Source organism: Thioalkalivibrio sp. ARh3, from assembly GCF_000377265.1.
Taxonomy (GTDB): Bacteria; Pseudomonadota; Gammaproteobacteria; order Ectothiorhodospirales; family Ectothiorhodospiraceae; genus Thioalkalivibrio; species Thioalkalivibrio thiocyanoxidans.
In genome coordinates, this window is sequence record NZ_KB897947.1 from 941859 (window position 1) to 998398 (window position 56540).

A 56540-nucleotide genomic window follows, 5' to 3' on the forward strand; every position below is an offset into this window, starting at 1 on the left:
CGCCGTCGCGCACCAGTTCAAGAGTCCGCGGCCAGTCGACCAGGCGGAACTCCACCGGGCGGTCGAGTTCCTCTGCGAGTTCCTGCCAGAGGTCGACCAGCAAACCCCGCGGCTCGCCGCCGTTGCCGGCGAAGGCGAAGGGGGGCCAGGCATGGTCCTGGGATACGATCAGGGGTTCCGATGGTTCATCGGCCTGAAGGCTGGCGCTGCAAAGGAGCAGGAGGCCCGCGGCCAGCACGCCGGCCGGCCATGCCGCGAGCCACTCGCAGAACCACTTCAGGGGCCGGAGGGAGCCAGTATCGAGGCGGGCTTGGGTCACATCGTGGCCGGGCTGGGGCGATGCGCTATCCTGACACAGCGCTTCCCCGTTGCCGACCCCTGCCGCGATCAGCGAGTCCCAAGATGCCGGCTGGCCTTCGCAAGCAGCTCCGCCGCCAGTTCGGGGTCGTTGCGCAGACGGCGTCCCCAGTCCGGGAAGACGTTCTGTTCCTCGCGGCTTTCGTGCTTGGCGAGGGCCCCGGAGATCAGGGCGAAGAACGGGGCCACCATCCAGGCTTCCTCGACGCCTTCCTGGAACTCGTGTTCCAGCAGCGCGGTTTGTTCCAGGATCTCGTCATGCTCGCGCAGCATGACCGTGACCGGGTCCTGGCCGCCGGCCCCGCGTGCAGCCGCCAGGGTCGGGACGATCAGTTCGTTCTCCACATGAACGTGCCGGCGCAGGCCTTCCACATAGGCCTGGAAGTCGGGTGCCGCACCTTCGAGATCGCCGGCATTGACCTTGTGCAGGGCGCTGGCGAACAGCCGGTCGATGCGCAGGTGGTCGCGCTGCAGCAGATCGACAAGGTCCACGGGCGCGACGTCCTCGCGCCGCTGGACGCGCAGCTTCCACAGGGGCGGGCCGTTCTCCTGCACCTGCCAGTGGATGGCGTGGCGCAGTTGCAGGCTGACCGCATCCATCAGCAATTGCGGCTCCTGATCCAGCCAGACGTCGAAGACCTGGCCCGGCTGCAACTCGCGGAGGGTGTAGTAGGCGCGCGTGTGGGCGTGGTCGCCCAGTCCCCGCAGGTCCAGCAGGAAGTCACTCATCGGCTTGTTCCGCATACGCATCCGGGATACCCCGACGGCGCGCCATGGAGCGGCCCAACCGGGTACGTTCCTCGGGGCTGAGCAGGTGATCGGCCAGGGGCAGCACCGCGTTGTCCTCCAGTTCGAGGTGCGCCCGGTAGAGCCGGACCCATTCTTCCGCGCCCTGCAGCAGGTCCGCGCGCCCGGCCGCGATGTCCTGGAGGGACGGTTCCAGGGTGTGCCAGGCGGCCTCAAGGCGGGGGTGCTCGGCACTCAGGCGATCTACCCATTCACCCAGCTGCGGGTGGGCCCCGGGATCGTCGCGGTAGGCATGCAGGATCGGGAACAGGTCTTCGTCTTCATCGGCATGGTGTTGCGGGGCGGCTTGCTCGAAATAGGCCAGCACCCGCCGCGCCGCGGACTGGGCCTCGGCGTCGGCCCCGTGCTGCTCAATATGCGCCGGCAGCCGTTCCAGCGTGTCGAGGCAGTTCGTGATTCGCCGATGACACGCCCGCAGGAAGTCGATCGGGCGGTGGAAGCCGGGGGCGGGTTCGTGAAGCTGCAGTTTCATCAATAGGCTCGGATGACAGGCGATCGGCGTGTGTTCGGATCATGGACGGCGCTACTGTCTCTGAAGGCGCCCGGCTCCGTGTTGATCTCGATCAATGCATTTACAATACATATTAGATTAGTCTAGCGTCGCTGCAGAACAAACAAAAAAGGGAGCGAACGCGATATGCATCCACGCAACCGGATGTTCATCCTGGCCGCGCTGATCTATGCGCTGCTGGGCGGGCTGCTCGGCATCGTCTGGCTGGCCCACCCGGGGCTGGTGCCCGGCAATGTGCCGCGCATGCACGGCCACCTGATGCTGCTGGGCTTTGTGACCATGATGATCTACGGCGTGGGTCTGCATGTGCTGCCGCGTTTCTCCGGCCGCTCGTTGTTCTCGGAACGGCTCGGGCATGTGCAGTTCGTGCTGGCGAATCTTGGCCTCTGGGTGATGATCGCTGGGTGGTTGATCGTCCATAACCCGACGGTTGCGATCGGCGGGGCGATGGCCTGGGGGGCGATGATCCTGTTTGCGCTGAATATCGCACTCACCGTGCGCCACTACGGTCCGAAGGGGGCGTGATGAGCCATACCGAATACAACGGCTGCGAATTGCCGGACGACCTGTTCTACGATCTCGACTATGTCTGGGTCCGTCCGGAGGACGACGGTACCTTTACGCTTGGCATCACCGATCCCGCCCAGACGATGGCGGGGCGTGTGCAGTACTTCCGCTTTCGCAAGCCGGGTTCGCACCGGGCCGCGGGCAAGCCGGTCGCGCGGCTGGAGTCCGGCAAGTGGGCGGGGGGCATCCCCACACCCTTCGACGGCACCATCGAGCGCATCAACCCGGCCGTGGAGGCCGACCCGGGGCTGGTGAATGTCGCCCCCTATACCGATGCCTGGGTGGTGGCGATGCGCCCGGACGACCCGCAAAAGGCGCTGGAGCGTCTGCATACAGGGCCCGAAGCCGTCGACGGGCTCAAGCAGTGGATCGACCGCTACGACATCCACTGCATGCGCTGCGCGGATTGAGGAGACGGGCTCATGAAGGTGGAACTGCTGGTGTCCGAATGGTGTGCCTCCTGCCACGATGCCGAGCGCATCTGGCGCGAGGTGGCCCAGAAGAAGCAGATCGATTTTGCGGTGGTCGACATGGGGCAGCCGGAGGGGCGTCAACTGGCGACCCGGTTGCGCATACGTTCCATCCCGGCCGTGGTCGTGGACGGCGAACTCAAGCACATCGGGCTGCTGGACCGCACGGCCGCGACCGCGCTGGTCGCCGAGGCGCCGGAGCGCACGCAGAAGGCCGCGCGTCATGTCGGGCTGGGGCTTTCGGCCTCCAGCCGCGCCTCGGTACTGGGCGCGATGATCTGGCTGCTGGTCGCGGGTGCCGCCTTGCCGCTGGGCGGCTTCTTTCTGGATGGGGCCGCGCGTCCCGCCGCATTGCACGGCTTTACCCTCGGGTTCCTGCTGCTGCTGATCATGGGGCTGGGCGAGCACATGCTGCCGCGCTTTACTGGGCACCCGATTGCGGGTGGCTGGCTGTGGGCCTGGACACCGCAGGTGCTCGTGCATGTCGCGGTGCTGGGCATGGGCCTCGGCTGGTTGCTGAGCGTGCCGATGCTGACCGCAGTCGGTGCGGTGGCCGCATTTGTCGGGCTTGCGCTGTTTACGCTGCGCATCGCGCCGCTCCTGCTGCGCGCGTCCGTGTGAGAGTGCCCAGCGCCTGTCGAGACGGTAGACTGTTGCGTATGTGCAGACAGCGGAGTCGCCGACAGTGAGCCTGTTCGAGAAGCGCATCGCGGAGCTGGAAGAAGAACTGCCGCATCTGGAGCCGGCGGACCTGGTCGACTGGCGCCAGGCGGGGCGCTCGTTCCTGCTGGTGGATGTTCGCCAGCCGGAGGAAGCGGCCGAAGGCAGCATCGACGGCGCGGTGAATATCCCGCGGCCCAAGCTGGAGGCCAGTATAGAGGCCCATTTGAAGGATCCGGAGCAGCCTGTCGTCGTGTACTGCGGGTACCGTGGCCGGTCCCAGCTGGTGGCGGACAGTCTGCGCGCGATGGGAATGGATGCCCGTGTCCTGCGTGGTGGCTACTCGGCGTGGCGCGACACGCAGACTTGATCGCAGAAATGCCAGTCGCGGCTGATATGGCTTTTTGGCCGGGGCTTGGCTACTCTCGGGTCTGATTCGCCGATTTGGGATTTGTCCCCGTTTTATTCAGCGCGCCTCCCGTGGGGGCGCGTTCTGCTTTATTGGAGTGTGTAAAGGTGAGTAATCCGAAGATCGTCGTCTCCAACACGGACATGGAGCGCCTGGACAAGCTGCTGGAATCGCTGCCGGACGACAGCTTTCCCGGCAAGGCCGACCTGGAGGCCGAGCTGGATCGTGCGGATGTCGTCGATTCACACGAGATCCCGGGGTCGGTGGTCACGATGAATTCCAGGGTCCGTTTCCGGGTGATCGAGTCCGGCGAGGAGTTCTCGCTGACGCTGGTCTACCCGCGCGACGTGGACGAGAGCGGTGGCACGCTGTCGATTCTGGCGCCGGTGGGCAGTGCGCTGCTGGGGCTGTCCGAGGGGGACGAGATCGAATGGCCGCGCCCGGGTGGCGGGAAGATGCATGTGCGCATTGAGGCCGTCGAGTACCAGCCGGAGCGCGCCGGCGAGTATCACCGCTAGCAAACTCGGTTGCGCCAGGCGTGACCGATCAGCACTGTTCCCAGGGCAGCCCGTGGTAGCGCCAGCCGCCGCGGGTGGAACGCTGGTGGTGTTCGTCCAGCGGCCCCTCGAAGCCTTCCTCCACTGAATAGACATTCTCGATACCGGCATCGACCAGGGCCTGGCCGGCGGACAGCGTGCGCTTGCCGCTGCGGCAGATCAGGTAGAGCGCGGGGGCATCCTCGCTGTGGTCCTCGGCCCCGCCCAGCAGCAGTTTGCGTACCTGGGGCACGAAGTGGGGGTTCACGGTCCAGTCGGGCTCGTCGATCCACGGGATATGGATGGCGCCCTGCGGGTGCCCGACGAACAGGAATTCCATAGTGGAGCGGATGTCGATCAGCAGGTCGCGCGGGCGCTGCTGAAGCCGCCGATGCGCCTCCTGCGGGCTGATCCGGTGCACGCCGGGGGCGGGGACCGTTTTCTGGTTGGCGAGTGGGTCTTCCATTAAGGCTCCGGGCGTGGGCCGTCGGCCGTCCCTGGCCGTGCGCCACTTACATCGCGAAGTCGAGTCGTTCCTGAACCGAGTCTAGCGCGGCCTGGGCGCATTCTTCATCCAGGTCGCCACCAGGGGCTCCAGACACGCCCACCGCGCCGATCATGCTGCCGGCGACCTCGATCGGCAGCCCGCCCTCCAGCATGATGATGCCGTCGACGTGGTTCATCTCCATGCGGATTTCCTCGCGGTTCGCCCGGAAGCTGCCGGAGCTGGTGCCGGACATGACCGTAGCGCGCGCCTTGTCGCCGGCGATCTGGATGGTCTGCACGGCGGCCAGATTGTCGCGCAGCACGGCGCGGTCGTTGCCGGCACGGTCGACGACCACGGCGCTGGTCTGGTGCCCCTTCTCGCGGCAGGCCAGCACCGCGGCCTCGGCGATGTCGTTGGCCAGCTCCATGCTCATCATGCGCTGGTTGAACACGTCGGCCTGGGCCACGCTGGCCAGTCCCAGGCAGGCCGCGGCGGCGGTACCGGCAGCCAGTCGCTTGATCGAACGCGTCATATCCATCTCCTGTCCTTTGTTATGGGTTCTGCGACCCCGATCATGGCAGAAACATCGTGGTCTTGCCGCTCGGGCGGGGCGGCAACAGGCGACAGCACCGCGCGGCATGGATACACTATCGCGCATGTCGGGAAACAGCTTTGGGCGACTGTTCGTCGTCAGTACCTTTGGTGAGAGTCACGGGCCGGCCCTGGGCGCGGTGGTGGACGGCTGTCCGCCCGGTCTGGAGCTTTGCGAGGCGGATCTGCAGTTCGACCTCGATCGCCGCCGGCCGGGACAGTCGCGCCACACCACCCAGCGCCGCGAGCCGGACCAGGTACGCATCCTGTCCGGGGTGTTCGAGGGCCGCACGACCGGCACCCCGATCGGCCTGCTGATCGAGAACGTCGATCAGCGCTCCAAGGACTACAGCGAGATCATGGATCGCTTCCGTCCGGGGCATGCGGACTATACCTATCACCGCAAATACGGCTCGCGCGATTACCGCGGCGGCGGGCGCAGCTCCGCGCGCGAGACCGCGCTGCGCGTCGCGGCGGGTGGCATCGCCCGGCGCTACCTGCAGCAGCGCTACGGGATCGAGATCCGTGGCTGGCTGTCACAGCTGGGCCCGATCGAGCTGGAGGCGAAGCAGCCGGAGATCGTCAACGACAACCCGTTCTTCTGCCCCGACCCGGACAAGGTCGCGGAGCTGGAGGAATACATGGATGCCCTGCGCAAGTCCGGCGATTCGATCGGCGCGCGGGTGACTGTCGAGGCTGTCGGTGTGCCGGCGGGCTGGGGCGAGCCGGTGTTCGACCGCCTGGACGCGGAGCTGGCGCATGCGCTGATGAGCATCAACGCGGTCAAGGGCGTAGAGATCGGGGCCGGCTTCGAGTCGGTGACCCAGCGGGGTACCGAGCACCGCGACGAGATTACCCCCGAGGGTTTCCTGTCGAACCACGCCGGCGGCGTGCTGGGCGGTATCAGCACCGGCCAGGCCGTGCGCGCGAGCATCGCGCTCAAGCCGACCTCCAGCATCCGCCTGCCCGGGCGCAGCATCAACACCGCCGGGGAGCCGGTGGAGGTGGTCACCAAGGGCCGCCATGACCCCTGCGTGGGGATCCGCGCGACCCCGATCGCGGAGGCGATGATGGCGCTGGTACTGATGGACCATGCTCTGCGCCATCGCGGACAAAACGCCGACGTCGGCGACACCGGCCTGCCGGAACTGCGCGACCTCCCGCACGACTGATATGGGCACGCTCCGTCGTGTCGGCCGTGCCGGAGGTCCGTTCCGGTGATTCCCAGCGCGCGCCTTTCCACGGTCTACTTTTTCTATTTCGCGAGCCTCGGTGCGTTCATGCCGTTCTGGGGCCCGTATCTGTCCGAGGCCGGCTTTAGCGGATCGCAGATCGGCGAGCTGATGGCGATCGTGCTCGCCACCAAGATCATTGCACCCAACGTCTGGGGCTGGCTCGCGGATCGCGCCGGCGCGCACATGCCGATCACCCGCTGGGGGGCGTTTGGCGGTGTGGTCGCCTTTGCCGGGGTACTGCTGTACACCGGCTACTGGTGGCTGGCGGTGGTGATGGCCGCGTTCAGCTTCTTCTGGAATGCGATCCTCCCGCAGTTCGAGGCGACCACCATGCGTACGCTGGGTCGCGATGCCCATCGCTACGCGCTGGTCCGGCTGTGGGGCTCCGTCGGGTTCATTGTCGCGGTCGCGCTTCTGGGCTGGGCGTTCGACCATATCGACATCGCCTGGCTGCCCTGGATCGTGCTCGGCATCTTCGCGGCTCTCTGGCTGGCGACGCTCTGGGTGCGCGAGCCGGTGCGTGACATGGAGCAGGACAACAACGTCCCGGCGCTGGTCGCGGTACTCAAGCGGCCGGAGGTGATCGCGCTGTTTCTGGCCTGCTTTTTCATGCAGGCGAGCCACGGTCCCTATTACGCGTTCTTTACGCTGTATCTGGAGGAGGCCGGGTTCTCGCGGGCGGTGGCCGGGCAGTTGTGGGCGCTCGGAGTGGCGGCGGAGGTGGTCCTGTTCCTGCTGCTGCCGAAGCTGATCCTGCGCTTCGGGGCGTGGTTCCTGGTATCGGTGGCACTGGTGCTGACCACCCTGCGCTGGGGGCTTCTGGCCGCCATCCCCGATTCCCTGCCCATGCTTTTGTTCATCCAGGCCCTGCACGCGGCCAGCTATGGCGTCTATCACGCCGCCGCCATCTCGCTGATTCATTATTTCTTTCCCGGCCGCCTCCAGGGGCGCGGACAGGCCCTGTACTCCTCGCTGAGCTTCGGGCTCGGGGGCGCTGCCGGAAGCCTGGTCGCGGGGTATCTGTGGGACGGCATCAGCCCGGCCTCGGTCTACGTGTTCGCGGCATTTCTGGCGGCTGCCGGCGTGCTGGCGTCGGTATACGGGGAATGGCGGCACAAGACGCCGGTCCGCACGCTTTAGGCCGCTCCTCCGGGCTGTCAGGCACGCCCGTTGTCGGTGTCGAGCCGGCGTTGCACGCGGTTCATCAGCTGGCCGGAGACGCGTTCGACCAGCGAATGCGCGGCACGCCGCACCGCAGCCTCGAGCAGCGGGCTGCCCAGGCGGTATTGCAGCTCGAACTCCACCTGCGTGTGGCCGGGTTCGCCCGGGCTCAGCCGGTAGCTGCCCCGATTCTGGATGCCGCGGATCGAGCGCCAGGCGAAGTACTCGGGGCGCGCGGCCTCGCAGACCTCGACATCGAAATGCAGCTTCATGCCGGCCGCGCGAATCGTCCAGCGGTAGCGGTCGTCCCCCAGCGGCTCGATATGCTCCACGTTGTCGCAAAGATCGACAAAGTTGGGCACGTGGCTCAGCAGGTCGAAGACCTGCTCCGGCTCCGCGCGAAGGGAGGTGTTATGAGTAAGCTGACGCATTGTCGAGACGCCGGGAAGGTTGAGCGGCACTTGCTGTTGAGAGGCTCGCGCAGGCCGGGGGTTCCATGCAACCGGACCCGTGCCGGGCTACGATGACGTATCAGCCCCGACCGGTTATTGCGATGTCCGCCCAGCCCGCCTCCGAGCCCGAGTTTCTCCAGCGCTTCCAGGCGGGGAGCACGGGCATGCTGTACTGGTCCGATCTGGACGCGCTGTGGGCGCGCCTGCGCGAACGGGCGGATGAGCACTGGTATGTCTATGCCGTGGGTGATGTGGTGCCCCAGGCGCCGGTCTCGGCGGAGGACTTCCGGCGCTTCCTGGAGGAGGTCGATCGCCTGCTGCGGCAGGATCACGACGAGGATTACTGCGGCATCGTCTATGTCGACGACCGCGAGGCCCCGAGTTTCGTGAAGATCTTCGATCCCAACAACCTGGGGTCCAGCTGCGGGTCCTCCGGGCTGCGGGTATTGCCTGGCTGGGTACTCTCGCAGGTGCCACCGGTGGATTTGGAGGCCGCGATGCCGCCGACCGGCAGTCGCCGGCGCTGGTGGCAGCGTCTGTTCGGCGGGGCACGATGAACACACCCGACACACAGGGAAGATGGGTTGATGGCTGATTCCTGGTGGCAGCGCCTGTGCGGGCAGTCGCGCGTGCTGGTCGCGCTGGGCGTGCTGGTGCTGGTGATCCTCTGGATTGCCTCCGGGATGCTCGGCCGGGAAGTGGACGATGCCCCGCCTGCCGTGGATCGACAACCGCTGGCGGTGGCGGTAACCGAACTGGAGGCAGAGCCGGTAGAGCGCCTGCTGGTCCTGCAGGGCCGGGTGGAGCCGGATCTGCGCGTGATGGTGCGCGCCGAGACCGCCGGCCAGGTGGCCGAGTGGGAGGTGGCCCGCGGGGCGCGCGTCGCCGCCGATGAGCCCCTGGCGCGGCTGCGCATGGACGACCGCGAGGCACGCCGGCGCCAGGCGATCGCGCGGCTGCGCGGGGCCGAGAGCGAATACGAGGCCGCCCAGAGGCTGCACGATCAGGGCCATGTATCGCGCACCCAGCTGGAGGCCCGCGAGGCCGAGCGCGAGGCCGCCCGGGCGGAGCTGGAGGCGATCGAGCTGGATATCCGCAACACGCGCATCGTCGCGCCGGTGGCCGGGGTGGTGAATCAGCGCCTGGCGGAGCGGGGCGACTTCGTGGCACGTGGCGACCCGGTGGCGGAGATCGTGGACAACGACCCGCTGCTGGCGGTGGTGCATGTGCCGCAGCACCAGATCGGGCGCGTGGAGCCGGGCCAGGCGGCGCGCATCCGCTTTCTGGACGGGCGCCGCGCCGAGGGCGAGGTCCGGTTCGTCTCGCGGGTGGCCGAGGTCGGCACGCAGACCTTCCGCGTGGAGGTCGAGGTCCCGAATGCCGACGAGGCGCTGCCCTCCGGGATCAGCGCCGGGGTCGAGATCCCGACCGAGACGGTCGCGGCGCACAAGCTCTCGCCGGCCTGGATGGGACTGGACGACAACGGCCGGGTCGGGGTGAAGACGGTGGATGACGAGGACCGGGTGGTCTTCCATGCGGTCGAGGTGATCCGCGCCGCCACCGACGGGGTCTGGGTCACCGGGTTGCCGGAGCGCGCGCAGGTGATCACCATCGGCCACGGCTTCGTGACCCCGGGCGAGACGGTGCGACCGCGTCCCGGAGGGGAGCCGCCAGACGCCGAGGCGGGCGTGCCCCAACCGGTGGGCGGGGCGCTGCCGTGAAGGCCCTGATCGCCTGGGCGGTAGAACACGCCCGGACGGTGCTGCTGTTCCTGCTGCTGATCCTGGTGCTGGGTGCGACCGCCTACCAGGTGGTGCCCAAGGAGGCGGCCCCCGAGATCGACATCCCCATTTTCTTTGTGTCCGTGCCCTATCCCGGGGTCAGTCCGGAGGATGCCGAGCGCCTGATGCTGCGCCCGCTGGAGCGCGAGCTGCAGACCCTCCCCGGGGTGGACGAGATGCAGTCCTGGGCGGGCGAGGGCTTCGCCCTGGTGCGGCTGGACTTCGAGCCCGGCTGGGACAATCGCCGGGCCCTGTCGGACCTGCGCGAGGAGGTCGACCAGGTCCGCCCCGAACTGCCCGCCGGGGCGGACGAGCCCAGCGTCTCCGAAGTCGACCTGTCCATGTTCCCGGTGCTCACGCTGAATCTGTCCGGTCCGCTGGACGAGCGCACGCTGGTGCGCCTGGCGCGGGACCTGCGCGACCGCGTGGAGGCGATTCCGGGGGTGCTGGAGGCGGATGTCGGTGGAGACCGCGAGGAACAGATGGAGGTCCTGGTCGATCCGCTGGTGCTGGAGACCTTTGAGCTGTCATTCGACGAACTGACCCGCGCGATCGAGCGCAACAACCGCCTGATCGCGGCCGGGGCGCTGGATACCGGGGCCGGGCGCATTCCTCTGCGGGTGCCGGGTACCATCGACGACGTCGACGATGTGCTGGATACCGCCATCCGGGTCGAGGGCGACGCGGTGGTGCGGGTGCGCGATGTCGCCGAGGTCCGCCAGAGCTATCTGGACCCGGAAGGATTCACCCGCATCGACGGCCAGCCCTCGGTGTCGCTGGAGATCCGCAAGGCCTCGGAGGCCAACATCCTGGAGGTGGTGGCCGCCGCGCGCGCGACCATCGAGGCGGCGCGGGCCGACTGGCCGGAGACGGTCGAGGTGACCTACCTGCAGGACATGGCGCGCGATGTCGACGACCTGCTGGGCGATCTCGAGAACAACGTGATCACGGCGGTGCTGATCGTCGCCCTGGTGATCCTGGCGATGATGGGGGCGCGCGCGGCCCTGCTGGTGGGGCTGGCCATACCCGGGGCCTTCCTCGGCGGCATTCTGGCGATCTATCTGATGGGGTTCACCCTCAATGTGGTGGTGCTGTTCGCGCTGATCCTGGTGGTTGGCATGCTGGTGGATGGTGCGGTGGTGGTCGTGGAACTGGCCGACCGCTATGTGGCCGAGGGCATGCCGCGGCGGGAGGCCTTCCGTGCCGCGGCCCAGCGCATGTCCTGGCCGATCACCACCGCGATCGGGACCACGCTTGCGGTGTTCGCGCCGATGCTGCTGTGGCCCGGCATGGTGGGCGAGTTCATCGTCTATCTGCCGGCCACGGTGATCGTGACCCTGATCGCCTCGCTGGCGATGGCGCTGGTGTTCATCCCGGCGCTGGGCGCAGTGATCGGCCAGAGCCGTCCGATCAACCCGGCCCAGACCCGCTACGTACGCGCGGCCGAGGAGGGCCGCTATGACGAACTGCAGGGCCTGACCCGTGCCTACATCCGCCTGCTGCAGCCGCTGGTGCGCCATCCCGGCTGGACGCTCGCGGGCACGCTGGCGCTGGTCGCTGCCGCATATGCGCTGTATGCCCAGCAGGGGCGCGGGGTGGAGTTCTTCCCGCAGGTGGAACCGGACTTCGTGCAGGTGCAGGTGCAGGCGCGCGGCGACCTGTCGGTGTGGGAGGCGGACGCCCTGGTGCGGCAGGTGGAGGACCGCCTGCAGGGAGTGCCCCAGATTCATCATGTCTATGCGCGGACTATCGGTACCCAGCTCGGGCGGCTTCAGGGCGACTACCCGGAGGATGTCATCGGGCTGATCCAGCTGGAACTGATCTCCTGGCGGGATCGCCCGCCGGCGGCATCGATTATCGAGGAACTGCGCGAGCGCACCGCCGACTTGCCCGGGATCCGCCTGCAGTTTCGCGCCCAGGAACGCGGCCCGCGCGAGGGGCGGCCGATCGTGGTCGAGGCCTCGAGTCGCGATGCCGACCGCATCGCGCCGGTGATTCGCGAGATCCGCAGCGCGATGGACGATCTGGGTGGCTTCGAGGACGTGACCGACGACCTGCCACTGCCCGGGATCGAGCTGGAGGTCCGCTTCGACCGCGAGCAGGCGGCGCGCTTCGGCGTGGATGTTCCGCTGCTGGGCGAGGGCGTCCAGCTCCTGACCCGCGGCATCCAGCTTGGCAGCTACCGCCCGGACTACAGTGACGAGGAGGTCGACATCCGCCTGCGCCTGCCGGCGGATCAGCGCCACTTGCAGCAACTGGCCACCCTGAACCTGCCGGGCGCGACCGGACTCGTCCCCCTGGCGCACTTCGCCGAGCTGGTGCCGGTGCCGGCCACCGGGCTGATCAAGCGGCGCGACGGCGACCGCGCCTACACCCTGGAGGCGGATGCCGCCAGTGGCTACCTGGTGGACGAGCGCCAGCGGGCCCTCGAGGCGCGCATCGCCGAAATGGAGCTGGACCCGGAGGTGCAGCTGCGGTTTCGCGGCCAGGCCGAGGAGCAGGCCGAGGCGGCGCGCTTCCTGCTCGCGGCCTTCGCGCTGTCGCTGTTCCTGATGCTCGCGATGATGGTCACCCAGTTCAACCGCTTCTCGCAGGCGCTGCTGGTGATGTCGGCGATCGTGTTCTCCACCGCCGGGGTGCTGCTGGCCCTGCTGCTGCGCGGCGAGCCGTTCGGGATCGTGATGAGCGGGATCGGGGTGCTGGCGCTGGCCGGGATCGTGGTGAACAACAACATCGTGTTGATCGACACCTACAACGAACAGCGTCGACGCGGCCTGGATGCGCTGGAGGCGGCCCTGCGGGCCGCCGCCCAGCGCATGCGGCCGGTGCTGCTGACCGCGATCACCACGATCCTCGGCCTGATGCCCATGGTGCTGGCCTGGACCGTCGACTTTGCCGGAAGGGACTTCTACGTCGGGGCGCCGGTGACCGGTTTCTGGGTGCAGCTCGCGACCGCGATCGCCGGGGGGCTGTTCGTCGCCACGCCGCTGACCCTGTTGTTCACGCCCGCGATGCTGGTGCTGCTGGATCGGCTGGGGCTGGACCGACGGCCCACGCCGGAGCCGCAGCGCGCCTGAGTCAGCGCCCGGCGAGCTGGCGCAGGCACTCCATGTAGGCGTTCTGGTCCGGCGCCGCGTTGTTGCGCTGCGCCTCCCACAGGGCCTGCCCCAGGCACTCCATCATCCGGTGCTCGGCGTCCATCACCCCGAAGCGGGCGCACAGGCCCTGGTGCAGGGCGCGGATGCCCTCGGGGCGGTCGGTGCGGGCCTGGTCACGCAGGCTCAGGTGCATCGCCATGTGCAGGAACGGATTGGAGGTGCCCAGCTCCGGCGGGAATTCGCCGGTCAGCGCGGTCTCGCGGTCCTTGAGATAGTCGTGGTACTCGGGGTGTTCCGAGATCACGTCCACCAGCTGCTGTTCCAGGTCGGTCAACGTTTCGCCGGCCTGCGCCTTCTGCCAGGCGTCGACGAACTGGGTGCGGATCTGGTCTCGGTTGCCGTACATGCTGTGTCCTCGGGGTGGCGTCGCGGGGTTCAGGCGGCGGCCGGGGGTGGAGTCTTGGCCCTGTATTCGCACAGGTCCTCGATCGGGCAGCGCCAGCACTCGGGCTTGCGCGCCTTGCAGACATAACGCCCGTGCAGGATCAGCCAGTGATGGGCGTCCTGCAAATAGGGCTTCGGGGTCAGCCGCATCAGCCGCTTCTCGACCTCCAGCACGTTCTTGCCGGGGGCCAGTCCGGTGCGGTTGGCGACTCGGAAGATGTGGGTGTCCACCGCGATGGTGGGTACGCCGAAGGCGGTGTTCAGGATTACGTTGGCGGTCTTGCGCCCCACACCCGGCAGGGCCTCGAGCGACTTGCGGTCGCGCGGGACCTCGCCGCCGTGCTGCTCGACCAGGATGCGACAGGTCTTGAGGATGTTCTCGGCCTTGGCGTTGTACAGCCCGATGGTCTTGATGTGTTCCTTCAGCCCGTCCAGCCCCAGATCGAGGATGGCCTCGGGGGTGTTGGCGACGGCGTAGAGGCGGCGCGTGGCCTTGTTCACGCCGACATCCGTGGCCTGGGCCGACAGGATAACCGCGATCAGCAGCTCGAACGGGGTGTTGTACTCGAGCTCGGTGGTCGGCTCGGGATTTGCCGCCTTCAGGCGTTCGAAGATGGCTTCACGCTTGGCCGCGTTCATGTGGCGGTATCTCCCGGGGCCGCAACGCAAACCGGCCCCGCAGGGCGGGGCCGGATGCTGCCGCAAGGTTGCCGGTCAGACGTGGCGGAAAAGACCGACGTCCGGGGCCGCTTCGCGCGGGTTGGACTCGGCTTCCTTCTCCAGATCCTTGATCAGCTTGGCGTGCTTCTCTTCCAGATCATGCATCGCCTTTTCGTCCATCTTCGGGAAGATGACATCGCGGATGAACGAGCCCAGCTCGTCCAGGCAGCTCGGCCAGTACTTGTCGTTCAGGTGGAACGCGTGATGGGCATGGGTGCCCATCGGGTAGCTGTCGAACTTGGTGATCATGGTGTAGGAGAGGTCGGCGTCCTTCTCGACGAAGTCCTTGGCCCAGTCGTACCACCACTTGTAGTACTTCTCCTGCAGGTCGTCGTTGAATCCGTGTTTCTCGAAAAAGGCGGCGATGTTGCCGCGCGGGGCGAGGCCGTAGCGCGTGCCGCGCTTGCCAGCAAACGGGAAATGTCCAGCCATGCCTGTCTCCTGAGACGTTGGGATTGCCGGGGCCGGGCCCCGGTAAAAGGAATTTGTGGCGCCGGAAGTTTACTCGCTGGCGAGCGAGAATCAAGAAACAGGTGCCTCGGCGGTCTCCGCGCGCCCGAAGCGCCCCTCGTACAGACGCAGCAGGGCGGGGATCACGAACAGCACCAGCAGGGTGGCGAAGGCCAGCCCGAACACGATCGAGATTGCCATCGGGATCAGGAACTGCGCCTGTACCGAGCGCTCGAACAGCAGCGGCGTGAGGCCGGCGATCGTGGTGACGGAGGTCAGGATCACCGCGCGCAGGCGCTGGCAGGCGGCCTCCACGATCGCCTCGCGCAGGGCGAGTCCGGTCTCGCGCAGCCCCTGGTAGAAGCTCACCAGGATGATCGAGTTGTTGACCACGATCCCGGTCAGCCCGAACAGGCCGAACAGCGAAAGGATGGTGAGCTCCACGCCCATCACCCAGTGCCCGAACAGCGCACCGAGAATCCCGAAGGGAATGATCGCCATGACGATCAGCGGCCAGCCCCAGGAGCCGAACACCCAGGCGAGCACGATGTACATCAGCCCCAGCGCCAGCACGAGGCCCATCTGCATGTCGGCGAACGTCTCTTCCTGGTCCGCCGCACGCCCTTCGAAGGAATATTCGATGCCGTGTCGGTCCGACAGCTCGTCCAGTGGTCCGTCCTCGAGTGCCGCCCGGATGCGCGCGGCGTTGTTCACCGCTCGGTCCACCTCGGTCGATACCTGGATGGCCAGCCGCGTGTCGGCATGGCGCAGGGTCTCGAACCCCTGGCGCGAACGGAGATCCACCACGTCGTCCAGTGGCACGAAGGCCCCGTCCGGCAGGCGCAGGTTCAGCCGCTCCAGACTCTCCGTCCGGTGGCGCTCGCTGTCCGGGAGGCGCACGCGGACCTCGACCTCCTCCAGTCCGTCCTGATAGAGCTGGGCGAGGTATCCATCAAAGGCGTTGCGTAACTGCCCGCCGACCGATTCGGTACTCAGCCCGACCGCGCGACCCTCGGGTTTCACCTGGAACACGAACTGCTCGCGACCGAACGGGGTGTCGTCGCTGGTGGCGAAGGTCCCGGGGAAGTCGTCCAGCATGTCGGCCAGTTCCAGCGCGGCCTCTTTCAGTACATGCGGGTCGTCACCGGTCAGGCGGATATCGAGATCCCGCCCCGGCGGCCCGGTCTGGCGTTCATCGATGGAGAAGTTCTCGATGCCCGGGGCCTGGCGGATGCGGTCATCCCATTCACGGATGAACTCGCGGTTGCGCACGGTTCGTTCTTCCGGCGAGACCAGCTCCACCTGGATGTTGCCGAACTGTTCCCCCTTGGGTGCGTTGCCATCGCCGGGGTCGATCCCCTGGCCGAGGCGGGTCACGGAGGTGCGTACCAGATTGCCGCCCAGCGCCTCCTCCGTCTCCTCGAGGGCGCGTTCGGCGTGGATCAGGAACGACTCGACGCGCTCGGGCGGCGTGCCGGCGACGAAGTTCACCCCTGCGTTGACGATGGTGCCCTCGGGCGAGGGGAAGAAGGTGAAGCCGATGCGGCCGCTGGCGGCCAGCCCAATGGCGAGAATCAGCGCGCCCACGGCCAGCGCCAGGGTGACGCCCGCGTGATCCACCGAGCGCGTGACCGCGCGCCGGAACGGGCCGTTGCGCAGGCGTTCGAAGCCGGCGTCGAAGCGCGCCCGCAGACTGCCCTGTGGCGGTTCCTCGAGCCGGTGCATCACCCCCTTCAGATGGGCCGGCAGGATCAGGAAGGCGATCAGCAGGGTAGCCACGATCACGCAGATCACCACCAGCGGGATATCGAACAGGATATTGCCGATCATCCCGCCAATCAGCATCAGTGGCATGAAGGCGGCGACCGTGGTCAGCGAGGCGGCGATCACCGGTCCGAGCATGCGCCGCGCGCCGTCGCGTGCGGCCCTCCCTGCGTCCAGCCCGCGCTGGTGCAGGCTGTAGGCGTGTTCGGAGACCACGATCGCGTTGTCGACAATGATCCCCAGCGACATGATGAAGCCGAACAGCGAGATCATGTTGATCGAGCCACCCACGACCCACAGCACGACAAAGGCGGCGGTAAATGCGATCGGGATGCCCAGTGCCACACGCAGTGCGACATGCCGGTTGAGGAACAGGAACAGGATGCCCAGCACCAGCATCAGGCCGCCGAGGCCGTTCTTGAGCAGCATATTGATGCGCTCGGCCAGGAGCTCCCAGAAGGCATCCATCACCTGGACATCCACACCCGGTGGCAGGGTGGGCCTGGTCGCCTCCAGCCAGTCCTCGAGGACGCGCGCGGCCTCCAGCGAGTCCCCTGTCTCCGAACGCATGAGCTGCATCTCGATGGCGGGTTTGCCGTTGGCGCGACTGCGTACCTCGCCATCGCGCGGGCGCAGTTCGATGTCGGCGATATCGCCCAGCCTGATTCGCCCCAGATCGGTGTCGCCGCGCAGGATCAGCCGCTCGAAGCCGACGACATCGCGGGCCTGCTCCAGGCTGCGAATCTGGCGGGCGGTATCGTCGCGCCCGACCGAGCCGGCGGGGAAGTCCTGCGCCATTTCGCGGATCTGGGTGCCGATCTCCTCCAGGGTCATGTCCAGGCGATAGAGATCCCGCGACGGCACCTGGATGGCCATCTCGTCCTCGGTCAGCCCGGTGAACTCGATCTGGGCGATGCCGGCATCCAGCAGCTCCCGCTCGAACTGCCGCGCCAGCCGGCGCAGCTGCTGCGGGTCTTCCGGGCCGGTAATCAGCAGCCGGGCCACGGGCTCGTAGCGGATGATTCGCTTGACCACCGGGGTTTCGGCGTCCTCCGGCAGATTGCGCTGCTGGTCGACGCGGTCATTGACCTGCTCGGCGGCCCGCGTCATGTCCGTGCCCGCCTCGAACTCGAGGGTCACCACGCCGACCCCCAGCGCGGAGGTCGAGGTCATGTTGCGCAGGCCGTCGATGGTGCGCAGGTCCTGTTCCAGGGGATCGATGATCGCCTGTTCCACGTCCTCGGCGCTGGCCCCGCTCCAGACCACTTCCACGGTCATGAAGTCCAGCTCGAAGTTCGGGAAGAACTGGGTGTTCAGCTTGGTCAGCGCGAATGCCCCGGCCAGCAGCATCAGCGCGATCAGCAGATTCGCGGCCAGGCGGTGTTCCAGGAAGATCTGGATCGGGCCGCGCGGTGGCTGGCCGTTGTCGCGCGTCCCCCCGCCGGGCATCGGGCGTCCGTCCGGGCCGTCGCCGGCGCGCTGGCCGGGATCGGCATCAGCCATCGTTCGGGTCCTGATCCGCGTTGGTGTCGAAAGCGCGCGGGATCGCGGCATCGCGATCCGGGCGTTCGCCGGGCTCCTCGACCTCGACCTTCAGCCCGTCCACGGCATTGGGCAGGCGGGTGGCGACCAGGATGTCGCCCGTCTGCAGGTCCGGGTGACGGATCAGGGCACGGGCGTCCCCGGCATCGGTCATGAATTCGCCGAGGCGCTCGACCCGCAGCGACTGCATGCGGCCGTCCACGACGCGGAAGACCTGATCCCGGCCATAGAGGGCCTCGTAGGGTACGGCCAGGCTGTCGGGCTCGGCCGGCAGGCGCAGGGTTAGTTCAACAAAGCGATTGAGATTCAACGCAGAATGGCCCTCGCGGACCTCGAAGATGCCGCGCGTACCGGCTTCGCCCGCACGCGTCTCGCCCTCCAGGCGTGTCAGTTCGGTACGCACCGTGCGTCCACCCACCTGCGCATGAGCGGTCAGAGCTTCGCCTGCGTCCAGCAGCTCCTCGATGCGCGGGAGGATGTAATCGGGGATGCTGGCGCGAATCTCCAGGTCATCGAGTGCGAACAGGCGTACTAACGGGTCTCCAGCGCGGGCGCGCTCGCCAGACGCCACCTCGACCTCGACCACGCGGGCATCGAAGGGCGCGGCGATCGTGGTGCGCTCGAGATCGATGCGCGCCTGATCCTCGGCCGCCCGCGCGCGCTCCAGCCGGGCTTCCGCCTGGGCCTTGCGCATCGGGGCATCGACGATTGCTTGCTCGCGGTTGTCCACGGTCAGGCTGGCCTGTTCCAGGGCCTCCCGGGCCGTGTCCACGTCGGTTTCGGAGCCGAGGTCACGTTCGCGCAGGTTCTGGGCGCGGCGCAGGCCGCGTTCGGCGATTTCCAGGAGTTCGCGCTCACGCACCAGGGCTTCGCGATCGAAACGGGCCCGAATCTCTTCGCTCTCTTTTGCGCCTTCCAGTTCGCGGCGTTCGGCCGTGCGCTGGGCCAGCAGCAGTTCCGCCTCGCGCGGGTCGATGCGCACCAGGGTTTCGCCCGCCTCCATGCGGGCCCCGATGCGGGCCGGGACGGCCTCGATCTCGCCCTCGACGGCCGCGCGCAGGGTGGCCGTCTGGGCCGATGCGCTGCGCCCGTTCAGCAGGATGCCAGGGTGGTGCTCGCCCAGTTCGGCCACCAGTCCCTGCACGGGCCAGGTGCGCTCGGTGGCCTCGGGCGCAGGCGCCTCGGGACCGGTCGCACGCAGTACAAGAAAGCCCACGATCGCGGCGGCGAGGATCAGAAGGGGGGGCAGGGCACGTCGGAGAAGGCGCGGCATTATGTTCTCGGTCGGATGGGGCAGGGCCGGTCGCTCGATTGGAGCCCGTAAGGGCCAGAGGGTTCCTTCCCGGCGCGACATTCTAGGGAGACGCGGATCGAATCGCACGCGTCGCGTTCCCCTAGGTTAGGATGCGTCACAGCGAACCGTGGAGAAACTGATGATCAAACTCGCCGTATTACGATCTCTTGCGGCCGCCGCCCTGGTCCTGAGCCTGGGCGCGGGCACCGCGGGTACCGCGGTGGCCGGGGAGGCCCCGGAGGTGTGCGAATGCCTGGAAGGGCTGGAGATGGAAGGCACGCCTTGGGTGCGCCTGGTACCCGGGGATACCACCGCCGGCTATCTGGAGCTGCGCAATACCGGCGAGTCCGATCGCCGTATCGTGGCCGCCGAGTCGCCAATCGCGAAGACCACCGAATTGCACGAGCACACCCATGAAGATGGCGTGATGCGCATGCGCGAGGTCGATCACCTGGACCTGCCCGCGGGCGAGACCCTGGTGCTGGAGCCGGGTGGCCTGCATCTGATGTTCATCGGCCTGCACGAGCCGCTGACGGCCGGTGACTGGGTCGCCGTGCGGGTGACCTTCGAGGACGGCGAGACCATGGATCTGCACATGCAGGTGCGCCGCGGCGAGGCCGAGGAGGGTGCCGGGCACGACCACATGGAGCGCGATGACGCGAGCCACGGGCACGGCGGTCACGGGCACTGACGTGCCCGCCCGAACGGCGCGGGATCAGTTCTCCGGCCGGTTCGGGATCTCGATCGTCGCCTTGGCGCGCAGGTCCTCCAGCTTTTCCTGGATGGCGCGGCTTTCCAGGATCTCGATGATCTCGGCGCGCACCTCGTCCAGCGGCGGGACTTCCACCTCGCGGGTGTCGTCCAGACGGATCAGGTGCCAGCCAAACTGTGACTGCACGGGCGCGTCGGTGGTCTCGCCGGGTTCCAGGGCCTCGGTGGCAGCGGCGAATTCCGGCACCATGCCATCGGGCGTGAACCATCCCAGGTCCCCGCCTCGAGCGGCGGATCCCGGGTCGATGGAGTGTTCCTCGGCCAGCTCCGCGAAATCGGCTCCGTCGTCCAGCTGTGCCAGCAGCTCGCGCGCGCTGTCCTCGTCCTCGACCAGGATGTGACGCGCGCGGTACTCGGTGCCGCGCAGGTATTCGACCTGGCGTTCGTATTCCGCCTCCACCTCTTCTTCGCTGATCTCGAGTTCCTCGGCGATGCGCTCCATCAGCGTGGATGCCAGCAGATTGGTCTCGACCATTTTCAGGATGCGCTGGATCTCGGGGTCGTCACCCAGTCCGCGTTTCAGGGCCTCCTGGCGCAGCAGTTCCAGGCTGATGACCTCGTCCAGTACCCCTTCGCCCTGCGCGGCCACCCCCGGATCCTCGTCCATGCCGGCGTAGGTGAACAGATCGGCGCGGGTGATCGCGCGATCATTGACGATGGCGACCGTGTCCTCGTCGTCGGTATCGGCGACGACCTCGTCGTGTTCGCTGGCCTCTTCTTCGGGCAGGGGCAGGCCCTCGTCGTCGTTACCGCAGGCGGCCAGAAGGCCGGCGAAGGCAAGGGCGACAACGAGTGCCGCGGGACGGATATGCATGATCAAAACACCTGCTTGAAGGGGCGAACATCCACCGAGGCATAGACCCCCGCGGCGACATACGGATCGGCATCGGCCCACTCGTGGGCGGCCTCCAGCGACGGAAACTCGGCCACGATCAGGCTGCCGGTGAATCCGGCGGGGCCCGGGTCGTTGCTGTCGATCGCCGGCAGCGGACCGGCCAGGATCAGGCGGCCGGCCTCGTGCAGGGCCTGCAGGCGGGCGACGTGTTCCGGCCGCGCGGCCAGCCGTGCATCCAGCGAGTCGGGGGCATCCTGGCCCTGGATCATGTAGAGCATCAATCGGGGTCTCCGTGGGTTGGGGCGTTAAGGAAACACTGATCAGCGTTTTCCTGATTCTAACGCGGGCCGCTCGGGGAGCGGGGCGCCTTATGAGCACCGCCCACCATGCGCTACACTGCGCGCCTTGTCATTAATGGTCGAGTTCATGATCGCGATACACCCCGAAAACCCGCAGCCCCGGCTGATCCGGCAGGTCCTGGAGCGGCTGCACGAGGGCGCGGTGATCGCAATCCCGACCGACGCCTGTTATGCCCTCGCCTGTCTGCCGGGCGACAAGGCGGGCGCTGACCGTATCCGCCGCATCCGGCAGGTCGACGATACCCATCACCTCACGCTGCTGTGTCGTGACCTCTCGGAACTCGGCGTCTACGCCAAGGTGGACAACACGGCCTTCCGCCTGATGAAGGGTCTGACACCCGGGCCCTATACCTTCATCCTGCCGGCCACGCGCGAGGTGCCGCGCCGCCTGCAGCACCCCAAGCGTCGCACTATCGGTCTGCGCGTGCCGGACAGCCGTATCGTGTCGGCATTGCTGGAGGCACTGGGCTCGCCGCTGATGACCGCGACCCTTCAGCTCCCGGGCGAGGAGCTGCCGCTGAGCGAACCCTGGGTGATCGACGAGCGGCTGTCGAAGGTCGTGGACGAGGTCGTCGATGGCGGTGCCGGCACCCTGGAGCCGACGAGCGTGATCGACCTGACCGGTGATGTGCCGGAGATCATCCGTCACGGTGTCGGCGATGTGGCGTTCCTTGATGAGTCGTAAGGGCATGGAGGCCAGGGGAGATGCGTGATGCGTAAGTGGATTGTGCTGCTACTGGCGCTGCTGATCGTGGTCGCCGCCTGGCCGGTGTTTGTCGGCGGGCAGGTCGAGCGCAACGTGACCGAGACGCAGCAGGCACGCATCGGCGAGGTGGATCTGCGCCACGAGATGGTCGAATACCGGCGCAGCTATCGAACCGCGAGCGCGCGCAGCGAGCTGACGCTGGACGACGGCGAGACCGAGCTGGTCATCCCGCTGGAGCACCGGGTGCGCCACGGTGTGCTCGGCGCGCGCGGCGAGTCGAACGTGGACCTGGACGCCCTCGAAGCCCCGGAGGGCTCGCTCGCGGCCCATCTGCTGCACGAGCTCGATCTGGTCGTGCAGACGCATGCCGGCATGGGCGGTCGTCTGACCACGCGCGTGCAGTTCGAGCCCCTGACGCTGGACCTGATGGAGGTCCCGGATGTGGCCGACCGTGTTGATGGCGATGGGCCGCTCTGGCTCGAGCTGGATGCGGGACAGGGGCGCTTTGCCTGGTCGGCGGAGCAACTGCTGCTGAGCCTGGACCTGCCCGCGCTGCGTGTGCATGACGACGAGGCGGACCTGCGGGTCGAACAGGCCCGTTTCGCGACCGTATTCGAACCGGACGAGGATGGTGTCTACGGCCGCCTGCCGGATTACGAGGGGGGGCTGGCGGCCGCGCACCTGCACGTTCGCGACGAGCAGGGCGAGATGGAGCTGACCCGGCCGCGAGTGAATGCCTTCCAGAAGACCAGCAATGATCGCCTGGACAGCCGCCTGCGCCTGGAGATCGACGAGGTTCGCCTGCGCGAGGCGGACGCCGACGTGCTGGAGCTCGAGACCGTGGATCTCCAGTTTGCGCTGCTGCGCTGGGATCGCCCGGCACTGTTGCAGATGATTCAGGACCTGGAGGCGCTGCAGGAGCGTGATCTGGAACGCGGTCAGCGCCTGGCGCTTGGCGGGTCGGTGATTACCGACGCGATCGAGCGCATGATCGAACACAGCCCGGCGGCCGAGTTGAAGGCCTCGTTCAACGAATCCCCCGCCCGCCAGGTGGCCCTGGAGACCGAGCTGGGCCTGCGCGGCGACGCGCGCGGTTTCCGTACCCGGCCGCTGGAGACCCTGGTACTGGACAGCGAACTGCGGCTCGGGCTGGAATGGGTGCGGGAATTCGAGTCCGCGTACCCGGACGCGGATTTGGACGAACGTCTTCATACCCTGGCGGCCCAGGGCTGGCTGCAGCGCGACGCCGATGCCGAGCTCTGGCGCGGACACCTGAATATGGAGGACGGTCGCGTGTACGTGAACGAACGCGATCGCACGGCGGCCCTGTTGGGCATGCTGTTTGCCCTTTCGGGCGGCATGTTCTGAGTATCATCCCCAACGAACCCCACGAATAACGGAGAAGGAACCACTCGTGACCAGCACCCAGGGAACGAACCAGCGCGTGATCTCGGGCATGCGCCCGACCGGGCACCTGCATCTGGGCCATTATCACGGCGTCCTGAAAAACTGGATCGAGCTGCAGCACAACTACGAGTGCTTCTTCTTCGTCGCCGACTGGCACGCGCTGACCACACACTATGAAGACCCGGGCGACCTGCAACAGCATGTCACCGAGATGGTGATCGACTGGCTGGCGGCCGGGGTGAGCCCCGGTTCCGCCACGCTGTTCGTGCAGTCGCGCGTGCCGGAGCACGCGGAGCTGCACCTGCTGTTGTCGATGATTACCCCGCTGGGCTGGCTGGAGCGTGTGCCCACGTACAAGGATCAGCAGGAGCAGCTGCGCGAGAAGGACCTGGCCACCTACGGCTTTCTGGGCTATCCCGTGCTGCAAAGCGCGGACGTGCTCGCCTACCGTGCCGGCATGGTTCCGGTTGGCGAGGATCAGGTGTCGCACCTGGAAGTCACGCGCGAGATCGCTCGCCGCTTCAACCATCTCTATGGCCGCGAGCCGGGGTTTGCGGAAAAGGCCGAGGCGGCGATCGACAAGATGGGCAAGAAGGCCGCCAAGCGTTATCGCGACCTGCGCAAGCGCTTTCAGGAGCACGGCGAGGACGAGGCGCTGGAAGTGGCCCGGGCGATGCTCGAATCGCAGCAGAACATCTCGCTGGGCGATCGCGAACGCCTGTTCGGCTACCTTGAAGGTGGTGGCAAGATCATCCTGCCCGAGCCCCATTCCAAGCTCACGCCTACCGCGAAGATGCCGGGTCTGGATGGGCGCAAGATGTCCAAGAGCTACGGCAACACCATCAGCCTGCGCACCGAGCCGGCTGAGGTGGAAAAACTGATCCGGACCATGCCGACGGACCCGGCGCGTGTGCGTCGCACCGATCCCGGCACGCCGGAGAAGTGTCCGGTCTGGGATCTGCACCTGGTTTATACCGACGAGGCCAAACGGGCCGAGCTGCACGAGGGCTGCACCTCGGCCGGGATTGGCTGTATCGACTGCAAGCGCCCGCTGATCGAAGAGGTGCAGGCGGAGCTCGAGCCGATCCAGCAGCGCGCAAAGGAGTACGCCGAGGACCCGGCCCTGGTGCGTTCGATCATCGTCGAGGGCTCCGAGGCCGCGCGCGAAGAGGCGCGCGAGACCCTGGAAGAGGTGCGCCGCGTGATGGGCCTGGACTACCTGCGATGAGCGGTTTCGGAATGCTCCCACCGAGATGAGCCATGGACCCGCGCGATGAGCTGACGGACCTGGACAATCCCGCGACGGTCGAGACCGGAGCGGAAGGCGAGTTTGTCTATCGCGTGCATGGCGAGCCGGTGGCGGAACTGCCGGCCGATCTGTATATCCCCCCGGATGCGCTGGAGGTCTTCCTTGAATCGTTCGAGGGACCGCTGGACCTGTTGCTGTACCTGATCCGGCGGCAGAACCTCGACATCCTCGCCATCCCGATCGCCGAGATCACGCGTCAGTACATGGCCTATATCGAGGTCATGCGCGCGCTGCGGCTGGAGCTGGCCGGCGAGTACCTGGTGATGGCGGCGCTGCTCGCCGAGATCAAGTCGCGCATGCTGCTGCCGCGCCCGGTGGAGGCCGACGCGGACGAGGACACGGATCCGCGCATGGCGCTGATCCGTCAGCTGCAGGAATACGAACAGTTCAAGACCGCGGCCGAGCGGCTGGACGAGATCCCGCGCATGGACCGCGACGTGTACGCCGCCGGCGCCAGCGTCGAGGCGCTGGAGGGGCCGCCACCCCCGGCCCCCACGATGGACGAGCTGATGGAGGCCCTGGCCGCCGTGATGCATCGGGCCAGCCTCTCCGCACACCATCACATCTCCACCGAGCAGTTGTCGGTGCGCGAGCGCATGAGCAGTATCCTCGAGGTCCTGCACACGGAGCGCTTTACCGACTTCGTCACGCTCCTGCTCGCCTCCGAAGGCCGCCAGGGCGTGGTGGTCTCATTTCTCGCCGTGCTGGAGCTGACCAAGTCCGGCCTGGTGGAGTGGGGCCAGAGCGAACCCTACAGCCCGATTCGGCTGCGCCGCCGGGGTGGCCGGCCGGACACGGAGGATGCATGAACGACGTCACCAGCCCTGACGCCCCGCAAGTCACTACCGAGATCGACACCGATACGCTCGGTGCCATCGAACTCGCGATCGAGGCAGTCCTGTTTGCCGCCGCCGAGCCGGTCGCACCGCGCGACCTGAAGGCCGCCTGCGAGGACCTGGGCGAGATCGACCAGCCGACGCTGGATCAGGCGATTGGCCGGCTGCAGGAACGCTATACGGATCGCGCCATCGAGCTGGTGCGCACCGCTGGCGGGTATCGCTTCCGCGTGCGGGCCCGCTTCTCGGCCACGGTCCAGGCGGCGCAGCCCGAGCGCCCCGCGCGGCTGTCGCGCGCGCTGCTGGAGACGCTGGCGATCATTGCCTATCGCCAGCCGGTGACGCGCGCCGAGATCGAGGCGGTACGCGGCGTCGCGGTAAGCTCCGGGATCATGCGCACCCTGCAGGAACGCGAATGGGTACGCGTGGTGGGGCACAAGGAGGTGCCCGGTCGGCCTGCGCTGTATGCGACGACGCGGACGTTCCTCGACGACCTGGGCCTGAAGCGGCTGGAGGAGCTGCCACCGCTGGATGCGATCCGAGATCTGGCGGATGTCGCCTCCGACGCGGGCTTCACCCTCGCACCGCCCGAGGGCGACGCCAATGGCCAGCTCCGCCTCGAGCCCGCCCCCGAATCCGACGACGAGTCCCGCTAGCCGTCGGCGCTTCAAGGCTGGGCCTGGTTCGGCATCCGGTGTTTACGGTGCCTTCGCTCCGCCGCCTGCCTGCGCTGTTTCGGCAGCGCGCCCCGAGGTACTTTCTTGCTTGCCCAAGAAAGTACCCAAAGAAGGGCACCCGGATTCCGCCCGGGAACCTTGCTCCAGGGCCCTCGGGCCGGCGGCGCTGAAACTCGCTGCGCTGTCGCTCCGCTCAGACAGTCAGCGCCTCTCTTCCGTCCCGAGCACCCTTCCGCAAGGGGCTTCATACGGGGGGATGAAGGTCAAGACAACGGCTACCCCGACGTTTGTGCCAATGGTTGGAGGCAAGGTATTCGGACATCTTGGCACGCGCGGCCTGCGGCCTTGGCGTGCCGCGCCCGCAAGCGGGCGCCAGGCCCCATCGTAGGATGTGATGAGCGCAGCGAATCGCATCAGGGTTTCCCCGGCGTCGGAACGGTGCGTTTCGCTACGCTCAACGCACCCTACGGCGTACGGGATAGCCAGAAGTGCTGGAACACCTTCTGTTTTGACCTTCCCTCCCGATATGAGCCCCTTGTGGAGGGCGTGACAGGCCGGAGAAAAGGCGCTGACTGTTTGAGCGAAGCGAGTTTCAGCGCCGCCGGCCTGGCGCGTCCGGAGCAAGGTTCCCGGGCGAATCCCGGGCGTGTTTCTTGGTTACTTCTTTGCACGAGCAAAGAAGTAACTCGGGGCGCGCTGGCGAAACAGCGCTTGGCAGGCGGTGGACCGAAGCCACCGTAAACACCAGATGATGAACCATTCCCAGCCGGAACGAACGCAGAACGCTGGATAAAGCCTCGCAGCGTGGCTTGGCGCGAGGCGGTTACGAGTCGAGGCGCAGGGAGAAGTCGATGGCGCGGACATGCTTGGTCAGCGCACCGACCGAGATGTAGTCGACGCCGGTGGCCGCGATCTCGGCGAGGCTGTCCGGCGTGACCCCGCCCGAGGCCTCGGAGATGGCCCGCCCCCGGATGCGCCGCACAGCGGTGGCGAGGTCATCCCGCGAGAGTTCGTCCAGCATGATCACGTCGGCGCCGGCGTCCAGCGCCTGATCGACCTCGTCCAGGTTCTCCGTTTCCACTTCCACCCAGCGGCCGGCCCCGAGCGTGCGGGCGCGCTCCACGGCAGCCGCGATGGAGCCACAGGCGGCGATGTGGTTCTCCTTGATCAGCACGGCGTCCCAGAGCCCGAGGCGGTGGTTGTGGCCGCCGCCGATGCGCACCGCGTACTTCTGCCCGTGACGCAGGCCCGGGAGTGTCTTGCGGGTATCCAGTATCCGGCTGTGGGTGTCGCCCAGGCGGGCGACCCAGCGCGCGGTTTCGGTTGCGGTTCCGGACAGCGTTTGCAGCAGGTTGAGCGCGGCACGCTCGGCGGCCAGCACGGCGCGGGCCGGGCCCTCGAGCGTGGCGACGGGCTGCGCTCCGTCCGGTTCAAGCACGGCGCCCTCGGCCACTTGCCAGTCGATGCGGGTCTCGGGCGCGAGGCTCGCAAACGCGCGGTCGAACCACGCCTGGCCGCACAGCACGGCGGGTTCTTTCAGCAGCAGGGTGGCGCGGGCGGCGCGATCCTCCGGGACCAGCGCCGCGGTAATGTCGCCGGCCAGGGCATCGGGGCCGAGGTCTTCGGTCAGCGCCATCTCGACCTCGCGCACCAGCATGGCCGTGTCCGGCCGGGCCGGGCCCTGGGCGAACGGGTCGTGCGGGCTGCGGTTGGTGTTGTCCGGGGTGTCAGCGGCCATGGTGAGGATTGTACGGTCGGTCGGAGAGATAGTCGTCGCGCAGCTTCTTCACCAGCCCGGCCAGCAGGATCAGCGCGATCAGGTTGGGTGCGGCCATCAGGATGTTGGCAATGTCGGAGAAGTTCCAGACCATGCCCAGCGGGATGGTCGCCCCGATCACAATCAGGATCACGAACACGATGCGATAGGGCATCACCGCGCGCTCGCCGAACAGGAAATACGCCGACCGGTCGCCGTAATAGGACCAGGCGATCATTGTGGAGAAGGCGAACAGCATCAGGCTGAAGCCCACGACCATCGCCCCGAACGGTCCCAGCGTGGCGCTGAAGGCCGTGGCGGTCAGCGAGGCACCGACCACGTCGTCGGCGCGGTCGATGTAGGCGCCGGTGACGACGATGGCGAGGCCGGTCAGGGTGCAGACGACGATGGTGTCGATGAACGGCTCGAGCATGGCGACCGAACCCTCGCGGGGCGGGTTGGCGTTCTTGGCCGCGGCGTGGGCCATGGCCGAGGAGCCCAGGCCCGCCTCGTTGGAGAACATGCCGCGCGCGACGCCGTACTGGATGGCGAGGCCAATCGCGCCGCCACCCGCGGCCCAGGGGTTCAGCGCCAGATTCAGGATGGTGGCCACGGCGGCCGGCACGGCCTCGATATTCGCGACGATCACGATGAATGCGCCGATCATGTACACCACCGCCATGAACGGCACGATGGCCGAGGCGATCATCGCGATGCGCCTGACCCCGCCGATGATGACCAGCGCCACGAGCACGGCCATGGTCAGGCCGATGATCAGGGCCATCCAGCCCATGATGTCGTCGTCCGCGCGCAGCGTGGGCACCATGAAGGTCAAACCGTCGACCACGGAATTGGCCTGCACCATGTTGCCGATGCCAAACGAGGCGATCAGCGTGAAGGCGGCGAACAGGATGGCCATCTTCTTCATGTTCAGCCCGTTGAGCAGGGTGAACATCGGGCCACCGGCCACACTCCCGTCCGGGGCGATTTCGCGGTAGCGTACGGCCAGGGTGGTCTCCGCGAACTTGGTGGCCATGCCGAAGAAGGCGGTTACCCACATCCAGAAGAGGGCCCCGGGGCCGCCGAGCGCAATGGCCGTGGCGACGCCGGCGATATTCCCGGTGCCGATGGTCCCGGACAGGGCCGTGGACAGCGCCTGGAAGGGCGAGATCTGGCCCTGGCCGCCGGCCTTTCCGTCGGTGCCGCGCAGCGCGCGCCAGCCCTGGCGGAAGGCGACGATCTGCACCAGTCCCAGGCGGATGGTCAGGTAGAGCCCCGTGCCCAGCAGCAGGATCAACGTAATCGGGTTGCCCCACAGGAGGCTGGCGGTATCGCCGAGGAACTGGTCGAGGGTCTCGAGCATTGCTTCGTCCTTGAGGATGGGGCGGAAGGCCGATGCGGCGACTCTACCGTTTGCCGGCACTCGACGGTAGCGCGGACGGACCGACGGTAGCGATCAATGTCACGGAATGCTTGTGGGAACCGTCGGCACAAAGCGGTTTCCGAATGGAAGTGGCCGGAAAAAACCTCAGGGAGCGGGATGAACGAGACAGAATCGGAGGAGATGCAGCAGGACACCGGGCAGCGCCCGGTGCCCCGGCTGTTTCTGGTCGGCTCGCTGATTGCGCTGGCGGCGTTCATCTGGCTGGTCAGCCTGCTGTGGCCCACGCTGGAGGACCGGGCGGCCGAGCTCAGCACCCTGCAGATCGGCCTGCTGGCGAGCTTTATTGCCGGGCTGATGACCGCCGTGGGCGCGATTCCGATCTTTTTCCTGCGCCGGATCAGCCAGTCGGTCGAGGACGCGATGATGGGCTTCGGGGCCGGGGTGATGCTCGCGGCCACCGCCTTCGAGCTGGTGCTGCCGTCGGTGGAGCATGCCGAGGCCCAGTACGGCGGGGTCGGCATGGCGATCCTGGTGCTGTCGGTGGGCATGGCCCTGGGTGGTGGGGCGCTGCTGGCGCTGCACAAGCTGGTCCCGCACGAGCACTTTCACATCGGCCCCCAAAGTGGAGCCGATCCGGCCAAGATCCGTCGCGTCTGGCTGTTCATCTTTGCGATTGCCCTGCACAACCTGCCGGAGGGGCTGGCCGTCGGCGTAGGCTTCGGTGGCGACGATGTGAGCGACGGCATCACCCTCGCGATCGCGATCGGTCTGCAGAACATGCCGGAGGGGCTGGTCGTGGCGATTGCGCTGCTGTCGCTGGGCTACAGCAAGTGGGCCGCGTTCGGCGTGACGCTGCTGACCGGGCTGGTGCAGCCGATCGGCGGGCTGGTCGGAGCCGGTGCGGTGACACTGATGGAGTTCCTGCTGCCCTGGGGCCTGGCCTTCGCCGCGGGGGCGATGCTGTTCGTGATCAGCCACGAGATCATCCCCGAGTCACACCGCAAGGGTCACGAGGCCCAGGCAACCGTCGGCGTGCTGGTCGGCTTCGTCGCGCTCCTGGCAATCGATCTGGCGCTCTAGTACTGGGCTGGAATTGAGCACCGTCATTGCAAGGGGCTCAGCGACGAAGCGCTTTCTTCCACGCCGCCTCGGGCTCCTCGCAAAGACGGGTGCGACAGGCGTGCGATCGAGGGGCACGGGCGGGGCGGCCGCCTTGCAACGAAAAGTCGCCGCCACCCGTCCGGGCTTTCGCGAAGGCGATATTTGGGTGTACAATTAGTTTCGTCTGCGGGTGCCCGACAGTGCCCGCACACCGTTCTGGAAGAGTTCTGCGATCGCGAGTCGATTGGCAGACGCCGAAGGCGCAACATCCGCCCGGAATCGCTCAGGCTACCGGACCGGAACGGTGCAGAAAGACACACTCTGGAGAGCGGCCGGCGACGGCCCACCGAAGGGGGCGGCCCTGCAGCGAGTGATCGCTGGCACGGCGCAAACTCTCAGGTTTCAGGACAGAGGGGCGGCTGGCAGGTAGACCCTGCTGGCCGCCCTTTTTTTATGCCCCGCGTACGCGCCGCGTGTATGGCAGGGGCCGCGTCGGGCCGGGAGGCGGCCCGTCTCACGAACACGGATGCAAGGCGACAAAAGATGAGTCTGAAGAAAACGCCGCTTCACGCCGCGCACCAGCGCGCCGGGGCCAAGCTGGTCGACTTCGCCGGCTGGGAGATGCCGCTGCACTACGGCTCCCAGATGGAGGAGCACAAGATGGTGCGCGCCGGGGCCGGCATGTTCGATGTCTCGCACATGCAGGTCGTCGATATCCACGGCCCGCAGGCGCAGGCCTTCCTGCGCTACCTGCTGGCCAACGATGTCGCCAAGCTGAAGACCGAGGGCCGCGCCCTGTACAGCTGCATGCTGAACGAGGCCGGCGGCGTGATCGACGACCTGATCATCTATTGGACCGGTGGCGACAGCTACCGCGCCGTGGTCAATGCCGCGACCGCCGAGGGCGACATCGCCCACATGCAGCAGGTGGCGAAGGACTTCGACGCGAATGTCGAGCCGCGCCCGGAGTTCGCGCTGATCGCGATCCAGGGCCCGCAAGCGGTGGAGAAGACGCTGCCGCTGCTGCCCGAAGACCTGCGCTCGGCGGCCGGCGATCTCAAGCCGTTCTCCGCCGTCTGGAACGACGCCTGGTTTGTCGCCCGCACCGGCTACACCGGCGAGGACGGCTTCGAGGTGATGCTGCCGCAGGCGGAGGCCGACGGCTTCTGGGAAAAGCTGAAGGACGTCGGCGTCAATCCGATCGGCCTGGGCGCGCGTGACACGCTGCGCCTGGAGGCGGGCATGAACCTCTACGGCACGGACATGGACGACCAGACCAATCCGCTGACCGCGAATCTCGGCTGGACCATCGCCCTGAAGGACGCCGAGCGTGACTTCATCGGCCGCAAGGCCATCGAGCAGTGGAAGGCCGAGGGCGTGAAGGAACGCATGGTCGGGTTGGTGCTGGAGGGTCGCGGCGTGCTGCGTGGCGGCACCCGGATCGAGACCCCGGCCGGCGACGGCGTGGTCACCTCCGGCAGCTTCTCCCCGAGCCTCGGTGTATCGATCGCGTTCGCGCGCATCCCGGCCGCGGTGGACGCCGAGGAGCTGCAGGCGGATATCCGCGGCCGCATGCTCCCGGTCCGGGTGGTCAAGCCCGTATTCGTGCGCAACGGCGAACCGCAGATCGAACTGAATCTCTAGCGATTTTATTGCCTCATGCCGCTTGCCACAGACTAAACTGCGCAGGCGGGATCCAAACGAAAAAGGAAGACGTCATGAGCGAAGCACCGAAGGACCTGAAGTACACCAAGAGCCACGAGTGGGTGCGCCAGGAGGCCGACGGCAGCGTGACCATCGGTATCACCGATCACGCGCAGGAACTGCTGGGCGATCTGGTGTTCGTGGAGGCCCCGGAGGCGGGCGCCTCGGTCGAGGCCGGTTCCGCCTGCGCGACGGTCGAGTCGGTCAAGGCCGCCTCGGATGTATATGCCCCGCTGTCCGGCGAGGTAACCGAGGCCAATGAAGAGCTGGCCGACAGTCCCGAGAAGGTCAACGAGTCGCCGTTTGACGAGGGCTGGCTGTTCAAGATGAAGCCCTCCGATGCGAGCCAGCTCGATGCCCTGATGGACGCCGACGCCTACGCGGCGCACGTCGAGGCCGAGTCCTGATCCGACGTTCCCCACGGGGCGGTTCCTGACGGAGCCGGCCCGGCAGGAACGAGAAGGCGCCCCGGGCATCCGGCCCGGGGCCCGATCCGAACTTCGCAGTAGCGAAAGCGAGTACGACATGCCCTTTATCCCGCATACCGAAGAAGACATCCGCGCGATGCTCGACCGCATCGGCGCCGATTCCATCGAGGATCTGTTCGACGAGATCCCGAAAGAACTGCGCGCGCCGGCGCTCGAAAAGGTCCCCGAGGGCCTGAACGAGATGGCGATCGCGCGCCTGATGCAGGAGCGTGCGGCGCGGGACGGCATGGCGTCCAATTTCATCGGCGCTGGGGCCTACGAGCACCATATCCCGGCGGCCGTGTGGCAGATCGCAACGCGTGGCGAGTTCTACAGTGCCTACACGCCGTACCAGGCGGAGGCCAGCCAGGGCACGCTGCAGCTGATCTACGAGTACCAGACGATGATCAGCCGCCTGACCGGCATGGAGGCCTCCAACGCCTCGCTGTACGACGGCGCCTCCGCACTAGCCGAGGCCGTACTGATGGCCGTACGCGTGAACCGCCGATCCAAGAGCAAGAAGGTGCTGGTGCCGGGCGCGCTGCATCCGGACTATCGCCGCGTGATCCACACCCTGATCGGCAACCAGGGCATCGAGCTGGTCGAGGTCCCGTTCGACGAGACCTCCGGCCAGACGCCGGTCGAGGCGCTGGCGCCGTTCGCGGACGACGACGTCACCGCGATGATCATCAGCCAGCCGAACTTCTTCGGGATCCTGGAAGATGTCGACGCACTCACCGACTGGGCCGAGCAGCGCGAGATCCCGGTCATCGCGGTGGTCAACCCGGTCTCGCTGGCCCTGCTGAAGCCGCCGGGCGAGTGGGGCAGCAACGGTGTCGATATCGTGGTGGGCGAGGGCCAGCCGCTGGGTGCGCCGCTGTCCTCCGGCGGGCCGTATTTCGGCTTCATGACCACGCGCAAGAAGCACATCCGGCAGATGCCGGGGCGCATCGTCGGCCGCGCCGAGGATGCCGACGGCAAGCCGGGCTACGTGCTGACGCTGCAGGCGCGCGAGCAGCACATCCGCCGCTCCAAGGCGACCTCGAACATCTGCACCAACCAGGGTCTGGTGGTCACCGCCGCGACCATCCACATGTCGATGCTGGGTGACGAAGGCCTGACCCGGGTCGCCGAGGCCTGCTACGCCAATACCCACGCGCTGGTGGAGAAGCTGGCGGCCAAGGGCATCAAGCCGCGCTTTACCGGCGAGTACTTCCACGAGGTCGCGCTGGACTTCGGCGGGGACGCCGCGAGCCGCGTACAGGCGATGGCCGATGCCGGCGTGCTGGCCGGCTACGAGCTGAGCCGCGACTATGCCCAGCTCGACGGCTGCGTGCTGGCCTGCGCGACCGAGACCAAGACGGATGCCGATCTGGAGCAGTATGTGACGACCTGCGAGCAGGCGAAGGCTGCCTGACGCGGGTCGCACGCGACGCGCCATACACCACAAGCCTGAGGAGGCACGCCATGGCCGAAGTCAAACTGAAGGGCAATCCGATCCACACCAACGGCGACCTGCCACACGTCGGCTCGCCGGCCCCGGATTTCAAGCTGACGACCAAGGACCTCGAGGACGTCTCGCTCGCCAACTTTGGCGACAAGCGCAAGCTGATCTATATCGTGCCCAGTCTGGACACCCCGGTCTGCGCCGAGTCCACCAAGAAGTTCGAGGACCTCGTCAAGCAGCGCCCGGATCTGGAGATCCTGGTGGTCTCCGCCGACCTGCCGTTCGCGATGGGCCGCTTCTGCGCCGCCGAGAACCTCGAGCGCGTGACCGTGCTGTCGATGATGCGCGATCGCAACTTCGCCAAGGACTACGGCGTGCTGATTCAGGACGGCCCGCTGGAGGGCATCACCGCCCGCGGCGTCGCGCTGCTGGACACCGACAATCTGGTGATGCACGCGGAGCTGGTCTCCGAGATCGGCGACGAGCCGGACTACGACGCCATCTTCAAGGCCCTGGACGACCGGGCCGATCTGAGCCCGACGCAATAAGTCAGGAGCTACAGACGGCGGGGCCTGTTCGACCCGGGCCCCGCCGCCTTCCACGAATTCCTTAAGCGAGAAACCGCTATGAGCACCATGGAAAACCATCTGATCTTCGAACGTTCGCGTGCCGGTCGCTCGGCCGTGGCCCAGGCGCCGCGCGCGCATGCCACGACCGCGATCCCCGCGAACCTGCGGCGCAAATCGGCCCCCGGGCTGCCTGCGGCCTCGGAGCTCGATGTGGTGCGTCACTACACGCGGTTGTCGCAGAAGAACTTCTCCATCGACACCGAGTTCTACCCGCTGGGCTCGTGCACGATGAAGTACAACCCGCGCGCCTGTAACAGCCTGGCCATGCTGCCCGGCTTCCTGAACCGGCACCCGCATGCCCCGGCCAGCCACAGCCAGGGCTTCCTGCACACCATGTTCGAGCTGCAGGAGATGCTGAAGGACGTGACCGGCATGAAGGCCGTGTCGCTGGCGCCGATGGCCGGCGCGCAGGGCGAGTTCACCGGCGTGGCGATGATCCGCGCCTATCACGATGCGCGCGGTGATGCCGAGCGGCGCGAGATCATCGTCCCGGACGCCGCGCATGGCACCAATCCGGCGACCGCGATCATGTGCGGCTACGAGGTGCGCGAGATCCCCACCGACGAGAGTGGTGACGTGAACCTCGAGGCGCTGCAGGAGGCCGTGGGTCCGCAGACCGCCGGGATCATGCTGACCAATCCGTCCACCGTGGGCGTGTTCGAGCGCCGCATCTCCGAGATCGCGAAGATCGTGCACGACGCCGGTGGCCTGCTGTACTACGACGGCGCCAACCTGAACGCGATCCTCGGCAAGGTGCGCCCGGGCGACATGGGTTTCGACGTGATCCACATGAACCTGCACAAGACCTTCTCCACGCCGCACGGCGGGGGTGGTCCGGGTTCCGGTGCGGTGGGCGTCGGCGAGCGTCTGCTGCCGTACATGCCGGTGCCGCATGTGATCGAGAACGGCGAGGGTGGCTACCGCTTTGCCACCGAGACCGACTACCCGGAGACCATCGGCCGCCTGTCCGCGTTTGCCGGCAACGCCGGCGTGCTGCTGCGCGCCTATGTCTACATGCGCATGCTGGGCCGCGAGGGCATGCAGCGCGTGTCCGAATTCGCCACGCTGAACGCCAACTACCTGGCGCGGGAGCTGGAAAGCGCCGGCTTTGACCTGGCCTATCCCGAGCGCCGCGCGACCCACGAGTTCATCGTCACGCTCAAGAAGCAGGCGAAGGAGCTGGGGCTGACCGCGGGCGATGTCGCCAAGCGCCTGCTGGACCACGGGTACCACGCACCGACGACCTACTTCCCGCTGCTGGTGCCGGAGTGCCTGCTGGTCGAGCCGACCGAAACCGAGTCGAAGGAGACCCTGGACGGGTTCGTCGAGGCGATGGCCGCGATCCTGGAAGAGGCCGGACGCGACATCGACACCATCAAGGCCTCCCCGCACAACCTGCCGAACCGCCGCTTCAACGAGGTGGCCGCGGCCAAGGCCCTGGACGTGGTGTACCAGGAGCCCAGGGACGACGAGGGCGAACCCGCGCCGCGCACGGGTACCAGCGGTTAGTTGGCCGCGCGCGGGAATCCGCTTTTCCGTCAGCGCCCCCGGTTTTCCGGGGGCGTTTTTTTGCGCCCTGCGTTTCTCGAAATGGGCAGCCGTTACGAAAAAACCCGATTTCTGTGGTAGGGTTTAGACCGATTATCGGGATCCATTATTACGTCCGTGGGTTCTCCCGGCAGGGGAGATAAAAGAGGTCAGGCAGACCTTTTTTCGGGCAAGGACTAGGGAATGACACAGATCTGTGCGGCCCACGGGTACGCTGCGCTGTTCGAGCACGCCCCGGTGGGGCTGGTCGAAATGGACACGGAAGGGCGCATCCTGCGCGCGAACCCGCGCCTGGGCGATATGCTGGCCTGCGACCCCGGGGATCTGGTCGGAGGATGGCTGCGCGAGCGCCTGCTCCCGGAGGATGTCGAACCCTGCGAGGCACGGCGGCGCGAGCTGCTCGACGGGAGTTGCCCCAACTGCCGGGTAGAGGTTCGCCTGGTGGAGGCCACGGGCCTTGCCCGCTGGGTCGAGATCAGCATCAGCCGTATCCCCGCGACGAATGACGGCCCGGAGGTGCTGCTGGCGGCCGTTGCCGATATCGATGCGCGCAAGCAGGCCGAGCAGCGGATGGACAGCCTGCTGCGTGCCAGCCCGGCAGTCATCTACACCATGGATCCGGACAATCTGGGTACGATGACCTGGCTCAGCCGCAATGCCGTCTCGGTGACCGGCTGGACCCCGGAGCAGATCAGTTCGAATCCAGACTGGCTGGCAACCCATATCGCCTCGGAGGACTATCGCCGGTGTGTCAGTCAGGTTCGGCGCTGGATCGCCGACGGGGCCCATGGATCCTGCCGACTGAATTACCGCCAGCGGATGCCCAACGGCCGCTGGCAGTGGCTGGAGGACCAGGTCACCGCTATCCGTGACAACACCGGTGCGGTGACCGAACTGGTGGGTGCCTTTCAGGACGTCGGCGCACGGGTCGCGACCGAACGCCACCTGGAAAAGATTGCCCGCAACCTGCCCGGCGCGATCTACCAGTACCGCCAGCACCCCGACGGGCGCGGCTGCTTCCCGTACGCCAGCGAGGGGATGAGCGATATATTCGGCATCACACCCGAGGAGGCGATGCGCGATGCCGAGGCAGTGTTTCGGGTGATCCATCCGGAGGACGTGGAGCGTATCCGGGCAAGCATCGAGGCGTCGATGCGATCGCTGGAGCCCTGGCTGCAGCGCTATCGCGTGCTGAGTCCCGAACGTGGCGAGATCTGGCTGGAGGGCCACTCAAGTCCGGAGGCCCTGGACGATGGCAGTGTGCTCTGGCACGGCGTGATCCTGGACATCACGCAGCGGGTGCGCGCCGAGCATGCCCTGCACCGAAGTGAGCAGGAACTGGCCCTGGCACAACGCATCGCGCATGTCGGCAATTGGGTCAGGGATTTCCGGAAACAGGAGATTCGCTGGTCCGACGAGGTCCATCGTATCTTCGGGATGGAACGATGCCGCTGGGAGGGCACGCACGGGGCGTTCATGCAGGCGGTCCACCCGGAGGATCGTGATCGTGTCCAGGCAGCCGTGGACCGCGCGCTGGCCGGGCTCGAGCAGTTCGATGTGATCCACCGCATCGTGCGACCGGATGGGACCGAGCGCGTGGTGCGCGAGCGTGCTTCCGTGGAGTTCGGCTCCTCGGGCGCGCCCGAGCGCATGGTGGGCACGGTGCAGGACATTACCGAACAGCACCACCTGGAGCAGGAACAGCGCCTGCTCGCGGCGACCTTCGAGACCAGCCAGGCCATCTTCATCTCGGACGTTGAAGGCACCATCCAGCGCGTGAACGCGACGTTTACGCAGCTCACGGGATACACCGAGGAGGAGGCCGTGGGGGCGAACCCGCGCATCCTGAATTCCGGGCGTCAGGATCGCGACTTCTACGAACAGATGTTCCGCACGGTGCGCGAGACAGGGCACTGGCAGGGCGAGATCTGGAACCGCCGGAAGAATGGCGAGATCTTCCCGCTGCACGAGATCGTTACCGCGATCCGCGACGATCAGGGCGAGATCGAGTACTACATCGCGATGTTCCACGACATCACGCGGCAGAAGGAACTCGAGGCCGCCCTGGAGCATCAGGCCTTCTACGACACGCTGACCGATGCCGCCAACCGCGGTTATTTCGAGAGCCTGCTGGAGCAGGAGGCGCGGCGCGCGCAGCGCTACGAGCACCCCTGTTCGCTACTGCTGCTCGATATTGACCATTTCAAGCGCATCAATGATACCTTCGGCCATGAAGTGGGCGATGAAGTCCTGCGCTGCCTGGTTCAAGCCCTGAAGGGGCGTCTGCGCGAGGCGGACATACTGGGGCGCTGGGGCGGCGAGGAATTTGTGGTCCTGCTGCCCGGAACGGACGCGGAGCGTGGTCAGCATGTGGCCGAACAGCTGCGCGAGCAGGTCACTACCACGACCTTCCCCTGTGTGGGCCTTGTCACGATCAGTCTGGGGGTGGCGGAGTACCGGCCCGGCGAACCCGTCAAGGACTGGGTGAAGCGCGCCGACGAGGCCATGTATGCTGCCAAGGAGGGCGGGCGCAACCGGGTCGTGCGACTGAGTACATAAGGATTCCATCGGGCCCCAGGCCCGGAGCAGGGTAAGCTGAATGGCGAGCACCGAAAACGCCGAGCCCATCCAACTCGAGCACATTGCGGTCGGTCTGGTCCAGCTGGATGCCGCGGGTTCCATCCGCACCGTCAATGGCCGCCTGGCGGAATGGCTCGACTGCTCGCCGGATGACCTGCGGGGCATTGCCCTCACCGACTGCGTCGCGCCCGGGCAGCGGCCATCGCTGGCGGACGCCTTGCAGCGTTCGGCCACAGCCGAGGTGCCCCTGAGCGTGGACATGCGCGCGCCGGCTGCGCCCGAAGGGGCCTCGCTCTCCTGTACGTTGACGCTGGTGCCGGATGACGACGGGCGCGTTGTGACCGTTCAGCGCATGCCCGGGGGCGATTCCGCCGCGCAGGTCTACGAGCAGACCTTTACCGCCAATACCGCACCCAAGCTGCTGATCGATCCGGCGGATGGCCGGATTGTCGATGCCAACCCCGCCGCGGTGAGCTTCTACGGATACACGGCCGACACCCTCAAGGCCATGCATATCCAGGATATGAACACGCTGTCGGCCGAAGACGTGCGGGTCGAGATGCAGCGTGCCAAGAGCGAGGAGCGCCGGTACTTCCGGTTCCGCCACCGCATCAAGGGGGGCGAGATCCGCGAGGTCGAGGTGTACTCGGGCCCGGTGGTGCTGGACGGCACCACCTACCTCTACTCGATTATTCACGATGTCTCCGAGGCCCGGCGCTACGAGCGCGAGCTGGAATTCTACGGGGCCGTGTTCCGGCGTCTGCCGGTGGGCGTTTACCGCAACACGGCCGGGCCGGAAGGCCGCTTTGTCTGGCTCAATCCGGCCATGGTGGCGCTCTTTGAAGCCGAGTCCGAGGTGCAGCTGTGCGCAACCCCGGTGCAGGCACTGTATCGTGACCCGGCCGCGCGCGAGGCATTCAGTCGCGATCTGGAGATGCACGGCCGCGTGGTCGGTCGTGAACTCGACCTGCAGACGCTGCGCGGTCGGGCCTTTCGGGCGCGCGTGACCGCCTATCGTACTCAGGACGAGGACGGCGAGCCCGTGTTCGATGGCGTGATCGAGGACGTCACCGAGGTGCGCGCGGCCGAGGCCTTTCAGACTCGCCTGCTGGCCAGCCTGGCGGAAGGCGTATTTGGCCTGGATCGTTACGGCCGCTACACCTTTCTTAACCCGGCGGCCTGCCGTCTGCTGGGGTTCAAGAACGAGGCCGAGGCACTCGGGCGCGATGCGCATTCGACCAACCATCACTCGTTGGTGGGCGGGGAGCCCTATCCCAAAGAAGCCTGCCCGATCCTCCGGGTCCTGGAGACGGGTCAGTCGGATGAACCCTGGGACGACTATTTTGTGCGGACCGATGGCTCCCATTTTCCGGTGAGCGTCTTTGCAGCGCCGACGTTTGATGCGGCCGGTCGGGTCGATGGTGTGGTGGTGTCGTTCCAGGACCAGACCGCCCGGATGGAAAGGGAGATTCAGCTGACCAAGGCCACCGCCCATTTGCCCGGGGCGATCTACCAGTACCATCTGTATCCCGATGGGCGGCACGCGTTTCCGTTCGTCAGTGATGGGGTGCGGCGCGTGTTCGGGCTCAGCCCGGGGCTGGTTCAGGACAGCGCGGATGCGGCCTTTGCACGGGTCTACCCGGAGGACCTGCCTCGCATCCAGGCGAGCATCGAGGAGTCAGCGCGGTCCATGGAGCCCTGGCGGGTTCGTTTCCGAGTCCGCCACCCGCTGCGCGGGACGATCTGGGTCGAGGGTCGTGCGACGCCCGAGACACGCCCGGATGGCGGTATCGCCTGGTACGGCATGATGATCGACATCAGCGAGCAGGTGGAGATGGAAGAGGCCCTGCGCGAGCGGGGCCGTGAACTGGCCGAGGCCCAGCGGATCGCCCATGTCGGGAGCTGGTACTGGGATGTGCGCACGGATCGCGCACGTGGCTCGGACGAGTTCTATCGGATAATGGGATTGGCTCTCAGTCAGGGCGAGGTCACCAGTGAGCGCTTTTTCAGCGTGGTCCACGCTGAGGACCGCTCTGCGGTTCGGGCCAAGCTGCAATCCGCCCTGGAGACGGGTGACTGCGATCTTCATTTTCGTATCGTGCGGCCGGATGGGGTGGAACGGATCGTGCATGTCCGGGGGGCACGCGAGACGGGTCAGGGAAAGGTGGAACAGTGTCTGGTGGGGACCGTGCAGGACGTGACCGAACGGCGCGCCCTGGAGGATAACCAGCGCCGTCTGGTCGGGATCCTGGAACATACGCCCGACGTGGTCGCCATGCACGGGCCTGCCGGTGACATGCAGTTCCTGAACGCTGCCGGCCGCCGCCTGTTGGGTCTGCCTCCTATGAAGGGCGAGCCGTGGACCGCTGCAGACGGCTGGAATACCTGGGGGTTCCCGTCCGAGGCCCGGTCCATCGAGACTGCCGTGCGGCGGTTCCATCCCCCGTGGGCGGCCGATCGCATCCTGAACGAGGCCACCCCGATTGCGATGCGAGAGGGTGCCTGGGAGGGCGAGACGGCCATGCTGGACGGTCAGGGACGCGAGGTCCCGGTGTCTCAGGTGATCATCGTGCGCCGCGACGACCGGGGCGAGATCCTGCAGGTGTCGACCATCCTGCGCGACCTGTCGCAACGCAAGGCGATGGAGGAAGCGCTGCGCGAGAGCGAGGCACGCTTTCGCCAGTTGGCGGGCAGCGTGAACGAGGTGTTCTGGCTCCAGGACGAAAGCGGGATCCTGTACGTGAATCCGGCCTTTGAACGGATCTGGGGGCAGAGCCGCGACCTCCTCTACCGTGATCCGCATTCAATACTGGAGGCCGTGCATCCTGAAGACCGCGAACGTGTGGAGCTCCGCTTCCTGGATCGCCCACTGGAGGGTGCCCACATCGAGGATATCTTCCGCCTGCGTCGTGCGGACGGCACCGAGCGCTGGCTCCATGTGCATCGCTACCAGGTGCCCGACAAGGATGGCCGCGTGAGCCGAGTGGCGGGGACTGCCGTGGATATCACCGAACTCAAGCAGGCGGAGCTGGAACTGCAGCGCGCCAATGCCGAGCTGAAGCGTCAGGCCTATTACGATCGCCTGACCGGTGTGGCCAACCGCCACCATTTCGAGACGCTGCTCAACCGGGAGCTCGCGCGCGCGGAACGTTATGGCTCGCGCTTTGCCCTGGTGATGTTCGATCTCGATCACTTCAAGCGGGTCAACGACACCTTCGGCCACGCGGTGGGGGATGTCGTGCTGCAGGAGGTCACACATGTGATCGCGGGGCGTCTGCGTGATGCCGACGTACTCGGCCGCTGGGGCGGAGAGGAGTTCATGGTCCTGCTGCCGGGGACGGAGGCGGCGGATGCGGCAACGCTCGCCGAGACGATGCGGCTGCGGGTGGCGGAGCATGACTTCCCGGAGGCCGGCCGGGTCACGATCAGCCTGGGCGTGGCGGCCTTTTGCCCGGGCGAGCCCCGTAGCGAATTGCTGCGGCGAGTCGACGAGGCGCTTTATCGAGCCAAGGGCGAGGGCCGCAATCGCGTGGCGGTGGCCGCCTTGCCCGAAGCGACTGCATGAACCCCGGCCTTGAACCAACCGCGTAGGGTGCGTTGAGCGCAGCGAAACGCACCGCTTTGGGTCGCCCGACGGCTTATTCCTGGCCCAGGCAGTCGGCAAACCCGTCCGCCATGTTCTGCATCAGCTCGAACCAGGCCTCCGGGCCAGCCTCCAGCTCGGCACCGACCGGATCCAGCACGCCCAGCCGTGTATCGGTGCCTTCGGCCACGGTCTCGGCCAGGGCCGGCCGGAACTGCGGCTCGGTGAACAGGCAGACCACGTCGCCATCCGCGACGCGTTCGCGCAGCTCGCTGATGCGCCGTGGGCCCGGGCTGCGCGAGGGATCGATGCTGATCGAGCCGGCGGCGTTCAGGCCGTAGTGCTGCTCGAAATACTGGTAGGCATCGTGGAACACGATGAAGGCCTGGTCGCGTACCGGCTCCAGCTGGCGGGCCAGGCGCCCGTCCAGATCGTCGATGCGTTCGAGCAGGGCGTCGCGGTTGGCCTCCACGGTCTCGGCGCGTTCCGGGTCCCACTGCGTCAGCCGTTCGGCGAGCTGCTCGGTGATCGCGCGCACAATCGCCGGCGAGAGCCAGATGTGGGCATCGTAGTCGCCATGATGGTGATCGTGCTCGTGTCCATGGGCCTCGTCGTGATGGCCATGATGGTCTTCCGAATGCCCGTGGTCGTCGTGGCCATGGCCATGGCCGTTGTGATCGTGGTCATGGTCGCCATGACCGTGACCATCGTTCCCGTGGTCATGGTGATGCTCCCAGACCCCCCCTTCGCGCGTGGGTCTCAGGTCCAGGTCGAGGTCGTCCATCAGACTGATGATTTCGCGGTCGCCGGCACGGCGGAGCGGGCGTTCCAGGAAGGTCTCCAGCTCCGGCCCGACCCAGACCACCATGTCCGCGTTCTGCAGGCGGCGGGCCTCGGACGGGCGCATGGAATAGCCGTGCGGAGATGCGCTCGCGGGCACCAGCAATTCCACCTCGAAGGCGTCCTCGCCCAGGGCGGCGACAATGCTGTGAATCGGTAGAATGGTCGCGACGATGCGCGGCTTGTCCGCGGCGGCCAGGCCCGGGAGAGCGAGGCCCAGGATGGCCAGCAGGCTGACCAGCAGTGGAATCCCGAACGGATGGCGCGGGCGCGAGTGCATGGCAGGGTCTCCAGGGTGTCGGATCGGAATTAGAGAACGTTATAGTATATCAGTATGGAGAAGGGAAGCCCCGCCGCCATGCGCGTGTCTGAAGGCGGTCAAGGTCTGCTGCAGATGCTCGAGAGAGCGACTGGCAGGAAGGGAGGATTGCGGCCACGGAAACCCTGATTGCTGGGGCTTGCTCAGGCCAGGGCGGCGAACCAGAGACCCAGGTAGCGATCCACGAGCAGGGCCCCGAACAGGCCCAGCAGATAGACGATGGAGTACAGAAAGGTGCGGATGGCGCGCTGGCGGCTACGCGTGCGCAGGAGCATCACGGCGTGGTACAGAAAGGTACCCCCGAGGCCGAGGGCGGCCAGAAGATACAGCCAGCCGCTGATCCCCATGCCGAAAGGCAGCAGGGTCACCGCAAGCAGCAGGGCGGTGTACAGCAGGATCTGCAGTCGGGTGAAGTCTTCCCCGTGCGTGACCGGCAGCATGGGGGTGCCGACGCGGGCGTATTCGTCCTTTCGGTAGATCGCCAGTGCCCAGAAGTGCGGTGGTGTCCAGGTGAACACGATCAGAAACAGGACCAGGGCCATTGGCTCGATCTGGCCGGTGACGGCAGTCCAGCCGAGCAAGGGGGGCATGGCCCCGGCCGCACCGCCGATCACGATGTTCTGGGGCGTCGCACGCTTCAGAAAGACGGTGTAGACCACTGCATAACCGACCAGAGAGAGCAGGGTCAGCAGCGCGGTGAGCGGGTTCACCAGCAACAGCAGGATCACAAAGCCGGAAATGCCGAGCACACCCGTGAACACCAGGCTATGCCCCATGTCCAGTTTTCCGGACGGCAGCGGGCGCCGTCGGGTGCGCTGCATCAGGGCATCGGCATGACGGTCCAGCATGTGGTTCAGGGCGGCGGCCGAGCCGGCCATCAGGCTGATCCCGAGGGTGCCGAACAGCAACGCTTCCCAGGGCAAGGAGCCCGGTGCCGCGAGCAGCATGCCGACCCAGGCCGTAAACATCATCACGGCGACGACCTTTGGCTTGCACAGAGCGAGGTAATCCCGCCAGTGGCCGCCCAGTCCGTGCTGTGCGGTCACGCCGAGCGCCTTGAGGCTCATCTCGTCCACCCCCTGTTTTGTTTGTGTAGTGGAGGTGCCGAGCCGGCAGCCGGCACCTCCATGCGGGATTCCCGGCCGGAAGGCGGCAGGTCCGGTGTCGGCACGCTGGCGCCGGCCATGGACTCGGTCCGTTTCAGCTCGCGCCACAAGGTGAACATGGCGAGCAGTAGCAGCGCCGCCATCGCGTTGTGGGCGACGGCAACCGGCAATGGCACCTGGTACAGCACATTGGATATGCCGAGTCCCGCCTGGGCCAGCAGCAAGACCAGGGCCACACCGGCCAGGACGCGGGTACGGCGGTCACCACGCCAGAGAAGGAACACGGTCAGTCCTCCGAGCAGCGCCACGGTGGTCACAGCACCGATCCGGTGCGCCATGTGAATGGCGGTCCGGGCCGGTGCCTCCAGTACGCCGAATTCGTAGTCCGTGTCCGTCCCCCTCCACAGCACGAAGGCTTCGCGAAAGTCCGCTTGCGGCCACCATTGTCCCTGGCACTGCGGCAGGTCCGGGCAGGCGAGCGCGGCGTAATTGGCGCTGGTCCAGCCCCCCAGTGCGATCTGCGCCACCAGGACCAGGGTGGCCAGGGCGGCGACATGGGGCAGCCAGCGACGCCGTGGCCGGCGCGTGGTCCGCGCTTGGGGCGCGGCCCATCGGGGCTCCGGTGTCGCCGGGTGGCGACGGAGGTCCCGCGTCACCAGGATCAGGTGCCATAACAGGAGCAGGGTGGCGAATCCGCCGAAGAGGTGAGCCATGACCACGACCGGCTTCAGTTGCAGGGTTACGGTCCACATGCCCAACAGCGACTGGAACACGATCAATGCCAGGAGCAGGATCGGGCCGGCCACCGGCTGCCCGGGCCGATGTCGCGTCCGCCAGGCGAGTATCGCCAGGGCCAGGACCACGAGACCGAGAAGCCCTGCCGCATAGCGATGCACCATTTCCTTCCATGCCTTGGCAACATCGACAGGCCGTTCGGGGAAGGCGAGATTCGCTTGTTCGACCACCTCCGGCTGGGTCGGCGCGAGCAAGCGGCCGTAGCAGCCGGGCCAGTCTGGGCACCCCAGGCCGGCATCCGACAGGCGAACATAAACACCCAGCACGATCACCACCAGCGTGAGCACGAACGCGAACCGTACGCCGACGAAGAACAGCCTTGGTGTGTCCATGGTCACGCGATGCACCTGTTGCAGGGTCGGCTGCGTACCTGCGACAGCATGTGACTGTGCTTCTGGGGGAGAGGGACCAGCAGACGCGCAATCTCGTGCCGGTATCCCACAGGCTGGAGAGCCTCGCAACGCGCCTCACTCATCAGCACCATCCCTTGTCATCGAGGCGAATGTTGTCCACCCCGGCGGAATCAACCGGCCCTGGCACGCTGGCTTCGTCGGCACTGTCCCGCCGGGCGTCGCGTTCGCAGACCAACCCCGGCACGGACGCCCCGGCGCGTTTGACCGCACGATCGGGCAGCCACCCGCGGCGGATCGGTTCGCTGGCCGTCCGCCGAATGGGTTTGGGCTGACCATTGGGGGTTGCCCTCGAGGTATCCACTGCGAGCGGGAAATGCTCCTCCTGGTCCTCGAGCTCGCGGACCCGTTGCTGCGGAATCGCCGCATCGCCGACGACGCGCGCTGCCTGGTCGGACTGTTCGGCATGTCCGTACAAGGGATCACCGGTGACCCCGACCGGCGTGGCGGGGCGCTCTTCCGGTGCAAGCAGCACGCGCATAGCAGGCATCGCCATAGCCACCACGATTGCGATCGGGATCAGCGTCCAGACGATTTCGACGGCAGCGTTGCTGTGGAACCTGGCGGCGTTGGCGCCGGCCGTTCGGTGGTGCCAGAGGACGGAATGGAGCATCACGGAAAACACCACCACGCCAGTTGCGACACAGACCACGAAGATCAGCATGGGCATGCCGTTCATCGGGAAGCGGATCCGGGCCGCGCTGGCTGGTGGTTCGGGAGTGGCGCGGCACGCCACCCGCATGCCGGGAAGCGTTGGGAGCGTAGTGCCGGGACAGGCGCCGAGCAGGCGGATGGTATGGCCCGGACATCATGATGCCCCCCCTTGTGACGGCGTGCTTGACGTCCGCCGCGCCAGACCTGCGATTCGCAGCCCGTTTCGGAGTCCACCGCCTGCGGTGGCCGGTTGTGGCGGGTTGGCTTCATGCGCTGCCTCCCCTGCGGCGGGATGCCGGTGTTCGCTCGATCCGGTGGAAATACCCCGGGTGTTTTTCTGAGTCTAGCAGCCTGTCGGATCAGGGGCGGATCTGCTGTTCGAGCGGGGAGTACCCCTGATCGGTGCGCGCTCACGTTGCGTTGCAGCCCGCTGAATCAGGCTATCCTGGCTTTCTCGGTACCCGCGGCGATCGATCCCGGTGACTCTGCCCGGTCTGCGTGTGTGATGGCGATCCATCCGCCTTTCCCTACGCCATACGCCGGACCAGGCGCCGGTACCAGAGGTAGGCGACCCATGCCGTGGCCAGCAGGTAAGGAATGGCACCGGGCACCCACATGATCAGCCCGGCCAGTTGCTGATCCACCAGACTGCGGGCCTCGCCGTACAGCGGAGCACGGGCGAAGGCCAGCACCGCCCCCAGGAACCCGGTGTGCATCAGCGTGAACAGGAGTGCCAGCAGGACCCAGGGCGCGTGACGGGGCGCGCCGCGCAGGACCGCCCACCAGAACACCCCGGCGGTGAGCAGGAAGCTGGCGTGTTCGAGCGCATGCCACCATGGGTCGTCGACCGCGATCATGTAGAAGCGCGGCGTGTGCCAGAACCAGATGGCAACGGCGTGCACCCAGGCGCAGGCCAGGGGATAGCGCACTATGCGCAACAACGGGCCCCACAGGATGTGGTACAGGCCCGGCGCGGCGGCAATCAGCTGCGGCAGGGGACGGCTGAGCACCCACAGCGGTGCGATGACCACCATCAGCAGCATGTGCTGGGCCATGTGCGGTGCGGTGCCCGTCTTCGCCCAGTCATCCAGCGGGCCCAGCAGCGTCAGTGCGCCCAGCAGCGCCACGGAATGAAACAGTACGTTCCGCCAGCGTTCCGGAGGGATGCGGCGCATCCCGACTACGTAAAGCAACCAGAAAACACCGAGCAGCGCGGCGGTCAGCCATGCCGCCAGCCGCTCCTGCGTGTCGCCCGTGAACGGACTGTGCGCCAGCGCGGGCCCGGCCATGGCCAGCAGGGTGATCCCGACGAGCAATGCAATGGCGGCCCGGCTCAGGGACATGGCGGCAGCACGATCGCCGGGACACCAATCGCGAGCACGGCCATCGCTGCCGAGAGATGGACGGTGGCGGAGACAACGGGGATGAAGCGGGAGCGGGCAACACCGGAAACATCGTCTTCGGCCCTTGACGCAAGCCAGCATCGCCATGCTGCGTAAAGGAGCGCGGCGGCGGTGAATGCCGTCAGCAGCAGGAGAAGGCCGTTGACCCAGGTGAGCGCGCCGTCCGCCACCGGTGGCGGCGCGACGGCGCAGGCGACGGACAGCCCCCCGTACATCGCCACGAACCAGACCGCCCACACGACCAGCCCGAGAACCAGGTGTGCGGGATGTACAGCCCGGTGCCTCATGGCGCCCAGCCCGCCGGCAGCAGTATGAATATCACCACGCCCAGCCAGAATATGCCGGTGGTGTAGATCCATAGCGGACGCAGGACGACGGGTTCATAGGGCAGGCGCACGCCGATGTATCCGCGCGCCACGCGCAGCGCCTGCATGGCGGTGAGGAGTGCCGCCAGGGCCCCGTGGAACAGCAGGTAGATGAGCAGCATCAGCAGCACGGCGTCATGGGAATTGCCGGTGGGTTCCAGGGGCGCCTCGAGGGTCAGCCACAGGAGTACGGCGAAATGGGCGGCGCCCAGTCCTGCCGCCTGCCACAGCCGAGCCTGCAGGCCCGCGGCGTTGCCGGCCGCCAGGCGCTTCGCCGCCCGGTGTTGCAGGAGCGCGGCGATCACCAGCAGACCGCCGCTGACCAGCATCCCCGACAACGGCAGGCGAGGATCCTCCGGAAACACCCACTCCGGGGCGACGGTCCAGAGATATACCCAGCCGAATATCAGGCAAAGGTACAGCGTGCCGTTTGCCATCAGCGTGACGACCATGCCCCACAGACCGGGGCCGTCCGTCGTGCGCGAGTGCAGCGGCGGGTCGGTCGGTTCGTCGTCGGAGAGCGGTGCCATGCCGGGGTGAGCGCCGTTGACCCAGCCCCAGCGCAGCAGGAAGACCGCCGCGGCCACCACGCCGACCAGTGCCACGTCATAGGTGCGCACCAGCAGGGCCACACAGACCACCGCCAGCGATACAGCCGCCAGCAGTGGAAGCCAGGAATTGCTGGGTAGATGAAACACCTCCCGCACCTTGCCCGTTACCGCGTCCGAACCATAGGTCTCGCGTCGGTCATGTTCGGCGCCTGCGAGGGCATGCTGGCCGGACGCGATGGACTCGGGCAACTCCGGATGCTCCCAGAGCGGATGGCGGGTCCTGAATGTCGGCAGGCTGACGAAATTGTAGGTGGGCGGCGGTTTGTCCAGCGCCCATTCCAGGGTATCCGCCCGCCAGGGGTTGCGCGGGGAACGACGGCCGTAGCGCAGGTGCAGGATCACGTCGATGATGATCACCGCCACGCCGGCGGCGAGGATGAAGCCACCCACCGACGAGAGCAGGTTCAGCCAGTCCCAGCCCAGCCCGGCCTCATAGCTGTAGACGCGCCGCGGCATTCCCCGCAGGCCGGTCAGGTGCATCAGCAGGAAGGTCGCATTGAACCCGATGAAGAACAGCCAGAACCCGAGCCGCCCGAGCGACTCCGATGGCATCCTTCCGGTCAGAAGCGGCAGCCAGTAGTACAGGCCCGCCATCAACGGGAAGAGCATGCCGCCCACCAGCACGTAATGCAGATGGGCCACCACGAAATGGGTGTCGTGCACCTGCCAGTTGAAGGGGACCAGCGCCAGCATCACGCCGGTGAGGCCTCCGCCCACGAACACCACGAGGAAACCGAAGATCCAGAGCATGGGCAGACTGAAGATCACCCGGCCGGTCCACAGGGTCGCCAGCCAGGCGAATATCTGGATGCCGGTGGGCACCGCGACCAGCATGCTCGCCACCGAGAAGAACGCCTGGGCCAGCAGGGGGATGCCCACCGTGAACATGTGATGCACCCAGAGGCCGAAGCTGATGAACCCGGTGAGGATGATCGAGAGCACGATCCACCGATAGCCGACGATGGGTCGCTGTGCGAAGACCGGGATCAGCGTGGACACGATGCCCGCGGCCGGCAGGAAGATGATGTAGACCTCGGGGTGGCCGAACAGCCAGAACAGGTGCTGCCACAGGACCGGGTCCCCGCCGCCGGCAACGTCGAAGAACGGCAGTCCGGCGGCCCGCTCCACCTCCAGTAGCACGCTTGCCAGGATCAGCGGCGGAAAGCCGAACACGATCATCAGCGCCATCGCCAGGATGTACCAGCAAAACAGCGGCATCCGGCTCAGGGACATGCCGTTCGCCCGCTCGCGCAGTATCGACACCGTAAGCTCGATCCCCGCAGCCATCGCGGAGATCTCGACAAAGGTGATGCCCAGCAGCCAGAAGTCGGATCCCGGTCCGGGAGAGAACTCCTCGCCGCTCAGCGGCGTGTACATGAACCAGCCCGCATCGGGGGCGATGCCGAGAAACAGGCTGGAGAGGATGATCAGTCCGCCGAAAAGGTAGCAGTAGTACCCGAATGCGCTGATGCGCGGAAACACCAGATCGCGCGCTCCGATGAGCTTGGGGATCATGTACAGACCCAGGCCCTCGAGGATGGGAATGGCGAACAGGAACATCATCACCGTGCCGTGCATGGTGAAGAGCTGGCCGTAGATCTCCGGGGAGATGATGTCCTGTTCCGGCAGCGCCAGCTGGGTGCGCATCAGCATCGCCAGCAACCCGCCGACGAGGAAGAAGGCCGCCCCCGTCACCATGAATCGCAGGCCGACGGTGGTATGGTTCACGGCGGCCAGCGAGCCGAGCCCGGGCAGGTTTGCCCAGACCCGTTCCAGGCGGGTAACGCGGTCGGAGAAATCCGGGTCCCGGTCAGTCATCGCCCTGGGTTTCCTGTCGTTTCCACGCTTCGAAATCCTCCGGCGTGTGCGCGGTGACAGTGAATTTCATGTGTGCGTGACCGACGCCGCAGTACTCGGCACACTGGCCCCGGTAGCTGCCGGGTTCGTCGGCCTGGAGTCGCTGCACGTTGGTCCGACCCGGCACGGCGTCCAGTTTGCCGCCCAGCCGGGGTACCCAGAAGGAATGGATCACATCGGCACTGCGCAGGTGCACATCCACGGGCTTTCCGGCGGGGATGTGAAGCTCATCGTCCAGCGCGATGCCGGATTCCGGATACACCACCTCCCAGTGCCATTGATGCGCGGTCACGTGGATCTCCAGGGATTCGCCCTCGCTGAGTGGCAGTGGCAGCATCGAGTGGCCCGCGGGGATGCCGTAGGCGAGCAGCACCGTGATGCTGACAACCGGCAGGGCGACCCCGCCGCCGAGGATCCATCGCTTCTCGATGCGCCGCGCCCGCGCCGGGTCATCGCTCGCCGCCTGGTGGAACATCGCATACAGCCACAGGCCCACCACGGCCAGCCAAACCAGCGAGAACGCGGCAAACATGCCCCACCAAAGCAACGCGGCGGTGGCGGCGGAAGGCCCCGCCGGATCGAGGGTCGAAAGCGGACCGCTGCAGCCGGCGAGTCCCAGGGGCGTGCCGAGCAGCATCGCGACTGCTAGTCTTCGAGACATCATCGCGGCTCCATTACCGAACCCGTCCCCTTGCCGAGCGGAGACAGGCGTATGCCGAGTGAACCCATTCACAGCAGGGCAGCGATCCATGGCCATCCTTTGCACCCGGCCCTGGTCCATTTTCCGGTGGCGGCTCTCATCGGCCTGGTGGGCGCCGACGCAGGCTGGATCCTGACGGGGGATGCGTTCTGGGCCAGGGCGGGACTCTGGCTCGCGGGGGTGGGGGCGTTCGTGGGGTGGCTGGCCGCACTCGCCGGTCTGGTGGATCTGGTCACCGTGCGGCGCATCCGCCACATGGTCATTGCCTGGTGTCATGCCATCCTTGCGGTGATGCTGCTGTCCCTTGCCTCGTTCAACTGGTTGCTGCGCCTGGGCGAACCGGAGGCCCACATCCTGCCCTGGGGAATCTACGTCTCGCTGCTGACCGCGGGCCTGCTCGCGGCCGCCGGCTATCTGGGTGGGCGCCTGGTGTACGAGAATGCGGTGGGCGTGGTCACACGGGAGGCGTCCGAGCGGCAAACCCGGCACTGACCCGGGCGCCTGCCGCCTGCCTAGAGAGCCCATGGCAGTGCCTCCGGGGCCGCGGGTTTGGCCAGCACGATCCAGACGATGGTGACCATCAGCAGGGCAAGCACCCCAGCGATCCACCAGTAGCCGCCCCACATCGGTCCGGTCTCCGCGCGCTCGGTGCGCAGTACCAGCAACCCGGTCGCCACATGGGCCAGCACCAGCGGCGTGACCACGCTGAGCTTGGCCACCAGCCAGAATTCCGTGACGCGGAGCACAAGGAATACCCCGGTGCCCGTGGCGATCGCCAGCAGGGCCGCCGGTGTTGCGATGTGGGTGAAAACGAAGCGGCCCAGGGAGTCGTGTTGCTTCGGCCGCTCAATTAACTCCATGTGCCTGGCTCCGGTCCCCGTCAGCAGGCGCGACAGGTACAGCAGCCCTGCGGCCCAGAACAGCACGGCGATGATGTGGAGCACAAGGAGCCAAAGCATTCAGGATCGGCCGTGGGCAGGGGGCATGCCAAGGGCCGCCTGGCAACTGCCAATTGCGCAGGTTTGCGTCAGGAGCTGTCCGACCATTGGTATCCCTCGGGTCAGGCCGTACTGTCCCGCTGGAGCGCACGGTTCTGGCACTGCAGCGGCTCGGGGTGCTGTGTGCTTCCTCGTTGGCGGATAACCGTGTTTACTGTTGTAGATAGTCAATGGACCGGACGGCGTCAACGCGGGGAGGGGGCAGGGGGCTCCCGAACCCCGCCGGCGTGCGTGGGCCAGCCGTTCGACCCGCGAAGGCGTGCCTGGACAAGGCGGTGACGATGCTGTGAATCGGTAGAATGGTCGCGACGGTGTGTGGCTTGCCCCCAACGGCAGCGGTGGGGATCACAAGAGCCGGGAGACCCGGAAAGCTCACTGGAAAATAAACCCATCGGGCGGCGATGGCGCGAGCGATAGAGAGGACCCCAGGGGAAACACTGAGTTACTTCATCAGTGTTTCCCCTGGGGTGACGGAGCCGATTGGATGAACGTTATAGTATATCCATATGAACAAGGTAACCCCCGCCGCTATGCCCGCGTCTGAAGGCGATCCAGGCCCGTTGCTGGATGCCCGTGACATCTCCCTGGAGCGCGGGGGAAAGCTGATCCTCGACCGGGTCTCGGTGCAGATCCCGCCGGCCGAGGTCGCGGTGGTGATCGGCCCCAATGGTGCGGGCAAGACGTCCCTGCTGCGTGTGCTGCTGGGCCTGTGGCGGCCGACGCGGGGGCAGGTGAAGCGCCGGCGGGGGCTGCGCATCGGGTACATGCCGCAACGCATGCAGATCGAACCGGTGCTGCCGCTGTCGGTGCGTCGGTTTCTGACGCTGCGCCAGCGCGCGCCACGAGCCGAGCTGCTGGCGCACCTGGAGCGGGTGGGTGTCCCGCACCTGCTGGACAAGCCGGTGCAGTCCCTGTCCGGGGGCGAGATGCAGCGGGTGCTGCTGGCGCGGGCGCTGCTCAACCGGCCCAATCTGCTGGTGCTGGACGAGCCGGCGCAGGGCGTGGATATCGTCGGGCAGGGCGAGGTGTTTCGCCTGATCGACGACATCCGGCGCGAGACGGGCTGCGGGGTGCTGATGGTCTCGCATGACCTGCATCTGGTGATGGCGGGTGCGGATGCCGTGATCTGCCTGAACCAGCATGTCTGCTGTACCGGCCGGCCGGAAGAGGTGTCGCGCCACCCGGAATACCAGCGCCTGTTCCCCACCGCCGATGTCCAGGGGATCGGCATCTACACGCATGACCACAACCATGTCCACGACCTGCACGGCGAGGTGCATGACCTGGACGACAACGGCACGGGCGGTTCGCACGGCTGCGGTCACGCCCACCATCACGGACAGGGAACGCCGAAACGATGATCGAAGCCTGGCTGGACGACTTCCTGTTCCGCGCGGTATTGGCGGGGCTGATGGTGGCGGCCGTGGCCGGGCCGCTGGGTGCCTTCGTGGTCTGGCGGCGCATGGCCTATTTCGGCGACACGATCTCGCATTCCGCGCTGCTGGGGGTGGCGCTCGGCTTCCTGCTGGGGGCCAACCTCAATCTGATGGTGACCATCGTCTGTGTCGCCATCGCGGTGCTGCTGGTGATCCTCCAGCGCCGGCAGGAGCTGGCCTCCGACACCCTGCTGGGGATCCTCGCACACAGCGCGCTGTCGCTGGGGATCGTGGCGGTCACCTTTATTGAAGGCCTGCGGGTGGACCTGATGGCCTATCTGTTTGGCGACATCCTCGCGGTCGGCACGAGCGACCTGGTGGCGATCGCGATCGGGGGCGGCATTGCGCTGCTGCTGCTGGTGTTGCTCTGGCGGCCGCTGCTGGCGCTGACCGTGCACGAGGAGCTGGCGCGGGTCGAGGGTGTGCCGGTGCTGGCCGTGCGTCTGGGGCTGATGCTGCTGATCGCGCTGGTCATCGCGGCGGCGATGCAGGTGGTGGGCGTACTGCTGATCACGGCGTTGATGATCATCCCGGCCGCGAGCGCCCGGCGCTTCGCGTCGACGCCGGAGCAGATGGCGCTGCTGGCGGGGGTGATCGGCATGCTCGCGGTGCTCGCCGGCGTCTGGGGTTCGTTCCAGTACGACACCCCGACTGGACCCACGATCGTCGTCGCCGCGATGCTGGGCTTCATCCTGGTCCACCTGCTGCCGGCGCGTCTGCTGCCCCAGTTCGGCGGGCGCTAGAGCGCCGGGGGCTCCGGATCAGTGTTTCCTAGTCGCGGATGTAGTCCAGCGGCAGCGAGGTACGGTCCACCACCCGGCGCAGCACGAAGCTCGAGTGCACCGAGTCCACTCCCTCCAGCCGGGTGACCCTTCGTAGCAGGAAGTCCTGATAGGCGTCCATGTCGGGGACCACGACCTGCAGCATGTAGTCCGCGGATTGCCCGGTAATCAGATACAGGCGCTGCACCTCGGGGTAGCTGGCGATCGCCTCCTCGAAGCGGGCGAAGCGCTCCGGGGTGTGGCGGTCCATGCCGATGTGGATCAGTGCGGTCAGCTCCAGCCCCAGCGCACGCCGGTCGAGCAGGGCCACGCGCCGGATCAGGATGCCGGCCTGTTCGAGTGCCCGAACCCGCCGCAGGCAGGGCGAGGGGCTCAGCCCCACGCGCTCGGCGAGTGCCTGGTTCGACAGGCTCGCGTCCTCCTGCAGGATCTCCAGGATGTGGCGGTCAAAGCGGTCGAGCTTGTGCGGTTGCGGTTCCATGGTGGAATATTGCGCTATGTGGGCTATTTAAAGCAATAAACCGCCTCCAGAGGGGCTTTCCAGACGAAAAAAGCAAGGTTCTGTCCGCGCAGATTCGTTAGGATAATGTGCAAGTGGACAAATCGCCGCGACGGAACGCCGCGGCCCGAGGAGAGAAGCAAGATGGCCTTCGATCACACCAAATATGCCCCGTTCCCGCCGATCGACAAGGCGGACCGCCGCTGGCCGGCCCGGCGCACCACGGTTGCGCCGCGCTTTTGCGCGGTGGACCTGCGCGACGGCAACCAGGCGCTGGTGCACCCGATGAGCGTCGAGCAGAAGATGCGCTTCTTCGAGGTGCTGGTGGATATCGGCCTGACCGAGATCGAGATCGGCTTCCCCTCCGCCTCGCAGATCGACTATGACTTCACCCGCCGCCTGATCGAGGAGGACCGCATCCCCGAGGGCGTCTACGTGCAGGTGCTGACCCAGGCGCGCGAGGACCTGATCCAGAAGACCTTCGCAGCGCTGGAAGGCGCACCGCGCGCGGTGGTGCACGTGTACAACTCCACTAACCCGGCGCAGCGCGAGCAGGTCTTCCGCATGGACCGCGACGGCATCCGCGGCATCGCCGAGAACGGCGCGCGCTGGGTGCGCGACTACGCGGCAAAGTACCCGCAGACGGACTGGATCTTCCAGTACTCGCCGGAGAGCTTCTCCACCACCGAGCTGGACTACGCGGTCGAGGTCGTGGACGCGGTGAACGCGATCTGGCGCCCGGACCAGGGCCAGAAGGTGGTGATCAATCTGCCGGCCACGGTCGAATCGGCCACCCCGAACGTCTTCGCCGACCAGGTCGAGTGGTTCTGCGACCACGTGCAGTACCGCGAGCACTTCTGCGTGTCGCTGCATACGCACAACGACCGCGGTACCGGCGTGGCCGCGGCCGAGCTGGGCCTGCTGGCCGGGGCCGACCGCCTGGAGGGCACGCTGTTCGGCAACGGCGAGCGCACCGGCAACATGGACCTGGTCACCGTCGGCATGAACCTGTACTCGCAGGGGATCGACCCGACCATCGACCTGTCCGACATGGAACGGCTGATGGACGTGTACAAGGAGTGCACTGATATGCCGATCCACCCGCGCCACCCGTGGGCCGGCGAGCTGGTGTACACCGCGTTCTCCGGCAGCCATCAGGATGCGATCCGCAAGGGCCTGGCGCACTACAAGGAGAAGGGCGGCCACTGGAACGTGCCCTACCTGCCGATCGACCCGAGCGATCTGGGCCGGCGCTACGAAGAGGTCGTGCGCATCAACAGCCAGTCCGGCAAGGGCGGGGTGTCCCACGTGCTGGAGCGCGATTACGGCA

53 protein-coding genes and 2 riboswitches (2 of these 55 cut by a window edge) are annotated in these 56540 nt (G+C 67.0%); of the genes, 28 read left to right on the forward strand and 25 right to left on the reverse strand.

Annotated elements, in window-relative coordinates; all coding sequences use genetic code 11:
* The 3 genes from C995_RS0104485 to C995_RS0104495 form a co-directional block, all read right to left on the reverse strand.
* A protein-coding gene (locus C995_RS0104485) for a diguanylate cyclase (protein WP_051075140.1) crosses the window boundary here: on the reverse strand, positions 1 to 280 show its 5' end (the start). Its footprint begins 2426 nt before the window's first position; 280 of the gene's 2706 nt are visible here — the first part of the coding sequence; the start codon lies at positions 278 to 280; the stop codon falls past the left edge of the window.
* Between the two features lie 107 nt (positions 281 to 387).
* Positions 388 to 1086: a hemerythrin domain-containing protein gene (locus C995_RS0104490; protein WP_018863799.1), complete on the reverse strand. Its 699-nt coding sequence runs from the start codon at positions 1084 to 1086 to the stop codon at positions 388 to 390.
* Positions 1079 to 1636 (reverse strand): hemerythrin domain-containing protein, encoded by a 558-nt coding sequence (locus tag C995_RS0104495; RefSeq protein ID WP_018863800.1) that lies wholly within the window; start codon positions 1634 to 1636, stop codon positions 1079 to 1081. Before C995_RS0104495 ends, C995_RS0104490 begins: the two co-directional genes overlap by 8 nt.
* A 165-nt stretch (positions 1637 to 1801) precedes the next feature.
* Between C995_RS0104495 and C995_RS0104500 the strand changes: the two genes are divergently transcribed.
* From C995_RS0104500 to rnk, 5 genes are all read left to right on the forward strand, one after another.
* Positions 1802 to 2200, forward strand: a complete 399-nt coding sequence (locus C995_RS0104500; RefSeq protein ID WP_018863801.1) for a hypothetical protein — start codon at positions 1802 to 1804, stop codon at positions 2198 to 2200.
* A complete protein-coding gene (locus C995_RS0104505) occupies positions 2200 to 2652 on the forward strand; it encodes a glycine cleavage system protein H (protein ID WP_018863802.1) in 453 nt (150 codons plus the stop codon). The genes C995_RS0104500 and C995_RS0104505 overlap by 1 nt, the downstream gene beginning before the upstream one ends.
* A 12-nt stretch (positions 2653 to 2664) precedes the next feature.
* Positions 2665 to 3333 carry a thioredoxin family protein gene (locus tag C995_RS0104510; RefSeq protein ID WP_018863803.1) on the forward strand — a complete coding sequence of 223 codons (669 nt, stop codon included), beginning with the start codon at positions 2665 to 2667 and terminating at the stop codon, positions 3331 to 3333.
* A 64-nt stretch (positions 3334 to 3397) separates the two neighbouring features.
* A complete protein-coding gene (locus C995_RS0104515) occupies positions 3398 to 3742 on the forward strand; it encodes a rhodanese-like domain-containing protein (RefSeq protein ID WP_018863804.1) in 345 nt (114 codons plus the stop codon).
* A 146-nt stretch (positions 3743 to 3888) separates the two neighbouring features.
* Entirely contained in the window at positions 3889 to 4299 is a 411-nt protein-coding gene (rnk, locus tag C995_RS0104520) for a nucleoside diphosphate kinase regulator (protein WP_018863805.1), read from the forward strand.
* Between the two features lie 28 nt (positions 4300 to 4327).
* Here the strand turns inward: rnk and C995_RS0104525 are convergent, their stop codons facing one another.
* A complete protein-coding gene (locus C995_RS0104525; protein ID WP_018863806.1) occupies positions 4328 to 4783 on the reverse strand; it encodes a rhodanese-like domain-containing protein in 456 nt (151 codons plus the stop codon).
* Positions 4784 to 4829: 46 nt separating this feature from the next.
* Positions 4830 to 5336 (reverse strand): heme-binding protein, encoded by a 507-nt coding sequence (locus C995_RS0104530; protein ID WP_018863807.1) that lies wholly within the window; start codon positions 5334 to 5336, stop codon positions 4830 to 4832.
* Positions 5337 to 5460: 124 nt separating this feature from the next.
* On the opposite strand from C995_RS0104530, the gene aroC reads away from it, so the two are divergent.
* Together aroC and C995_RS0104540 are read left to right on the forward strand one after the other, a co-directional pair.
* The gene (gene aroC, locus C995_RS0104535) at positions 5461 to 6567 is read left to right on the forward strand and encodes a chorismate synthase (RefSeq protein WP_018863808.1); all 1107 of its coding nucleotides are present in this window, start codon (positions 5461 to 5463) and stop codon (positions 6565 to 6567) included.
* 45 nt (positions 6568 to 6612) lie between these two features.
* Positions 6613 to 7770, forward strand: coding sequence for an MFS transporter (locus tag C995_RS0104540; RefSeq protein ID WP_018863809.1), 1158 nt, complete (start codon positions 6613 to 6615; stop codon positions 7768 to 7770).
* A 17-nt stretch (positions 7771 to 7787) separates the two neighbouring features.
* Here C995_RS0104540 and C995_RS0104545 read toward each other — a convergent pair whose 3' ends face one another.
* Entirely contained in the window at positions 7788 to 8222 is a 435-nt protein-coding gene (locus C995_RS0104545) for an SRPBCC family protein (RefSeq protein WP_018863810.1), read from the reverse strand.
* Positions 8223 to 8344: 122 nt separating this feature from the next.
* On the opposite strand from C995_RS0104545, the gene C995_RS0104550 reads away from it, so the two are divergent.
* From C995_RS0104550 to C995_RS0104560, 3 genes are read left to right on the forward strand one after another with little or no spacing between them, the layout of a single operon-like run.
* Positions 8345 to 8800 (forward strand): hypothetical protein, encoded by a 456-nt coding sequence (locus tag C995_RS0104550; protein ID WP_018863811.1) that lies wholly within the window; start codon positions 8345 to 8347, stop codon positions 8798 to 8800.
* Between the two features lie 30 nt (positions 8801 to 8830).
* Positions 8831 to 9964, forward strand: a complete 1134-nt coding sequence (locus C995_RS0104555) for an efflux RND transporter periplasmic adaptor subunit (protein ID WP_018863812.1) — start codon at positions 8831 to 8833, stop codon at positions 9962 to 9964.
* Entirely contained in the window at positions 9961 to 13101 is a 3141-nt protein-coding gene (locus C995_RS0104560; protein WP_018863813.1) for an efflux RND transporter permease subunit, read from the forward strand. Before C995_RS0104555 ends, C995_RS0104560 begins: the two co-directional genes overlap by 4 nt.
* Before the next feature lies 1 nt (position 13102).
* Here the strand turns inward: C995_RS0104560 and C995_RS0104565 are convergent, their stop codons facing one another.
* The 5 genes from C995_RS0104565 to C995_RS0104585 form a co-directional block, all read right to left on the reverse strand.
* Positions 13103 to 13528 (reverse strand): DUF1841 family protein, encoded by a 426-nt coding sequence (locus tag C995_RS0104565; protein ID WP_018863814.1) that lies wholly within the window; start codon positions 13526 to 13528, stop codon positions 13103 to 13105.
* Positions 13529 to 13557: 29 nt separating this feature from the next.
* Entirely contained in the window at positions 13558 to 14205 is a 648-nt protein-coding gene (gene nth, locus C995_RS0104570; protein WP_018863815.1) for an endonuclease III, read from the reverse strand.
* A 75-nt stretch (positions 14206 to 14280) separates the two neighbouring features.
* Positions 14281 to 14718 carry a hypothetical protein gene (locus C995_RS0104575; RefSeq protein ID WP_018863816.1) on the reverse strand — a complete coding sequence of 146 codons (438 nt, stop codon included), beginning with the start codon at positions 14716 to 14718 and terminating at the stop codon, positions 14281 to 14283.
* A 90-nt stretch (positions 14719 to 14808) separates the two neighbouring features.
* Positions 14809 to 18003: an efflux RND transporter permease subunit gene (locus tag C995_RS0104580; protein WP_018863817.1), complete on the reverse strand. Its 3195-nt coding sequence runs from the start codon at positions 18001 to 18003 to the stop codon at positions 14809 to 14811.
* On the reverse strand, positions 17996 to 19315 hold the full coding sequence (locus C995_RS0104585; protein ID WP_018863818.1) for an efflux RND transporter periplasmic adaptor subunit: 1320 nt from the start codon (positions 19313 to 19315) through the stop codon (positions 17996 to 17998). The genes C995_RS0104580 and C995_RS0104585 overlap by 8 nt, the downstream gene beginning before the upstream one ends.
* Before the next feature lie 160 nt (positions 19316 to 19475).
* On the opposite strand from C995_RS0104585, the gene C995_RS0104590 reads away from it, so the two are divergent.
* Positions 19476 to 20027: a copper chaperone PCu(A)C gene (locus tag C995_RS0104590; protein ID WP_018863819.1), complete on the forward strand. Its 552-nt coding sequence runs from the start codon at positions 19476 to 19478 to the stop codon at positions 20025 to 20027.
* 24 nt (positions 20028 to 20051) lie between these two features.
* Here the strand turns inward: C995_RS0104590 and C995_RS0104595 are convergent, their stop codons facing one another.
* Both C995_RS0104595 and C995_RS0104600 read right to left on the reverse strand, forming a co-directional pair.
* Positions 20052 to 20921 carry a peptidylprolyl isomerase gene (locus C995_RS0104595; protein WP_018863820.1) on the reverse strand — a complete coding sequence of 290 codons (870 nt, stop codon included), beginning with the start codon at positions 20919 to 20921 and terminating at the stop codon, positions 20052 to 20054.
* Positions 20922 to 20923: 2 nt separating this feature from the next.
* Positions 20924 to 21220 (reverse strand): YciI family protein, encoded by a 297-nt coding sequence (locus tag C995_RS0104600; RefSeq protein WP_018863821.1) that lies wholly within the window; start codon positions 21218 to 21220, stop codon positions 20924 to 20926.
* A 148-nt stretch (positions 21221 to 21368) separates the two neighbouring features.
* Here C995_RS0104600 and C995_RS0104605 point away from each other — a divergent pair, with 148 nt between their 5' ends.
* The 5 genes from C995_RS0104605 to scpB are packed head-to-tail and all read left to right on the forward strand — an operon-like array spanning position 21369 to position 26215.
* Positions 21369 to 21986: an L-threonylcarbamoyladenylate synthase gene (locus C995_RS0104605; protein ID WP_026278947.1), complete on the forward strand. Its 618-nt coding sequence runs from the start codon at positions 21369 to 21371 to the stop codon at positions 21984 to 21986.
* Positions 21987 to 22013: 27 nt separating this feature from the next.
* Positions 22014 to 23375 carry a DUF945 family protein gene (locus C995_RS0104610; RefSeq protein WP_018863823.1) on the forward strand — a complete coding sequence of 454 codons (1362 nt, stop codon included), beginning with the start codon at positions 22014 to 22016 and terminating at the stop codon, positions 23373 to 23375.
* 46 nt (positions 23376 to 23421) lie between these two features.
* Positions 23422 to 24642, forward strand: coding sequence for a tryptophan--tRNA ligase (locus C995_RS0104615; RefSeq protein WP_018863824.1), 1221 nt, complete (start codon positions 23422 to 23424; stop codon positions 24640 to 24642).
* 32 nt (positions 24643 to 24674) lie between these two features.
* A complete protein-coding gene (locus tag C995_RS0104620; RefSeq protein ID WP_018863825.1) occupies positions 24675 to 25532 on the forward strand; it encodes a ScpA family protein in 858 nt (285 codons plus the stop codon).
* Entirely contained in the window at positions 25529 to 26215 is a 687-nt protein-coding gene (scpB, locus tag C995_RS0104625) for an SMC-Scp complex subunit ScpB (RefSeq protein ID WP_018863826.1), read from the forward strand. The genes C995_RS0104620 and scpB overlap by 4 nt, the downstream gene beginning before the upstream one ends.
* A gap of 844 nt (positions 26216 to 27059) precedes the next feature.
* On the opposite strand, the gene nadC is transcribed toward scpB, so the two are convergent.
* Together nadC and C995_RS0104635 are read right to left on the reverse strand one after the other, a co-directional pair.
* Positions 27060 to 27974, reverse strand: coding sequence for a carboxylating nicotinate-nucleotide diphosphorylase (gene nadC / locus C995_RS0104630; RefSeq protein WP_018863827.1), 915 nt, complete (start codon positions 27972 to 27974; stop codon positions 27060 to 27062).
* Positions 27964 to 29355, reverse strand: coding sequence for a sodium:alanine symporter family protein (locus C995_RS0104635; protein ID WP_018863828.1), 1392 nt, complete (start codon positions 29353 to 29355; stop codon positions 27964 to 27966). The genes nadC and C995_RS0104635 overlap by 11 nt, the downstream gene beginning before the upstream one ends.
* A gap of 177 nt (positions 29356 to 29532) precedes the next feature.
* Here C995_RS0104635 and C995_RS0104640 point away from each other — a divergent pair, with 177 nt between their 5' ends.
* The 8 genes from C995_RS0104640 to C995_RS0104675 all read left to right on the forward strand — a co-directional run bounded on the left by C995_RS0104640 (position 29533) and on the right by C995_RS0104675 (position 42417).
* Complete coding sequence (locus tag C995_RS0104640) at positions 29533 to 30456, forward strand: ZIP family metal transporter (protein ID WP_018863829.1); 924 nt, start codon at positions 29533 to 29535, stop codon at positions 30454 to 30456.
* Between the two features lie 228 nt (positions 30457 to 30684).
* Positions 30685 to 30786, forward strand: a riboswitch (glycine riboswitch).
* 2 nt (positions 30787 to 30788) lie between these two features.
* Positions 30789 to 30898: riboswitch (glycine riboswitch) on the forward strand.
* 122 nt (positions 30899 to 31020) lie between these two features.
* Positions 31021 to 32121: a glycine cleavage system aminomethyltransferase GcvT gene (gene gcvT, locus C995_RS0104645; RefSeq protein WP_018863830.1), complete on the forward strand. Its 1101-nt coding sequence runs from the start codon at positions 31021 to 31023 to the stop codon at positions 32119 to 32121.
* Between the two features lie 74 nt (positions 32122 to 32195).
* Positions 32196 to 32588 (forward strand): glycine cleavage system protein GcvH, encoded by a 393-nt coding sequence (gcvH, locus tag C995_RS0104650; RefSeq protein WP_018137941.1) that lies wholly within the window; start codon positions 32196 to 32198, stop codon positions 32586 to 32588.
* Between the two features lie 118 nt (positions 32589 to 32706).
* On the forward strand, positions 32707 to 34065 hold the full coding sequence (gene gcvPA, locus C995_RS0104655; protein WP_018863831.1) for an aminomethyl-transferring glycine dehydrogenase subunit GcvPA: 1359 nt from the start codon (positions 32707 to 32709) through the stop codon (positions 34063 to 34065).
* A gap of 50 nt (positions 34066 to 34115) precedes the next feature.
* Positions 34116 to 34643, forward strand: coding sequence for a thiol peroxidase (gene tpx / locus C995_RS0104660; protein WP_018863832.1), 528 nt, complete (start codon positions 34116 to 34118; stop codon positions 34641 to 34643).
* 78 nt (positions 34644 to 34721) lie between these two features.
* The gene (gcvPB, locus tag C995_RS0104665; RefSeq protein WP_018863833.1) at positions 34722 to 36233 is read left to right on the forward strand and encodes an aminomethyl-transferring glycine dehydrogenase subunit GcvPB; all 1512 of its coding nucleotides are present in this window, start codon (positions 34722 to 34724) and stop codon (positions 36231 to 36233) included.
* Between the two features lie 222 nt (positions 36234 to 36455).
* Positions 36456 to 38831 (forward strand): PAS domain S-box protein, encoded by a 2376-nt coding sequence (locus tag C995_RS0104670; protein ID WP_018863834.1) that lies wholly within the window; start codon positions 36456 to 36458, stop codon positions 38829 to 38831.
* A gap of 40 nt (positions 38832 to 38871) precedes the next feature.
* Complete coding sequence (locus tag C995_RS0104675) at positions 38872 to 42417, forward strand: PAS domain S-box protein (protein ID WP_018863835.1); 3546 nt, start codon at positions 38872 to 38874, stop codon at positions 42415 to 42417.
* 73 nt (positions 42418 to 42490) lie between these two features.
* On the opposite strand, the gene znuA is transcribed toward C995_RS0104675, so the two are convergent.
* From znuA to coxB, 8 genes are all read right to left on the reverse strand, one after another.
* The gene (znuA, locus tag C995_RS0104680) at positions 42491 to 43555 is read right to left on the reverse strand and encodes a zinc ABC transporter substrate-binding protein ZnuA (protein ID WP_018863836.1); all 1065 of its coding nucleotides are present in this window, start codon (positions 43553 to 43555) and stop codon (positions 42491 to 42493) included.
* 182 nt (positions 43556 to 43737) lie between these two features.
* Positions 43738 to 44661 carry a heme o synthase gene (cyoE, locus tag C995_RS0104685; RefSeq protein ID WP_018863837.1) on the reverse strand — a complete coding sequence of 308 codons (924 nt, stop codon included), beginning with the start codon at positions 44659 to 44661 and terminating at the stop codon, positions 43738 to 43740.
* The gene (locus tag C995_RS0104690) at positions 44658 to 45827 is read right to left on the reverse strand and encodes a heme A synthase (RefSeq protein ID WP_018863838.1); all 1170 of its coding nucleotides are present in this window, start codon (positions 45825 to 45827) and stop codon (positions 44658 to 44660) included. Before C995_RS0104690 ends, cyoE begins: the two co-directional genes overlap by 4 nt.
* Positions 45828 to 45969: 142 nt before the next feature.
* Positions 45970 to 46584 (reverse strand): cytochrome c oxidase subunit II transmembrane domain-containing protein, encoded by a 615-nt coding sequence (locus tag C995_RS0104695; protein ID WP_018863839.1) that lies wholly within the window; start codon positions 46582 to 46584, stop codon positions 45970 to 45972.
* A 502-nt stretch (positions 46585 to 47086) separates the two neighbouring features.
* Positions 47087 to 47902, reverse strand: coding sequence for a cytochrome c oxidase assembly protein (locus tag C995_RS0104700; protein ID WP_018863840.1), 816 nt, complete (start codon positions 47900 to 47902; stop codon positions 47087 to 47089).
* A complete protein-coding gene (locus C995_RS0104705; RefSeq protein ID WP_231362400.1) occupies positions 47893 to 48201 on the reverse strand; it encodes a hypothetical protein in 309 nt (102 codons plus the stop codon). Before C995_RS0104705 ends, C995_RS0104700 begins: the two co-directional genes overlap by 10 nt.
* A 44-nt stretch (positions 48202 to 48245) precedes the next feature.
* Positions 48246 to 50756 (reverse strand): cytochrome c oxidase subunit I, encoded by a 2511-nt coding sequence (gene ctaD, locus C995_RS0104710; protein ID WP_018863842.1) that lies wholly within the window; start codon positions 50754 to 50756, stop codon positions 48246 to 48248.
* A complete protein-coding gene (gene coxB, locus C995_RS0104715; protein WP_018863843.1) occupies positions 50749 to 51432 on the reverse strand; it encodes a cytochrome c oxidase subunit II in 684 nt (227 codons plus the stop codon). The genes ctaD and coxB overlap by 8 nt, the downstream gene beginning before the upstream one ends.
* A 75-nt stretch (positions 51433 to 51507) precedes the next feature.
* On the opposite strand from coxB, the gene C995_RS0104720 reads away from it, so the two are divergent.
* Positions 51508 to 51987 (forward strand): DUF2231 domain-containing protein, encoded by a 480-nt coding sequence (locus tag C995_RS0104720; RefSeq protein WP_018863844.1) that lies wholly within the window; start codon positions 51508 to 51510, stop codon positions 51985 to 51987.
* 20 nt (positions 51988 to 52007) lie between these two features.
* On the opposite strand, the gene C995_RS0104725 is transcribed toward C995_RS0104720, so the two are convergent.
* Positions 52008 to 52454 (reverse strand): CopD family protein, encoded by a 447-nt coding sequence (locus C995_RS0104725; protein WP_018863845.1) that lies wholly within the window; start codon positions 52452 to 52454, stop codon positions 52008 to 52010.
* A 569-nt stretch (positions 52455 to 53023) separates the two neighbouring features.
* Between C995_RS0104725 and znuC the strand changes: the two genes are divergently transcribed.
* Together znuC and znuB are read left to right on the forward strand one after the other, a co-directional pair.
* The gene (znuC, locus tag C995_RS0104730) at positions 53024 to 53854 is read left to right on the forward strand and encodes a zinc ABC transporter ATP-binding protein ZnuC (protein WP_026278949.1); all 831 of its coding nucleotides are present in this window, start codon (positions 53024 to 53026) and stop codon (positions 53852 to 53854) included.
* Positions 53851 to 54672 (forward strand): zinc ABC transporter permease subunit ZnuB, encoded by an 822-nt coding sequence (gene znuB / locus C995_RS0104735; protein ID WP_018863847.1) that lies wholly within the window; start codon positions 53851 to 53853, stop codon positions 54670 to 54672. Before znuC ends, znuB begins: the two co-directional genes overlap by 4 nt.
* Before the next feature lie 28 nt (positions 54673 to 54700).
* Here znuB and C995_RS0104740 read toward each other — a convergent pair whose 3' ends face one another.
* Positions 54701 to 55192, reverse strand: coding sequence for an Lrp/AsnC family transcriptional regulator (locus C995_RS0104740; protein WP_018863848.1), 492 nt, complete (start codon positions 55190 to 55192; stop codon positions 54701 to 54703).
* 162 nt (positions 55193 to 55354) lie between these two features.
* Between C995_RS0104740 and C995_RS0104745 the strand changes: the two genes are divergently transcribed.
* Positions 55355 to 56540, forward strand: the 5' portion of a protein-coding gene (locus C995_RS0104745) for a 2-isopropylmalate synthase (protein ID WP_018863849.1). The gene runs 500 nt beyond the window's last position; 1186 of the gene's 1686 nt are visible here — the first part of the coding sequence; the start codon lies at positions 55355 to 55357; its stop codon lies off the right edge, out of view.

Coding starts and splice junctions, on each gene's coding strand:
- C995_RS0104720 (WP_018863844.1), top strand. CDS start 51,508: ATGCCGAGTGAACCCATTCACAGCAGGGCAGCGATCCATGGCCATCCT.
- C995_RS0104525 (WP_018863806.1), bottom strand. CDS start 4,783: ATGGAAGACCCACTCGCCAACCAGAAAACGGTCCCCGCCCCCGGCGTG.
- C995_RS0104640 (WP_018863829.1), top strand. CDS start 29,533: ATGAACGAGACAGAATCGGAGGAGATGCAGCAGGACACCGGGCAGCGC.
- C995_RS0104590 (WP_018863819.1), top strand. CDS start 19,476: ATGATCAAACTCGCCGTATTACGATCTCTTGCGGCCGCCGCCCTGGTC.
- C995_RS0104505 (WP_018863802.1), top strand. CDS start 2,200: ATGAGCCATACCGAATACAACGGCTGCGAATTGCCGGACGACCTGTTC.
- C995_RS0104695 (WP_018863839.1), bottom strand. CDS start 46,584: ATGAACGGCATGCCCATGCTGATCTTCGTGGTCTGTGTCGCAACTGGC.
- coxB (WP_018863843.1), bottom strand. CDS start 51,432: ATGCTGCTCGGCACGCCCCTGGGACTCGCCGGCTGCAGCGGTCCGCTT.
- C995_RS0104555 (WP_018863812.1), top strand. CDS start 8,831: ATGGCTGATTCCTGGTGGCAGCGCCTGTGCGGGCAGTCGCGCGTGCTG.
- C995_RS0104565 (WP_018863814.1), bottom strand. CDS start 13,528: ATGTACGGCAACCGAGACCAGATCCGCACCCAGTTCGTCGACGCCTGG.
- gcvPA (WP_018863831.1), top strand. CDS start 32,707: ATGCCCTTTATCCCGCATACCGAAGAAGACATCCGCGCGATGCTCGAC.
- C995_RS0104635 (WP_018863828.1), bottom strand. CDS start 29,355: ATGCTCGAGACCCTCGACCAGTTCCTCGGCGATACCGCCAGCCTCCTG.
- C995_RS0104495 (WP_018863800.1), bottom strand. CDS start 1,636: ATGAAACTGCAGCTTCACGAACCCGCCCCCGGCTTCCACCGCCCGATC.
- C995_RS0104740 (WP_018863848.1), bottom strand. CDS start 55,192: ATGGAACCGCAACCGCACAAGCTCGACCGCTTTGACCGCCACATCCTG.
- C995_RS0104690 (WP_018863838.1), bottom strand. CDS start 45,827: ATGGACACACCAAGGCTGTTCTTCGTCGGCGTACGGTTCGCGTTCGTG.
- C995_RS0104725 (WP_018863845.1), bottom strand. CDS start 52,454: ATGCTTTGGCTCCTTGTGCTCCACATCATCGCCGTGCTGTTCTGGGCC.
- C995_RS0104550 (WP_018863811.1), top strand. CDS start 8,345: ATGTCCGCCCAGCCCGCCTCCGAGCCCGAGTTTCTCCAGCGCTTCCAG.
- znuC (WP_026278949.1), top strand. CDS start 53,024: ATGCCCGCGTCTGAAGGCGATCCAGGCCCGTTGCTGGATGCCCGTGAC.
- nth (WP_018863815.1), bottom strand. CDS start 14,205: ATGAACGCGGCCAAGCGTGAAGCCATCTTCGAACGCCTGAAGGCGGCA.
- C995_RS0104610 (WP_018863823.1), top strand. CDS start 22,014: ATGCGTAAGTGGATTGTGCTGCTACTGGCGCTGCTGATCGTGGTCGCC.
- C995_RS0104580 (WP_018863817.1), bottom strand. CDS start 18,003: ATGGCTGATGCCGATCCCGGCCAGCGCGCCGGCGACGGCCCGGACGGA.
- gcvT (WP_018863830.1), top strand. CDS start 31,021: ATGAGTCTGAAGAAAACGCCGCTTCACGCCGCGCACCAGCGCGCCGGG.
- C995_RS0104500 (WP_018863801.1), top strand. CDS start 1,802: ATGCATCCACGCAACCGGATGTTCATCCTGGCCGCGCTGATCTATGCG.
- C995_RS0104595 (WP_018863820.1), bottom strand. CDS start 20,921: ATGCATATCCGTCCCGCGGCACTCGTTGTCGCCCTTGCCTTCGCCGGC.
- C995_RS0104675 (WP_018863835.1), top strand. CDS start 38,872: ATGGCGAGCACCGAAAACGCCGAGCCCATCCAACTCGAGCACATTGCG.
- C995_RS0104700 (WP_018863840.1), bottom strand. CDS start 47,902: ATGTCCCTGAGCCGGGCCGCCATTGCATTGCTCGTCGGGATCACCCTG.
- gcvPB (WP_018863833.1), top strand. CDS start 34,722: ATGAGCACCATGGAAAACCATCTGATCTTCGAACGTTCGCGTGCCGGT.
- C995_RS0104620 (WP_018863825.1), top strand. CDS start 24,675: ATGGACCCGCGCGATGAGCTGACGGACCTGGACAATCCCGCGACGGTC.
- znuB (WP_018863847.1), top strand. CDS start 53,851: ATGATCGAAGCCTGGCTGGACGACTTCCTGTTCCGCGCGGTATTGGCG.
- C995_RS0104575 (WP_018863816.1), bottom strand. CDS start 14,718: ATGGCTGGACATTTCCCGTTTGCTGGCAAGCGCGGCACGCGCTACGGC.
- aroC (WP_018863808.1), top strand. CDS start 5,461: ATGTCGGGAAACAGCTTTGGGCGACTGTTCGTCGTCAGTACCTTTGGT.
- scpB (WP_018863826.1), top strand. CDS start 25,529: ATGAACGACGTCACCAGCCCTGACGCCCCGCAAGTCACTACCGAGATC.
- znuA (WP_018863836.1), bottom strand. CDS start 43,555: ATGCACTCGCGCCCGCGCCATCCGTTCGGGATTCCACTGCTGGTCAGC.
- ctaD (WP_018863842.1), bottom strand. CDS start 50,756: ATGACTGACCGGGACCCGGATTTCTCCGACCGCGTTACCCGCCTGGAA.
- C995_RS0104545 (WP_018863810.1), bottom strand. CDS start 8,222: ATGCGTCAGCTTACTCATAACACCTCCCTTCGCGCGGAGCCGGAGCAG.
- C995_RS0104585 (WP_018863818.1), bottom strand. CDS start 19,315: ATGCCGCGCCTTCTCCGACGTGCCCTGCCCCCCCTTCTGATCCTCGCC.
- C995_RS0104530 (WP_018863807.1), bottom strand. CDS start 5,336: ATGACGCGTTCGATCAAGCGACTGGCTGCCGGTACCGCCGCCGCGGCC.
- C995_RS0104490 (WP_018863799.1), bottom strand. CDS start 1,086: ATGAGTGACTTCCTGCTGGACCTGCGGGGACTGGGCGACCACGCCCAC.
- gcvH (WP_018137941.1), top strand. CDS start 32,196: ATGAGCGAAGCACCGAAGGACCTGAAGTACACCAAGAGCCACGAGTGG.
- cyoE (WP_018863837.1), bottom strand. CDS start 44,661: ATGAGCCTCAAGGCGCTCGGCGTGACCGCACAGCACGGACTGGGCGGC.
- nadC (WP_018863827.1), bottom strand. CDS start 27,974: ATGGCCGCTGACACCCCGGACAACACCAACCGCAGCCCGCACGACCCG.
- C995_RS0104600 (WP_018863821.1), bottom strand. CDS start 21,220: ATGCTCTACATGATCCAGGGCCAGGATGCCCCCGACTCGCTGGATGCA.
- C995_RS0104510 (WP_018863803.1), top strand. CDS start 2,665: ATGAAGGTGGAACTGCTGGTGTCCGAATGGTGTGCCTCCTGCCACGAT.
- C995_RS0104605 (WP_026278947.1), top strand. CDS start 21,369: ATGATCGCGATACACCCCGAAAACCCGCAGCCCCGGCTGATCCGGCAG.
- tpx (WP_018863832.1), top strand. CDS start 34,116: ATGGCCGAAGTCAAACTGAAGGGCAATCCGATCCACACCAACGGCGAC.
- C995_RS0104670 (WP_018863834.1), top strand. CDS start 36,456: ATGACACAGATCTGTGCGGCCCACGGGTACGCTGCGCTGTTCGAGCAC.